The 48,420-nt window shown below is 58.8% G+C and carries 36 protein-coding genes and 2 pseudogenes (1 of these 38 only partly in view); 27 read left to right on the top strand and 11 right to left on the bottom strand.

What is annotated here, in order from left to right; all coding sequences use genetic code 11:
- Window positions 1–159: pseudogene (locus tag FJ953_RS27440) on the bottom strand (molybdate ABC transporter permease subunit); the annotation flags it as partial.
- 606 nt (window positions 160–765) lie between these two features.
- On the opposite strand from FJ953_RS27440, the gene FJ953_RS27435 reads away from it, so the two are divergent.
- The 3 genes from FJ953_RS27435 to FJ953_RS27425 all read left to right on the top strand — a co-directional run bounded on the left by FJ953_RS27435 (window position 766) and on the right by FJ953_RS27425 (window position 4,352).
- Complete coding sequence (locus FJ953_RS27435) at window positions 766–1,440, top strand: hypothetical protein (RefSeq protein ID WP_140498426.1); 675 nt, start codon at window positions 766–768, stop codon at window positions 1,438–1,440.
- Between the two features lie 537 nt (window positions 1,441–1,977).
- Window positions 1,978–3,327, top strand: coding sequence for a UDP-glucose/GDP-mannose dehydrogenase family protein (locus FJ953_RS27430; RefSeq protein WP_140625478.1), 1,350 nt, complete (start codon window positions 1,978–1,980; stop codon window positions 3,325–3,327).
- Entirely contained in the window at window positions 3,324–4,352 is a 1,029-nt protein-coding gene (locus FJ953_RS27425) for an NAD-dependent epimerase/dehydratase family protein (protein ID WP_140625477.1), read from the top strand. Before FJ953_RS27430 ends, FJ953_RS27425 begins: the two co-directional genes overlap by 4 nt.
- Window positions 4,353–4,382: 30 nt before the next feature.
- On the opposite strand, the gene FJ953_RS27420 is transcribed toward FJ953_RS27425, so the two are convergent.
- On the bottom strand, window positions 4,383–5,309 hold the full coding sequence (locus FJ953_RS27420; RefSeq protein ID WP_140625476.1) for a formyltransferase family protein: 927 nt from the start codon (window positions 5,307–5,309) through the stop codon (window positions 4,383–4,385).
- Between the two features lie 433 nt (window positions 5,310–5,742).
- Between FJ953_RS27420 and FJ953_RS27415 the strand changes: the two genes are divergently transcribed.
- The 9 genes and pseudogenes from FJ953_RS27415 to FJ953_RS27375 all read left to right on the top strand — a co-directional run bounded on the left by FJ953_RS27415 (window position 5,743) and on the right by FJ953_RS27375 (window position 18,239).
- Window positions 5,743–6,726, top strand: a complete 984-nt coding sequence (locus tag FJ953_RS27415; protein WP_140513529.1) for a sulfotransferase domain-containing protein — start codon at window positions 5,743–5,745, stop codon at window positions 6,724–6,726.
- A gap of 17 nt (window positions 6,727–6,743) precedes the next feature.
- On the top strand, window positions 6,744–7,847 hold the full coding sequence (locus FJ953_RS27410) for a glycosyltransferase family 4 protein (protein WP_140525323.1): 1,104 nt from the start codon (window positions 6,744–6,746) through the stop codon (window positions 7,845–7,847).
- Between the two features lie 374 nt (window positions 7,848–8,221).
- Entirely contained in the window at window positions 8,222–10,042 is a 1,821-nt protein-coding gene (locus tag FJ953_RS31220; RefSeq protein ID WP_140513525.1) for a sugar transferase, read from the top strand.
- Window positions 10,043–10,330: 288 nt separating this feature from the next.
- Window positions 10,331–11,734, top strand: a complete 1,404-nt coding sequence (locus tag FJ953_RS27400; RefSeq protein ID WP_224705772.1) for a lipopolysaccharide biosynthesis protein — start codon at window positions 10,331–10,333, stop codon at window positions 11,732–11,734.
- Window positions 11,735–12,730, top strand: coding sequence for a sulfate adenylyltransferase subunit CysD (gene cysD / locus FJ953_RS27395; protein ID WP_224619688.1), 996 nt, complete (start codon window positions 11,735–11,737; stop codon window positions 12,728–12,730).
- The gene (gene cysN / locus FJ953_RS27390; RefSeq protein WP_140513523.1) at window positions 12,730–14,661 is read left to right on the top strand and encodes a sulfate adenylyltransferase subunit CysN; all 1,932 of its coding nucleotides are present in this window, start codon (window positions 12,730–12,732) and stop codon (window positions 14,659–14,661) included. Before cysD ends, cysN begins: the two co-directional genes overlap by 1 nt.
- A gap of 6 nt (window positions 14,662–14,667) precedes the next feature.
- Window positions 14,668–15,885: a glycosyltransferase family 4 protein gene (locus FJ953_RS27385; RefSeq protein ID WP_140498434.1), complete on the top strand. Its 1,218-nt coding sequence runs from the start codon at window positions 14,668–14,670 to the stop codon at window positions 15,883–15,885.
- 12 nt (window positions 15,886–15,897) lie between these two features.
- Window positions 15,898–15,990, top strand: a pseudogene (locus tag FJ953_RS31035) (sulfotransferase); the annotation flags it as partial.
- 50 nt (window positions 15,991–16,040) lie between these two features.
- Entirely contained in the window at window positions 16,041–18,239 is a 2,199-nt protein-coding gene (locus FJ953_RS27375; RefSeq protein WP_140625474.1) for an acyltransferase family protein, read from the top strand.
- Window positions 18,240–18,337: 98 nt separating this feature from the next.
- Here FJ953_RS27375 and FJ953_RS27370 read toward each other — a convergent pair whose 3' ends face one another.
- A complete protein-coding gene (locus tag FJ953_RS27370; protein ID WP_140625473.1) occupies window positions 18,338–19,216 on the bottom strand; it encodes a sulfotransferase domain-containing protein in 879 nt (292 codons plus the stop codon).
- Window positions 19,217–19,652: 436 nt separating this feature from the next.
- Between FJ953_RS27370 and FJ953_RS27365 the strand changes: the two genes are divergently transcribed.
- A complete protein-coding gene (locus tag FJ953_RS27365; protein ID WP_140498437.1) occupies window positions 19,653–21,809 on the top strand; it encodes a nucleoside-diphosphate sugar epimerase/dehydratase in 2,157 nt (718 codons plus the stop codon).
- A gap of 20 nt (window positions 21,810–21,829) precedes the next feature.
- Window positions 21,830–23,284, top strand: coding sequence for a hypothetical protein (locus FJ953_RS27360; protein WP_140498438.1), 1,455 nt, complete (start codon window positions 21,830–21,832; stop codon window positions 23,282–23,284).
- Window positions 23,285–23,389: 105 nt separating this feature from the next.
- Here the strand turns inward: FJ953_RS27360 and FJ953_RS27355 are convergent, their stop codons facing one another.
- On the bottom strand, window positions 23,390–24,730 hold the full coding sequence (locus tag FJ953_RS27355) for an O-antigen ligase family protein (protein ID WP_181165376.1): 1,341 nt from the start codon (window positions 24,728–24,730) through the stop codon (window positions 23,390–23,392).
- Between the two features lie 279 nt (window positions 24,731–25,009).
- On the opposite strand from FJ953_RS27355, the gene FJ953_RS27350 reads away from it, so the two are divergent.
- Window positions 25,010–27,307: a polysaccharide biosynthesis tyrosine autokinase gene (locus FJ953_RS27350; protein ID WP_181169651.1), complete on the top strand. Its 2,298-nt coding sequence runs from the start codon at window positions 25,010–25,012 to the stop codon at window positions 27,305–27,307.
- Window positions 27,308–27,343: 36 nt separating this feature from the next.
- Here the strand turns inward: FJ953_RS27350 and FJ953_RS27345 are convergent, their stop codons facing one another.
- The gene (locus tag FJ953_RS27345; RefSeq protein ID WP_140498441.1) at window positions 27,344–28,474 is read right to left on the bottom strand and encodes a glycosyltransferase family 4 protein; all 1,131 of its coding nucleotides are present in this window, start codon (window positions 28,472–28,474) and stop codon (window positions 27,344–27,346) included.
- 66 nt (window positions 28,475–28,540) lie between these two features.
- On the bottom strand, window positions 28,541–29,761 hold the full coding sequence (locus FJ953_RS27340) for a glycosyltransferase (protein ID WP_140498442.1): 1,221 nt from the start codon (window positions 29,759–29,761) through the stop codon (window positions 28,541–28,543).
- Between the two features lie 143 nt (window positions 29,762–29,904).
- Between FJ953_RS27340 and FJ953_RS27335 the strand changes: the two genes are divergently transcribed.
- The 9 genes from FJ953_RS27335 to FJ953_RS27295 all read left to right on the top strand — a co-directional run bounded on the left by FJ953_RS27335 (window position 29,905) and on the right by FJ953_RS27295 (window position 39,182).
- Window positions 29,905–31,266: a polysaccharide biosynthesis/export family protein gene (locus tag FJ953_RS27335; RefSeq protein WP_140513511.1), complete on the top strand. Its 1,362-nt coding sequence runs from the start codon at window positions 29,905–29,907 to the stop codon at window positions 31,264–31,266.
- Window positions 31,263–31,925 (top strand): sugar transferase, encoded by a 663-nt coding sequence (locus tag FJ953_RS27330; protein WP_140513509.1) that lies wholly within the window; start codon window positions 31,263–31,265, stop codon window positions 31,923–31,925. The genes FJ953_RS27335 and FJ953_RS27330 overlap by 4 nt, the downstream gene beginning before the upstream one ends.
- Complete coding sequence (locus FJ953_RS27325) at window positions 31,922–32,599, top strand: PIG-L deacetylase family protein (protein WP_140498445.1); 678 nt, start codon at window positions 31,922–31,924, stop codon at window positions 32,597–32,599. Before FJ953_RS27330 ends, FJ953_RS27325 begins: the two co-directional genes overlap by 4 nt.
- 22 nt (window positions 32,600–32,621) lie before the next feature.
- On the top strand, window positions 32,622–33,797 hold the full coding sequence (locus FJ953_RS27320) for a DegT/DnrJ/EryC1/StrS aminotransferase family protein (RefSeq protein ID WP_140513507.1): 1,176 nt from the start codon (window positions 32,622–32,624) through the stop codon (window positions 33,795–33,797).
- Window positions 33,794–34,804 carry a thiamine pyrophosphate-dependent dehydrogenase E1 component subunit alpha gene (locus FJ953_RS27315; protein ID WP_140561286.1) on the top strand — a complete coding sequence of 337 codons (1,011 nt, stop codon included), beginning with the start codon at window positions 33,794–33,796 and terminating at the stop codon, window positions 34,802–34,804. The genes FJ953_RS27320 and FJ953_RS27315 overlap by 4 nt, the downstream gene beginning before the upstream one ends.
- A 3-nt stretch (window positions 34,805–34,807) precedes the next feature.
- Entirely contained in the window at window positions 34,808–35,740 is a 933-nt protein-coding gene (locus FJ953_RS27310) for a transketolase C-terminal domain-containing protein (RefSeq protein ID WP_140561287.1), read from the top strand.
- A 6-nt stretch (window positions 35,741–35,746) separates the two neighbouring features.
- On the top strand, window positions 35,747–36,841 hold the full coding sequence (locus FJ953_RS27305; protein WP_140561289.1) for a NeuD/PglB/VioB family sugar acetyltransferase: 1,095 nt from the start codon (window positions 35,747–35,749) through the stop codon (window positions 36,839–36,841).
- A 327-nt stretch (window positions 36,842–37,168) separates the two neighbouring features.
- Window positions 37,169–38,353 (top strand): acyltransferase, encoded by a 1,185-nt coding sequence (locus tag FJ953_RS27300; protein WP_140498450.1) that lies wholly within the window; start codon window positions 37,169–37,171, stop codon window positions 38,351–38,353.
- A 97-nt stretch (window positions 38,354–38,450) separates the two neighbouring features.
- The gene (locus FJ953_RS27295) at window positions 38,451–39,182 is read left to right on the top strand and encodes a cysteine hydrolase (RefSeq protein ID WP_140498451.1); all 732 of its coding nucleotides are present in this window, start codon (window positions 38,451–38,453) and stop codon (window positions 39,180–39,182) included.
- 128 nt (window positions 39,183–39,310) lie between these two features.
- Here FJ953_RS27295 and FJ953_RS27290 read toward each other — a convergent pair whose 3' ends face one another.
- From FJ953_RS27290 to FJ953_RS27270, 5 genes are all read right to left on the bottom strand, one after another.
- On the bottom strand, window positions 39,311–40,072 hold the full coding sequence (locus FJ953_RS27290) for a Crp/Fnr family transcriptional regulator (protein WP_140498452.1): 762 nt from the start codon (window positions 40,070–40,072) through the stop codon (window positions 39,311–39,313).
- 131 nt (window positions 40,073–40,203) lie between these two features.
- Window positions 40,204–40,983 (bottom strand): response regulator transcription factor, encoded by a 780-nt coding sequence (locus tag FJ953_RS27285; RefSeq protein ID WP_140498453.1) that lies wholly within the window; start codon window positions 40,981–40,983, stop codon window positions 40,204–40,206.
- A 440-nt stretch (window positions 40,984–41,423) separates the two neighbouring features.
- The gene (locus tag FJ953_RS27280) at window positions 41,424–43,073 is read right to left on the bottom strand and encodes a GMC family oxidoreductase (RefSeq protein ID WP_140625472.1); all 1,650 of its coding nucleotides are present in this window, start codon (window positions 43,071–43,073) and stop codon (window positions 41,424–41,426) included.
- A 144-nt stretch (window positions 43,074–43,217) separates the two neighbouring features.
- A complete protein-coding gene (locus FJ953_RS27275; protein ID WP_318012505.1) occupies window positions 43,218–43,697 on the bottom strand; it encodes a MucR family transcriptional regulator in 480 nt (159 codons plus the stop codon).
- Between the two features lie 485 nt (window positions 43,698–44,182).
- Window positions 44,183–44,377, bottom strand: coding sequence for a hypothetical protein (locus tag FJ953_RS27270; RefSeq protein WP_140498455.1), 195 nt, complete (start codon window positions 44,375–44,377; stop codon window positions 44,183–44,185).
- A gap of 663 nt (window positions 44,378–45,040) precedes the next feature.
- On the opposite strand from FJ953_RS27270, the gene FJ953_RS27265 reads away from it, so the two are divergent.
- The 3 genes from FJ953_RS27265 to FJ953_RS27255 form a co-directional block, all read left to right on the top strand.
- Window positions 45,041–47,047 (top strand): DUF4838 domain-containing protein, encoded by a 2,007-nt coding sequence (locus FJ953_RS27265; RefSeq protein WP_140625471.1) that lies wholly within the window; start codon window positions 45,041–45,043, stop codon window positions 47,045–47,047.
- Between the two features lie 757 nt (window positions 47,048–47,804).
- A complete protein-coding gene (locus FJ953_RS27260; protein ID WP_140625470.1) occupies window positions 47,805–48,134 on the top strand; it encodes a DUF768 domain-containing protein in 330 nt (109 codons plus the stop codon).
- Between the two features lie 79 nt (window positions 48,135–48,213).
- A protein-coding gene (locus FJ953_RS27255; protein ID WP_140567322.1) for a metallophosphoesterase family protein crosses the window boundary here: on the top strand, window positions 48,214–48,420 show its 5' end (the start). The gene runs 294 nt beyond the window's last position; the window shows 207 of its 501 coding nt (coding positions 1–207); it begins with the start codon at window positions 48,214–48,216; the stop codon falls past the right edge of the window.

The raw sequence follows: 48,420 nt of genomic DNA, 5'->3' as shown, positions 1-48,420 counted from the left end.
CGCCGCGGAGCGCCAGACCAGCCCCGACAGCGGAATGAGGATGATGAGGGTAAGGTAGGCAAGCGAGAAGCCGAGCGTCAATCCGAAACCCGGAATGACGCTCGGCTGTCGAAATCGCCAACCCGCCCGAGCGGGTGCTGTGATGGCCACTGCTGTCATGGAGTTCCGGATCGCCCCACTCTTCAAGCCAGATTGCCCTTCGCTATGACTTCAAGAGCCTTGGGCGTGCAAGTTCGTTGAAAGATACGGCGCCTACTTCCATTCGCCCAAAGGCGTGTGGATTTTCTTCCTTCGCCGTCATTCGGGCTTTCTCCAGCTCTTCTGACTACTCCTTACTGCGCAGGTCTCCAGGTCTGGTTGGATGAGCACCATCACCGAAATGATAGGGTACGCGCATTCTTCAATCGTCGAAAAATTAAGCCAGAAGCTTGCATGTCGCGACCAGCGTTGGGTCCCGAGCATCCACCGCGCGCATACCGCCCGGCAGACGGCGTTCGGCGGATCGGACGGCAGAATTTGCAGACGTCGTCGTGTGGACCAGGCGACGCCGACAATGACGAAAGCGAAGCTATGGCAGCAAGTAGTAGCGAACACAATCGCGCGCGGATCAGCCGACAGTCGGAAGTGGGACCCTTGCTCAAAAGAATAGGTTGGCCACGCCACTAAGATATCTCACGCGTTCCCGTGATGGCCTTCTACGCAATACAAAACCAACGCATCATGGAGCGCATGAATCAGATTAGAAATCCGCCTGGGGAGGAGGATATGAAAAACATCTCAAATGACCTGATGGAAATTGCCGGCCGAATTCGCCCTGCGCGGGAAGCCTTCGCGGAGGCGGACAGGAGGAGGGTCGAATCCGCTTTGGAGGCAGGACGACTTCTTTGCCAGGCCAAGGACGACTGCCTGCACCAGCAATGGATGGCTTTCCTGAGATGGGCCGATATGGATGAACAAGAGGCTCGAAAGCTGATGCAGCTTGCCCGCGCGGGACTGACATCGTGCGTCGTTTCGGAAATCGGCGGCATCGATGCGGCACTGGCCTATCTTGTGGAGGCAAGATTGCCCGAGCCGGAAGAGTGCCTGACCGTGGGCCGCGTAGGCTGGCCGGAAAAGAACACGCCCTTCGCGATTATCAAACCCAATGCCGCGCATCCCGGCTATTACGATATCGCCATTGCCGACATGTGGGCCAATCCAGCAACGGTTTTCTCATCGAGAAAGCCGCTTCGGGGGGAAAGCATGAGGCAAGCCGACGGGTCGTTCTTCAACAGCCTCTGGCATATTGTCGATCGTGAATTGGATGTCCCGCATTCGCAGCGCGAGTTCCAGATGATGCCGGCGGATCTGTTCTCGCGAGATGGTGCCTTCCTCTTCGCCAAGCCTGTCTCCGCGGCTGACAGTGCGACGGAAAGCGAGGCCCACAGCTACATTCTTTGAATGTTCGCCGGCAAACGCGACCGCGCAGCCCCGCAACAATTCCATTGCATGGACCGGAAAATCGCCCTGCCGGCCTCGGCGTGCTCTGCCTAGCGTTGTTCGTCACGGCAGAACACTCCAGCGCGCAGTCTCACCCGGACGAAGATCTATCATGCTCAGGCGAGGCTGTTCGAGGGCAATTTCCTGACTCGGCTCCCGGACGGCAAGTTGAAGCGAGAACCGAACTACCTCTAAGAGCATGGCAAAAAGACCAAACGGCCGCCGACCGGAATTTTGACGGAAAATGAACTCAAGCAATCGACGCGCCAATGAAGCGCCGTCAGCCGGCTTGCAGCCGAGCGTGGCTGCGCGCCGGATCATCTCGTCTCGTCCATTTGCAATGGCCATCAGCACTTAGCGTTGTCAAACCGCGCCAGACGACCGTCCGGGCCCATACCAGGTCTCGGAAGTGGTAATGTCTTATCCGATTGCGCACTCCATTTTCTTGGCCGCTGCTGGCTTAATCGCGTCAGTTGTCATCATCAGAGTGGCGGTTACATGCGCATCGCGATTGTTGGTTCGGGTTACGTGGGTCTTGTATCGGGCGCTTGCCTGGCTGATTTCGGCCATCAAGTCGTCTGCGTCGATAAGGCGGAGGCCAAGATTGCCGATCTCCAGGCCGGAAGAATGCCGATCTATGAGCCAGGTCTCGACGACCTCGTCGACAAGAATTCCGCGAGCGGCCAGCTCACCTTCACCAGCATGCTTACAGCGGCAGTCGCCGATGCGGACGTGGTGTTCATTGCCGTCGGGACGCCTTCGAGGCGAGGCGACGGCCATGCCGATCTGTCCTATGTCTACGAAGCGGCCCGGGAAATCGCGGCCGCTGTTCACGGGTTCACCGTGGTGGCAATCAAATCCACGGTGCCGGTGGGCACGGGGGATGAGGTCGAACGGATCATTCGCCAATGCAATCCCCTGGCCGATGTGGCCGTCGTCTCCAACCCGGAATTCCTGCGCGAAGGAGCCGCGATCGACGACTTCAAACGACCAGACCGGATCGTTATCGGCCTCCCGTCGGACGAGCGTGGCCGGGAGGTGATGGCGGAGGTGTATCGGCCGCTCTATCTCAACCAGGCACCCATCCTGTTTACCGGCCGCCGCACGTCCGAGCTGATCAAATATGCGGCCAACGCCTTCCTGGCGCTCAAGATCACGTTCATCAACGAGATCGCGGATCTCTGCGAGAGCGTGGGCGCGAATGTGCGCGAGGTAGCGCGGGGCATCGGGCTCGACAATCGCATCGGCTCAAAGTTCCTGCACGCCGGCCCGGGCTATGGAGGATCCTGTTTTCCAAAAGACACGCTGGCTTTGGTCAAGACGGCGCAGGACAGCGGCGCGCCATTGCGCCTGATCGAAACGACGGTTGCCGTGAACGACCAGCGAAAACGCACCATGGCGCGCAAGATCGTATTTGCTTGCGGCGGAGATGTCCGCGCAAAGACAGTGGCCTTGCTGGGTCTTACCTTCAAACCCAACACCGATGACGTCCGTGAAGCGCCTTCCCTTTCGATCATCCAGGCCTTGATCGATTTTGGAGCACATGTCCGAGTGTATGACCCCGAAGGCATGGAACAGGCGAAAATCGTGCTCGGCACAAGCGTAAGTTATGCAGAAGGCGCCTATGAATGCGCCGAGGGCGCCGACGCGCTGGTCATCGTGACCGAGTGGAATCAGTTCCGCGCCCTGGATTTTGAACGACTGTCCCGCACGATGTCGAAACGGGTGGTGGTCGACCTGCGCAACATTTACCGGCGGGAAGACATCTCCAAGCACGGCTTCGAGTACGTGAATATCGGTGAGGGAGCGGTCGGAGACAAGGCAGTTTTCGCCGCGGCCGCGGAATGAGGTATCTGGTCACCGGCACCGCAGGATTCATCGGTTTTCACCTGGCGCGCCGGCTGCTCGACGACGGTCATCGCGTCACCGGCTTCGACGGCATGACGCCATACTATGACGTCGTCCTGAAGCAGTCCCGACACGCCCTGCTTCAAAGATACGACGCCTTTCGCGCCCATATCGGCCAACTGGAAGACCTGGATGCCCTTCGCCGCGCCGCGGACTACGCCCGGCCCGATGTGATCGTGCATCTGGCCGCGCAGGCCGGTGTCCGCTACTCAATCGACAATCCGCGAAGTTACACGGACAGCAATCTCGTCGGCTCGTTCAACGTCCTTGAGCTTGCGCGTGATCTCAAGCCCCGGCATTTGCTCCTTGCGTCCACGAGCTCGGCCTATGGAGCGAACGACAAGATGCCATTCGTCGAAACCGACATGGCTGATTGGCCGTTAACCTTCTATGCGGCCACGAAGAAGGCGATGGAGGCGATGGCGCACTCCTATTCACATATCTTCGGAACGCCGACCACATGCTTCCGCTTCTTCACCGTATACGGCCCCTGGGGCCGGCCCGACATGGCGCTCTTCAAATTTGTCGACGCGATCGAGAACGGCCGTCCGATCGAAGTGTATGGCGAAGGCCTGATGAAGCGCGATTTCACCTATATCGATGATCTCGTCGAAGCCATCGTCCGACTCGTCGAATGCACGCCGGCGACAGGTCGCGCGGCGTCCGCTCCCGGCGTCGTCGACACGCTGTCACCCGTCGCGCCGTGGCGTGTCGTCAACATAGGCGGCGGCGAGCCTGTCGGGCTGCTGCCTTTCATCGAGACGATCGAGAACTGCCTGGGCAAACGCGCCATCCGCAAGATGTTGCCGATGCAGGCTGGCGACATGCGGGCAACCTATGCCGACCCCCGCCTGCTGGAGGCCCTTACGGGCTTTCGCCCTTGCACCAGCGTCGAGGACGGGGTGACCGCCTTCGTACGCTGGTATCTGGAAGAACGGCCGTCGCGGCCGACAATCGCCGCCTGAAGCGCGCAGACCTGTGCTCCGTGCAGGCGCCTAGGTCCTTGGCGCGACACAGGTTGGTCCTGCCGAGGCCAGCTTGGCATGTATCCTGGGCCTTTCGCCATACCAGGATGTCACCTCAATGGCGGCTCCGTCTCCACAAAGCACTGTAAAGCCGCTGTCGGTATGAGTTTGGACCTGGCCGGTCAGCCCGATATGGCGCCCAGGCGGGGCAAACATGCGCGCCTTGTCGATCACGATCTTGGCACCGGCAGTGAAAGTGAAGGCGCCCGGATAGGGATCGCCGACGGCGCGGACGAAGCGAAGGACATTCTCGGCGGCATCGCTCCAGTCGATCATTCCGTCGTCGGCCGTGCGCTTTGCGCAATAGCTGGCAAGGGATTCGTCCTGCGCGACGCCCACGGCCTTGTCACGACTTATCGCCGAAACGACAAGCGGCGTCATCTCGAGCAGGGCCTGCTTGTGCTTGTCGTAGAGCGAGCGCGCGGTCTCGTCCGGTGCCACGGCAAAAAGCTTCTGGAGGACGATAGGGCCACTGTCGACACCCTCGTCGAGCCGGAAGAAAGTCGAACCCGTCTCCTTTTCATTCGCAATGATCGTCCAGGGGATCACCGCCCTGCCCCGAAAACGCGGTAACGGCGCCGGGTGAAAGCCGATCGAGCCATATCGGGCGACCGAGCGAAATTCGCCGCGGCAGATTTGCGACCAGCCGACCACCATCGTCAAATCGGGCCGCTCGGCTTCGAGCCTGTCGATCGTGTCGGGCGCATTGATGTCCTTGGTCAGGTGGACCGCGGCCCCGGCCAGACGTGCCGGCCCCGCCAGATCGACGAAATCGGAATGGCGTTTGGAAGCTTCGCCCGCAAGGGTGACAAGCAGCGAAGGCGTCATGCCAGCTTCGACAAGGGCATCGAATGCGACCCGAGATCCCTCCACCGCACCGACAAAGGCTATGCGCATGAATTCAAGGCTCCAACTCACCGGCGTGAGCGATAGATGGACACAGATCTCTTCTATTGTCTGCTTCGTTTCTGCGCCCAAGTCCTCCTTTAGAGGTAAACGGCAGCCGGCGATGCATCCCTATGTGCAACTCGTCCCTTCAAAGAAAGCTGGGTATTTAGGGGTTGCGACAGCGGGATTGGAATACGCGATGGACAGCTTCGCCGGCTTGGCATTTCTGGATCGCAGCGCCATTACAGTAGGGAAGGGCGGATCTGATCTGCTACGCATGGCGATCCTGCTTTCTGGACGCCGACGCATTTGTGCTTTCGTCCCGCTACGAAGATTGCGCGGTACCACTCAAGGCCATGGCCGGCAGCCCGCCCATCGCGTCCTTCGACTGCGACGTCATACATGCTGCGCTACGATCCCCAAGGACTGAAGACCTGTCACCATGCTGACGACCACCCGTCTGACATTGCATAAGATCGACGCCCGGATCAGGATGACCTGGGCTGCGTCGGGCGCAGACGCGTTTCTTGTCTCCTATCCCGAATCCGGAGCAACCCAGCTTAGACATATCCTTTCGGAATACTTTCGTCGCCACGCCAACGGCGAAAATGTCCATCTTTCGCCAATGTTCGAGGTTCTTCCGGATTTCGATCTCGATCCGACGAGGGGCATCCCGGCTTTTCGTTACACAGATGAGCGCCATCGTGTGCCGCTCGTCCTGGTTTCGCACCTCACCTATAGACGCTCGCTTTTTCTCAACCGACCCATCATCTTCATGACTCGAGATCCGCGCGACGTAATCGTGTCAGCTTATTTCGATGCCACACGTCACAAACGCTGCTTCGAAGGCACCATGGACGCGTTCATTGCCGATCGCGAACAAGGCCTGCCGGCTCTGATAGTATATCTGAATGATTGGGGTAGAGGTCTAAAGCATCACGTAAGTGCAGTATTGGGCTATGGGGAACTGACGGAAGACCCTATGGGTGCCTGCACGCGTATCCTGAGATTTCTCGGCCACACACCGTCCGTGCGCGCGCTTCAGGATTCTATCGACGCCTCGCGTTTCGATGTAATGCGTGAGCATGAGATGGCGGGCGGCCTAGCGGCCCACGATGGCGAAAGCCAGCATGCGCGTCCCGGCAAGGTCGGCGGCTTTTCCGATCATCTTAGTGATGCGCAAGCCGAACTCATTGAGCAGACCTGCATCGACTGGCTAACTCCAGCCGCGATCGAACTGCTTGCCCGTGGCGGAACGCGGCTCGCATGCGGCTGGTATGAACTTCGCCGCCAATTCATGGATGAACACGGCCAAGGCGAGACGATCAAGAGAGATCTTCCTGTCGTCGAATCCCTTTCCACCAATCCATGCAGCAACTTGGCGGAGATCGCCGAGAAGTATGGAAATAATCCATCGACGTCCTGACGTTAAGAGGGGAGTAAATGCGACTTGCGATTGTGCAGGCGGGCCTGGGTGCAGGAGGGACGGAGCGCGTCGTCAGTCTGCTTGCCGCAGATCGATGCAGGCGCGGAGATGAAGTCCATCTATTTGCTTTCGTGGGAGAGCAAGACAAGAGCTATTTTGCCCTGCACCCGAAGGTCACCGTCCACAGACTTGTAGAGGATGGAGCTTCGCGGCTTTCGAAACTCGGATTTGTCCGCAGCTTGCGGCGCGTGGTCGTGTTGCGCGCGGAATTCAAGCAGCTTCAGCCCACTCTGATCGTTTCATTTCTAACAAAGATTAATATTCTTTGCCTACTGGCGGCGAAAAATCTTGGCATCCGGGTTATTATCTCGGAAAGAAACAATCCCAAAGCGCAGAAAAAACACGCCGCTTGGCGGCTCGTTTCTGGCATCATACTTCGGCAGGCGGATCGGCTCGTCATGCAGACTGATGCGATTGTCAAGACGCTTCCGGATACGCTCAGAAAAAAAGCCCACGTTATCGGAAATCCTTGCGAGGTCATCGGAAATCCGTGCGAGGCGACCGATGCCTACAAAGACCATGGCAATGAGATGTTTCGCCTGGTCGCCGTCGGACGCCTGGTGGAACAGAAAGGCTTCGACACGCTGATAAAGGCATTTGCTAAAGTCGCCAGCGAATTTCCGGCATGGGCGTTGACAATCTTCGGCGAGGGACCTGATCGGGTTCTTCTTCAACGTCAGATCGATGCGTTGGATTTGGAGGACAGGGTAAAGCTTGCCGGCATTACCGAGCGTCCGGGCGAATGGGCGCGCGACGCCTCCCTCTTTGTCCTGCCGTCACGCTACGAAGGCTTTCCCAACGTGCTGATCGAGGCGATGGCGGCAGGCCTGCCCGTCGTCGCAACAGACTGCGATTTCGGTCCATCCGAAATCATCGAACCAGGCGTTTCGGGTCTGCTGGTACCAGTCGACGATGTTGCCGAGTTGGCATCCGCGATGGCATGCCTGATGCGAAACAATGCTCTTCGCCACAAAATGGGTAGATCGGCCCGGAAAACGATCGATCGGTTCTCAATGCAGCAGATTGCGGAAAAATGGGACTCCGCTTTGACGAAATTCTGAAAATGAAGGCAATCGATCACGAACTCAGTTATTCAGGTTCGCGATCTACGAATGAAAAATATCCGATCCCGGACAAGAACACCTCGAGCGTTTTCAAATCTGGCGCACATATCCTGATGTTCATCCGGAGAATGATCTTTGATAGGCGCACTTTACAGCCAATGTAACTAAAAGCGGCGACCTGTCGCGCGTGGAAGGCAATGCCCGCACATCGTCCCTGATTGGGATCGGTCTCAAGACACAAGGCTACATGTAGACTTTCGAGATTGTGTCCCGTGGCGTGGCTTGGCTTTTGACCACTACGAAGCCTTGCGGTTGGCCAGAGGACGTATCAGCGAGCCGCGGCAGGCATGCTGATGAAAGGAGCATCGCTCATGAAACGCACGTTCGACCTGCTCGGTGCCGCCTGCCTTCTGCTGCTGATGTCGCCCTTCATCGCGGTGCTTTCAATAGCAGTCGCGCTGCTTCTTGGGCGGCCTGTTTTTTTCCGCCAGGAACGTCCCGGCCTGCACGGGAAACCATTCAAGATAATCAAGTTCAGAACGATGACCGATCGTCGGGATCGTCATGGCCGGCTGCTTCCCGATGCTGACAGGCTGACTGGCTTTGGCAGCTTTCTGCGCGCAAGCAGCCTTGATGAGCTGCCCGAATTGATCAATGTATTGCGGGGTGAGATGAGCCTCGTCGGGCCTCGTCCCCTCTTGATGGAGTATCTCCCCCGCTATAGCCCTGAGCAGGCGCGTCGTCACCAAGTCATTCCCGGCATCACAGGTTTGGCGCAGGTGAACGGCCGCAACGCACTTGATTGGGAGAACCGCTTCGTCCTGGACGTCTGGTATGTCGATCACCGGACCTTCGCACTTGACCTGAAAATTCTCTGCCTGACCTTTTACAAGATCTTCACCCGAGAGGGGATCAGCGCCGCGGGACACGCCACCATGCCCGAGTTCATGGGCTCGCAGGTTTTGCAGTCGGGCGGGCCGTTGAGGACGTCTGGATCGCGCCTGCCACGGTTGGCCGCAAGGGTTGCAGCCATCGGTATTCTGCTAGAACTTGGGACTGCCGCTTTCGTTTTTGTTGTCGATCCATATGGGATCAACCATCATCTGGAGATTCCTGATTTCAATGCCGAAAAGACACATCGCCTTTCGATCGGTACGACAGCCGAGCGCTCACTACGTCTATGGCTCACCGACTACGACACTTTGATCCTCGGCGGCTCGCGGGCGCGCGTCGGGCTTGATCCCGCCGGACCGAGCCTAGCTAGGCTGAAGGCCTACAATGCCGCGGTTCCGCATGCGAGCATGGTCGAACTCTATGACATTGGCATGTTCGCCCTGGCTCACGGCGCACCCCGCCGGATGATCGTCAATCTCGATTTCTCCATGTTTGAGGCGGACCGAACGGAAACCCAAGATTTTCCGGAGTCCGGCTTTGCCGGAGTTCCAATGCCTATCGTTTATGCGCGGTCCCTGTTCTCCCCCGAAAGCTTTATCGACGCTTTGCGGACGGTGCACGCCAACAGCATTGGATTTCGGGAGACCGACAAGGAAGACGGTTTTCACCAGATCATGTTGGCACATAATTACAGCTACAGACAGGTGTCCGACCAGAGGCTGAATCGGTTGATGGCGGAGTTTTCGTCTCCCGGCAGCTTCGATTATGACATCACTAGAATCGGCCTGTTGCATGACCTGCTGGATCGTCTCACCGCCGCTGGAGTAGACGTCACGCTCTTCATTTCGCCGATACATGCTCGTCAGATGGAAGCACTCAGGGCCATGGGGCTACTCCCGGTTTACGACCGCTGGCGTGTGGATCTGACGTATACCGTAAGTCAGGTCAACGCATCCAAGACAGCCACGTCTGAAGTGAAACTGTGGGATTTTAGCGGCTATAACTCCGTTACAATGGAAGACATTCCGGATCCGGGCGATCGTCATCAGACGATGCGGTGGTACTGGAGCTCTGCGCGTTACACTCCGGCCTTGGGAGAGTTGATGCTGGATCGCATGCTCGGCCAAGCCTATTCGGGCCCGTCGGATTTCGGCATATCTCTTACCGGATCCAACCTTAGATCAATCCTCGACCAACAGCGAAAGAGGCGCACCATATATGTCGTGCTTCATCCCGAGGAGATTAATAGGATATGGAGCCGTTTGCTTTTATTTAAATTTACAAAGCCAAATATCTAGGCAATTTTTCTCTTTATTAGTTCGGTATGTGTTATAGTTCTACTTTTTTGTTCCGCATATATTGGCGATAAAACGGCCATGAAGCTGCTACCGCTAATGGGGTAGGCCATCGGTCGTAGCGGCGATCAGGTCCTAGCTTATTGGGGTTGCGACAGGACCAAACTTGGTCGTGGCGGCTTTCTGGTTTCTGCCGATGATGGATGCATCGGCAGAAACAATCCCGGAGAACGACCAAGGGACGCGTACTGCCGATCAAGAATGAGCGGGGCGACTTTGGCTACGGTTGCGATGATCGGAAGACTGGCTCGACGGGTGCTGCAAGCTGCCAGGCGCAAGAGTGCGGGCCGCACGCGCCTGGCCAATATCGCACACCTTCTGACCGGCAATTTTCTTGGCTCATTGCTGGCGCTTGTAGCCTTTACGCTTTCAGCACGAGCGCTTGGGGTGACGAACTATGGTGAGCTTGCATTGATCATCGCGTTCACAAGGGTCGTCGAGCGCGTTGTCAGCTTCCAGTCGTGGCAGCCAATTATCAAATACGCAGCCGGCATGAACGCATCCGAGGGCCACGAGAATTTGCGCGTCCTCATGAAGTTCGGCCTGCTTATCGATGTCGGCGCCGCTGTCAGCGCCTGGGTCGTCGCCATTGGCGCGGCCCTTCTCATTGCGCCGGTTTTCGGTTGGTCGACGCAAATCGTGCATCTTCTTGTTCTCTACTCCAGCGTTCTGCTATTTCAGATTTCCGGCGTCCCCGTGGCTGTCCAACGCATGGCCGGCAACTTCCGCCTCCTCGCCTATGGGCAGTTGCTCAACGCCGTTCTGCGCGTATTGCTGTGTCTGCTCGGCGTGCTGCTCAATGGCGATCTCGCTTACTTCACGGCGGTTTGGGCCGGAACGCAGATCCTCGGCTCCCTGGCGCTCCTGACGCTGACCATGCGCGCGCTACACAGGCAGGGTGTCCACAATGTCCTGGGCGCGCCTTTGGCCGGCATCACACGCCGCTTCCCTGGCATCTGGAATTTCGCGTGGTCGTCGAACATCTCACTCACTTTGCGCGCGAGCGCGCAAGAACTCGATACGCTGCTGGTGGGATGGCTAGCCGACCCGGCCTCGGCTGGCTTGTACCAGATCGCCAAGCGTATAGGCCGCGTCGGCCAGCAAGTAGGCCCGCAGGTGCAAAACGTTCTCTATCCCGATGTCGCCCGCCTTTGGGCAAAAGGCAGCATCGAGGAATTCAAGCGGGTGATCTTTCAGACCGAAGCCATGCTGCTCTGCTTTGGCGTCATTTGCGTCCTGGTCGTGGCGGTGCTCATCCGGCCGCTGCTCTCCTGGACCGCGGGACCGGAGTTCATAGGCGCAGCCAGCCTCGTCATCGTGCAGATGGTGGCGGTCACGTTCGTGCTTTCGGGCTCAGCCGCCCGCTCGGCGCTGCTTGCCATGGGCCGGCAACGTGAGGTGTTGCGCATTGTTGTCGTTGCCACAGCCGCCTTCCACGTGACGGCCCTCCTGCTCATCCCGCGGATCGGCGCGATGGGGGGCAATATTGCCCATATCGTCCTGGGCATTCTGTGGGCCTTCGGCCTGGCGCTTTCGTTGCGACAGGCGCTCAAGACCGCCCATCATCCCGACCGGCAAACCCCGCCGGCGGACGCTCTCAACCAAGCAAGTCTTGCCCCTTCAAAGGCGATCTAGATGTCTCTTGCACCTCAAGCTCTTGCGCCTCAAGCCCAGGCACCTCAAGCCCTGGTCACTTTGCCTGCAGCGCAGCGGCGCTCGCCTTCCTCTCCTTCGTGGCTCACACATCTGCAACGACTCGAGGCTGAATCAATCCATATCATTCGCGAGGTCGTCGCCGAACTGCGCAACCCGGTGATGTTGTATTCGGTGGGCAAGGACTCGGCCGTAATGCTCCATCTCGCGATGAAGGCCTTCTATCCGTCGCAACTGCCGTTCCCCCTTCTCCACATCGACACGACGTGGAAATTCAAAGAAATGATCCGTTTCCGCGACGAGACTGTCGCGCGGCTTGGCCTGAAGCTGCTGGTGCGTCGCAACGAGGCCGGCCTGGCCGAAGGGATCACGCCATTTACACATGGCTCGTCGACCTACACGCAGATCATGAAGACGGAGGCGCTGAAATCGGCACTGACCTCGCTCGGCTTCGACGCCGCTTTCGGCGGCGCGCGGCGCGACGAGGAAAAGAGCCGCGCGAAAGAACGGGTGTTTTCGCTGCGCAGCGATAGCCATGGCTGGGATCCAAAGAACCAGCGCCCGGAACTATGGAACCTCTACAACGGCCGGCTGAAACCAGGGGAGTCCGTCCGGGTCTTTCCTCTCTCGAACTGGACCGAAACCGACATATGGCAGTACATCATGAGGGAGAACATCCCCATCGTCTCGCTGTATTTCGCGGCCAAACGCCCCGTGGTGGAGCGCGACGGACAGTTGATCATGGTGGACGACGATCGTCTGCCGCTCCGCCCAGGCGAATCCCCCGAAATGCGCTCGGTACGCTTCCGCACGCTTGGCTGCTATCCCCTCACCGCGGCCACTGAAAGCACTGCCGCGTCTGTTCCCGAAGTGCTCCAGGAAATGCTTGTCGTGAGGACCTCCGAGCGATCAGGTCGGCTGATCGACCATGACGAGGCAACCTCGATGGAAAAGAAAAAGCGCGAGGGGTACTTCTGATGCTGGGTTTTGCTCAAACCGCGGAACTCGAATCTTCTTCGATAGACGAGATCACTTCGCAATATCTTGCTGTCCACGAGAAGAAGAGCCTGCTGCGATTTTTGACATGCGGCAGCGTGGACGACGGCAAGTCGACGCTGATCGGCAGGCTGCTCTACGACACGAAGCTGCTGATGGAAGACCAGCTTGCCACACTTACCCGCGATTCCCAACGCCACGGCACAACCGGCGGCGATCTCGACTTCGCCCTTCTGGTCGACGGTCTGGCCAGCGAGCGCGAACAGGGCATTACGATCGACGTGGCCTATCGTTTCTTCGCCACGGAACGGCGCAAATTCATAGTCGCCGACACGCCCGGCCATGAGCAATACACCCGCAACATGGCTACTGGCGCATCCAATGCCGACCTGGCGATCATTCTTGTCGATGCGCGGCAGGGCATTCTGACCCAGACACGCCGACATTCCTTCATCGTTTCGCTGCTCGGAATCCGGCATGTCGTCCTTGCGGTCAACAAAATCGACCTGGTCGATTATTCGCAAACGGTATTCGACGAGATCGAGGCGACCTATCGAAGCTTCGCGGAACCGCTTGGCTTCGCGTCTCTGGATGCCATCCCGCTGTCGGCGCGTTATGGCGACAATGTTCTTTCGAAAGGCGAGAACCTGCCCTGGTATCGGGGCCCGACGCTCATCGAGCATCTGGAAACCGTCGAGGTGGAACGAGACCGCCGTAGCGCGCCTTTCCGGATGCCGGTGCAATGGGTCAATCGCCCGAACCTCGACTTTCGCGGGTTTGCCGGCACCATCGCCGCCGGCGTGATCCGGCCGGGAGACCGTGTGGTCGTGGCACGATCCGGCGTGACGAGCCTGGTCAAGCGCATCGTCACCCAGGACGGAGACCTGTCGGAGGCAGCGGCCGGCGAGGCTGTCACGCTGACGCTCGAAGACGAGATCGACGTTTCTCGCGGCGACGTCCTGGCGGGGGCGGCGGAGCGCCCGGAAGTGTCAGACCAGTTTGCGGCCCATCTGCTCTGGATGCACGAGGATCCATTGATCCCCGGCCGCCCGTATCTGATCAAGCTCGCCACCAGCGTGGTGGGTGCGAGCGTTACGCAGATAAAACACCGGGTTGACATCAATAATTTTGCAAAACTGGCAGCAAAAACCCTCGAGAAGAACGACGTCGGCTTCGTCAACTTGACGACACAGGCACCGCTCGCCTTCGACCCGTTCTCCAACGTGCACGAAACCGGCGCGTTCATCGTCATCGACCGGATCAACAACCACACGGTCGGTGCCGGAATGATCGACTTCAGTCTGCGCAGGGCGAACAACGTCCATTGGCAAGCACTGGATGTCGACATGAATGCGCGGGCGATCGCCAAAGGTCAAAAGCCCGTGGTGCTGTGGTTCACAGGCCTGTCGGGCTCCGGAAAGTCGACGATCGCGAATCTCGTGGAGAAGCGCCTCCATGCGATCGGCAGGCACACCTACCTTCTGGACGGCGACAATGTTCGCCATGGCTTGAATCGAGATCTCGGCTTTACCGACGCGGATCGCGTGGAGAACATTCGTCGCGTCGCCGAGGCCGCCAAGCTGATGGTCGACGCGGGGCTGATAGCGCTCACTTCATTCATTTCGCCATTCCAGGCGGAGCGGCGGATGGCGCGCGACCTCTTCGGCCCAGGGCAGTTTATCGAGATCTTCATCGACACACCACTGGAGGTCGCTGAAAGCCGCGACCCGAAGGGCCTTTATCGACGCGCCCGAAATGGGTTGATCCAGAATTTCACGGGCATCGGCAGTCCCTATGAGCGCCCGGAAGCGCCACAGATCACGGTTACGCCGGATCTGAGCGCCGAGGAGGCCGCGGAAGTGATCGTCAGCTACCTCGAACGAGGCAGCTACCTCGGAACCGCGACCGGGTAACAGGCGATGGTTGGAGGAGCTAGCCAAGGGCCGATACGGGTTTGCTTTCCATTTATCGGTGATGATGTCGGTGGAAGCCACATCTCGGCGCTCAAGCTCATCCAGAACCTCGATACATCGAAGGTCGTTCCGATTCTGGTGCTTCAGGAAACGGCCGGGCCTCTGGCGGCCTTTCTGCAAATGGAGGGCCAGCCCTTCACGGGTTTTCCGCTGCCGACGACTTCGCCTGGAAAGGGAATAATCCCCGGCGATGTCATGACCTATCTGACCAGTACGCTTCCGCGCATGCGGCGTTTCATCAAGGAGCAGAAGTTCGATATCGTTCACACCAATGACGGCAGGACGCATGTGAATTGGGGCATTGCGGCGAGGCTGGCAGGTGCTCGGCTGGTTTGGCATCATCGCGGCGACCCCGACGCCAAGGGCGCTAACGTGCTTGCGCCGCTCATCGCGCATCGCATGGTGACGGTGTCGCGATTTTCGCGACCGCGGCATCCGATCAGATCCCTCAAGGGACGGCTCAGCGTCATCCATAGTCCCTTCGACCATCCGTCGACTGTGCCTGACAGGATCGCGGCCAAGGCCGCACTTCTGGACGAGCTAGGCCTTGCACCAGGAACACGCGTCCTGAGCTTCATCGGCGGGCTGATCGAACGAAAGCGGCCGCTCCTCTTCATCGATATCCTTGATCGTTTCGTGCGGGAGCATCCGCAAATCCCGGTCGTCGGCTGCGTGTTCGGGAATTCACCCGCGGGCTCGCAAGATCTTGAAGCGGCCGCCCGCGTGCGCTGCGCCGAGCGCGGGCTCGGCCAAACGGTGCGCTTCATGGGTTTTCGCAACCCGATCGAACCTTTCCTCGCGGCAACGGATGTTCTGGTGGTTCCCGCCATGGGAGAGCCCTTCGGCCGAACCCTTATCGAGGCGATGTTTCTTGGGACGCCGGTGGTTGCAACCGATCATGGCGGCAATCCGGAAGCTATCGAGAACGGGCGGACCGGATTTCTGGTCACACCGGAAGACGCCGGGGCCTTCATGGAGCCGCTATCGCGGTTGCTGTCCAATCCGCCGCTCTGGGCCCGGATCAGCGATGCAGCCCGCGACCACGCCTTCTTCTCCTACAGCACGCACCGCCATGTCGAAAATGTCATGAAGATCTATGACAGGGCGCTTTGCTCCCGCAAAGCCGGCTTGGCGACCGACCTAACCAGCGAAATCGGCGGTTAAAGGATTTTCGCAATGCGGGTAGAGCACATCGATTTCCTTGTCATCGGAGCCGCAAAAAGCACAACGACCTGGCTGCAGCAGCAGCTTCAGGCCGATCCGAGCGTCAGCACGCCGGCATCCTGATAGACGCATCCAAGGGAAGGGCCTCCTTTGACATGAGTGAGTTTCACGAAAAGTCAGCTGCGCCATTGACATATGGTTCCCCCGGCATTGATCGAGGTCTGCCGTACGAAGCCCATCATCCTGCTCGCAATGCGAACCAAGACACGGGAGCTGCCCAGAGTGGGATCGTGGCCACGGCCCCGGCCGGTCAAGTTGGATATCGCCGCGAAATTGACGGCCTGAGGGCGATCGCAGTCGTTCTGGTGATCCTCTACCATTCAGGGCTTCGCGTCGCGGGCCTTGACCCCTTTGCGGGCGGTTTTATTGGCGTTGATGTCTTTTTTGTTATTAGCGGCTATCTGATTGGCTCGATTGTACAGCGGGAAGTCATGGATGGGACTTTCTCGTTCGCCAATTTTTACGAGCGTCGCGCGAGACGGATCCTACCTGCGCTGTATACCGTCTTAGCAGTAACGATCCCCTTCGCTTGGCTATATATGCTGCCGAGTGCCTTTAGAGACTATTCGGCGAGCCTTTTGGCAACCGTGTTTTCAGCCTCCAATCTATATTTCTGGCATGTTGCGAGCTATGACGCAGCCGACAATCTTTTTCGTCCATTAATTCACACCTGGAGCTTGGGGGTCGAAGAACAGTTCTACGTGATCTTCCCTTGCTTTCTTCTACTGGTGTGGAAATTTTCTCGGAAATTTTTAACAGCCATCCTGTGCATTGGGCTCGTCGTTTCGTTCATTCTTGCGGAGTGGATGACGCGGCATTTCCCGGACGCATCTTTTTTTCTACTGCCACCCCGAATCTGGGAACTAGGGTTGGGGGTGTTTCTGGCAAGACGTGAATTGACTGGCGGCCGGCTTGTGTCGATGCGCTCTTCGCGAGTCGCGCCTGCGGTCGGTTTGGCGCTCCTGATCTGCGCGGTGCCGCTGATGCGGCCGCAGTGGCACCACCCGGGACTTGTGACGCTGATCCCGGTTGCAGGAACGGCATTGCTTATCTGGTATACAGGACACGGCGATCCCATTACACGAGCGCTTTCCTCCCAACCGTTTGTATTTGTCGGTCTGATATCATATTCCCTCTATCTTTGGCATCAGCCGATATTTGCTTTCGGCAGAATGAGCGCAACCGATTCTGTCGGTGGTATGATGGTATTTTTTTGGATTTTGATGTCAATTATACTTGCCATTGCGACTTACCGCTTCGTTGAGATTCCGACCCGTAGCAGAAAGCGAACCAGCAAGCACGTTATATGGCTGATTGCCTCACTAGGGGCCGTACTACTCAGCGGGGGCGGATACTACTGGTATGTCCAAAATGGCCTGCCAAGTCGTTTTGCAGACGGCCTGGCCCCGATTGCCGCTGCATCCGATATTCGCGAGGCTCAGATCTTTCAGAACGGGAAGAGCTGTCTCAACTTTGCGCCTGAACAGGGTCCTTGTACCTTTCATGGCTCGAATCCCGAGGGCTATGCTCTTGTTAGTTTGGGTGACTCTCACGCTCGCACTCTGCTTGGTCCGATGCGAGACAGCCTCGATGACTACCGAGATATCGCCTCGTTCACACCGCTCAATCGAGGCGGCTGCGTATTTCTTCTCGGTCTGCAAAGGGTTGACGTGGACCAACCGGGTTGTCCAGGCGACTACAATGACAAGAGGCTCGACTACATAGGCAGGCTGAAGCGACCGATAGCCGTGCTCTTGTGGCGTCTCCCCATTCTCGTGGAGCAGAGCCGTTACAACAATGGCGAGGGGGGAATCGAGCCGGGCGACGATCACCCGCATTTGGCCAAGCTGGGTGAAACCGGGCCCGCCGATCCGGCTGCAGTCGCCACGGCCATTTCCCGCACCATAAACACACTTCTGGAGCGCGGGGTGAAAGTTGTCTTAGTCTATCCTGTCCCGGAGATGGGTTGGAACGTCCCGCAGGTGCTTCTCATGCGGGCCAGACGCCAGAACGATCCTGCAGCTTATATGCAGGCGGACCCGATTTCGGTTTCCTACGGGGATTTCCGCCGGCGAACGCAACGGACATACGCATTATACGATAATGTCGGATCCGATCCAAATCTCGTGCGTGTGTATCCGGAGAAGGCCTTCTGCGATCAACAGCGCTGTTTCGCCAATCGAGGCTCTCAGATTTTTTATCGGGACGATAACCATCTCAGCGAGACCGGCGCGTCCAAGCTCAACGTTTTGATCATGGACGCCATCAAAGCACGGTGGGGAAATGACCGATGACAGGCGAAGGAAGAGCCGTGGACTTTTTCGACCGGGAAGTCTTATGCGACGTCCCAGCACGGAAGCGACAAGGCTGCGCCTTGCAGTAGAGCTCGACGCTATGCCTTGCGGTGGTATATTTCGAAATACGGGTCCAAAGAGCTGGCAATTCTCTCATCCATGTAAGCGATCTCGTCTCTGTTGAAATAGTCGACATAACCGCCAATTTTGCCCCGGCGCACCTTAAAACTGTCGGGATTCGACTGGTCCGTCGGGCGCATTCTTTCGTGACCGAAAGCGTCTGCCATTTCGATCTTTCGCAAATTCTCGAAAGAGCCAAAGGTTGTCGCCTCATCGAGGATCATCTCCGGCACGCCCTGAATGCCCAGAAAATCTAGCGCCGTGCGAAGCGCCGATTTTGGAGCTTGGCGCATATGTTCGTAGGACAGCATTTGAAATGCCTTCACCTTATCGCGGTTGTGCGCCCAAGCGTTGTAGAACGCTATGATGGAATCAATGCTGCCGACATCCTGGGCAAGAAACTCACTGATCGTTCCGTCAAACACCTTCATTCGGTGCGTTGCGTCGAAATAATATGAAACAAGCACGTCTCTCGGATCCCGAACCAGAAATAGGATCTTTTTTCCTGAATATTTTGACTTATCGACCTGGATTTCGCTGGGACGCTTAAGGTTTGGGCTGTCGTCGTGAGAAAAGCCGATGCAGGGAATATTCGATGAGATCTTCCAGAAATGCTGGATTTCCATCGGATTCTGCAGGTTAAGGCCGTACTGTTTGTCGATGACGCGGCCAACCATGGTGCGCAGCCACGTTCTACCGCATTTCGGGTATGAAAGCACAAAGGAGTCTCGCGACCAAAAGATCATCTGGCGGCGCAACGCTCCCAGGGGACCCGAGTAGCGTATTTTCTTTGGAACGACGGCTTCGCCAAGGAAAAAGGTAGCGTCGCGAAGATTGTTCTTCAACTGTCCGAGCATAGAAAGCTTCCTCTGCTAGCGTGAGTTTGGCGCATTGGCGGCGTCAACAATGAAGTGCCCGAAGAACGGGACCGCCGGACCGAAACTCAAGCGACCATTTTAATCTCCGCCATTGTAAGCCATTGCGTCGGTGCAGCGAGACCTAGCTAGCTGGCTGGCCCGGACTGATGGGAGTACCTCTTTGGATTAACGCGGCAAAGTCCGCTTGCAGTTCCGATAGCCCCCCATGCACAAAAGCATGTGTTGCTTAGAAAGCGGGTAAAGCGCCCCATAGCAGCGATAAGATCGTAGCCTCGAATCCGAACGATTGCAGGCCAACCTGTTCTTGATTGAGCAAGGGACTGGCAGGCACGGATTTGTGCCTGCGAGTTCAAACAGCCGCATCTCTTGACGCGCTCTCTTGGGGCGCGGCGGCTAAGCTTTGTCGAGGTCCAGAATGAGCCAGTCAGATCAGCCGTTTGAGGCAATCAGTCCACTGGGAGGCCAATCCCTTTTGCTGGCCACTGCGATCGCTCTCGGCCGTCTCGTCAGCAAACCGCGGACGATTGTTCATGTGCTGTCTTACTTGCGCCGGCGGGTGACCGGGCGCGCCAAGGCCGTTGGCAAGAACCTTCATCTCTACATCATCGATCTGGCCCTGGCGCTGGCGGCACTGTCGTTTGCTTCATTCATGCGATTGGGCCTTGATGGAGAATTCACCGGTCCGGAAAGCCACGCTTCGTTGCTCTTCGCACTCCCTTGCTTCCTGCTTACATGCGCCGTGGTCTTCCCGGTGACTTGCCTCTACACCCGCAACTGGCGATATGCTTCTGTCGGCGACATGCTCGGTATCGTTCGCGCGGCATTCGTCACATCGCTGGCCTTCGTGTTCCTGATGTTTGTGGCTACACGGCTCGATTCGATCCCGCGCTCGGTGATAGTGATCCAGTTTCTGTTGCTCGTGCCGCTGCTTATTTCAGTTCGCATCCGCTCCAAGCTCGTTGAGCTAAGCCGCTTTGGTCCGACTGCGAACAGAGCGAGAAACGGACGCGACGTGGTCCCTGTGCTGCTGATCGGTGCAGGCGATGCGGCCGATCTTTATATTCGCGCGCTGCAGCGGGATCCGAATGCACGCCATTGGCCGGTCGGCGTGCTCGATAATGGCGCAACGACAGAGGGCTATTTCCTGCGCGGCGTGCCGGTTCTGGGCAGCATCGAAGACTTCGACATGGTCATCGGCGATCTGGAAGGTCGCGGCATCAAGCCCCGCCACGTGATTTTCACCGAAAGGGTGCCTGGCCTCGTCGACCCGATGCTTGAAGCGCTGATCGACCGGGCCGACCGTCTGGGCATCGCTGTCTCTCGCCCCGCCCCGGTCCTGGAACTGCGCAATCCTAAATATCAGAGTCGCTTCGACTTGCGCCCCATCGAACTTACCGACCTTCTGGAGAGGCCGCAGGCGGTTCTTGATAAAGATGCGTTGTCCCGAATGATCGAAAACAGGCGCATCGTCGTCACCGGCGCCGGAGGCTCGATCGGCGGAGAGCTCACGCAGCAGATTGCCGCGCTCGGCCCCACCGAAGTGGTCCTGATCGATAACAGCGAGTACAATCTGTACGCCATCGATCTGGAATTGGCGGAGAAATTCCCTAATGTGCGCCGGAAGCCATATATCTGCGACGTACGCGACCCTGTTCGCCTGGGCGAGATTTTCCGACGCCATCGCGTTGACCTGGTCTTCCACGCGGCGGCGCTCAAACATGTGCCGATGGTCGAGTTGAATCCCTGTGAGGGCATTCTTACCAACGTCATCGGTACTATGAACGTGGCAGAAGCGACCCGCCTTTGCGGCGCCAAGGCAATGGTCCAGATATCCACCGACAAGGTTGTGAACACGACCAGTGTCATGGGCGCTACCAAGCGCCTTGCGGAACTCTACTGCCAGTCCCTGGACCTCGCCTTCACCGCCGGCGATACCCCCGTCCGCTTCATGACCGTTCGTTTCGGCAATGTTCTGGGTTCAAGCGGGTCGCTGATCCCGCTGTTCAAGCGCCAACTCGCCCACGGCGGTCCGCTGACCGTGACCGACATGGAGATGAAGCGCTTCTTCATGACAATACGCGAGGCGGTTGAACTGACCTTGCAGGCATCGGCCCATGGTCTGGAGAAAAAACTCGGACAGGGCGAAATCTTCGTTCTCGACATGGGTGCGCCAATCAAGATCATCGACATGGCGCGCCGCATGATCAAGCTCGCGGGATTTCGGCCGGATGAGGACATCAAGATCAAGATTGTCGGCTGCCGGCCGGGAGAAAAGCTGTTCGAGGAACTCTTCGACGAAAGCGAAAGACGTGTCGACGTTCCGATTTCCGGAGTCTTGGGCGCCGTGCCCAACGCGATGCCGCTTGACACGCTTCGCAAGGGATTTTCGCAATTGCGTCGCTTGGCGAGGGCCGGCGACACTGAGGGAGTGTTAAATCTTGTTGCGGATATGCTTCCCAGTTACCGCAGAGACGAAGCCAAGCCTGCGGCGGCGGTGACGGCGCCCTTCGTGCCTCATGTGATCCTCGGTTCAGCCAAGGCAAGCACGCGTCCACACGAGGCGGCCGCTTGAGGCCCAGCGGGAGCGCTGCCGTGCTAAGGCATATTGCCTCGGCTCTGTTTGTCGCGCTGTCGTGCGGCACTGCACTGGCCGGGGCGCCTCAATCTCAGCCGACAGTGGCCGAGGCACGGGAGGCGATCGAGGCTGCCGGGGCCTATTTCCGCGATCATCTCGGTGTAGCGGGAACTTACGTATGGAAATATTCCCTCGACGGCCAAAAGAGGGTGGGCGAAGGCGGTACCGTGCCCGCGAGCGTTGGCTGGGTGCAGCCGCCTGGTACGCCGGCTGTCGGCGCTGCGTTCCTGCGCATTTTCGAGGTTACCGGCGACAAGCAATGGCTTCAGTCTGCCCAGGTCGTGGCAACCGCTCTGGTCAAGACTCAGCTGGAATCCGGCGGATGGTTTTACAAGATCGAGACCGACCCGCAAAAGGCGGCGACATGGTGCTACCGCGCACTGAAGGTAGGCGGGAATATCTGTCGCGATATCAAGGACAATCCGCAACGCAACGAGACTGTCCTCGATGACAACAACACACAGAGCGTGCTGAATTTTCTGATGTGGTTCGACCTGGCGAGCGGCGGTTCGGATCCGGACGTCCGTTCCTGCATCGACAGGGCGCTTCATCGATTGATGCGGGTGCAATACCCGAATGGGGCCTTCCCGGTCTTCTTCAAGGGAGCCGCGCCTGGGGCGGATGTAAAGGCTGCGGCCAAGGCGAGTATTCCGGCCAGTTGGTCTCACGAGTGGCAGAAGCCTGATCGTCCGCCCTATTTCATCGTCAATGACAATCTTCCCCGCGATATGGGTCGTCTCTTTCTCAACGCCTACCGCACATATCACGATCCCGCATATCTCAAGACGGCGGAGAAGGTCGGCGATTTTCTCCTTGCAGCCCAGTTGCCCGCGCCACAACAGGGCTGGGCTCAGGGTTACGATCGTTCCATGCAGCCGGTTTGGGGACGCAGGTTTGAGCCGCCAGCGGTCGTCTCGCGCGAAACCGCCGGCAATATCGATTACCTGATCGAGTTGAACGAGCAAAACAGGGATGCGCGGTTGCTGCACGCGGCGACGACTGCAGCCACCTGGCTACAGGCGGCGCGCCTGTCCGACGGCAGTTGGGCACGTTTCTACGAACTCAACACCAACCGGCCGCTTTACATCGATGAGGGCGGCCAAGTGACGTTCGACGACATGGACCTCCTGAAACACTACGGCATGAAAACCGGTGCAGAGATCGAGCCGGTGTTCGCTCGGCTCGAGAGTGCAACGCGGGGGCAGAGAGTTTCACGTCAACGACTGTGGATCAGTGCCGCGGATGAGTTGAGTACTGGCGAACTGAATTCAAAGGTGCGTCAGCTCGTCGACAGTCAGGATACCCAGGGACGCTGGGTTGAGGGCCGGTTTATCGAGGGAGAAGACTTCGTCGAGGGCGTGTTCGCCCTCGCTCGTTTCATCTCCGCGCAAGCATCAGAGCCGGCGAAATAGCTTCTATATATCGCTCGCTCTTGCCATGGGGAGACTCTGACCAGATCTTCCGGGTGCGCCGATTTTAGCCTTTGTAGAAGCTGGAAAGCTCGGCTGGTGGGCCCCTTAGATCGGCCTGCGTAGGAAAGGCCGCGAACGACCGTACTTGGAGCGAGTACCGCGAAGAAAGCGCGTGACCGTTCTTGAAGCTGGGCCGTCGCGCAAAATCGCAACACTGGGCGCCATTCCAAGCAGCAGAGGCACGAGAAAGAAACGACTGTAAAGATGCGGTAGCGCATTGGCCAGCGCCGCGAAGAGGAGAACTGTCGTCGCCGTGCAAATGGCGGATACCTTGCCTTCACGACTCCGAGCGGCAAGGATGGCGATGGTGATGCCTGCCACGAGCAGGAGCAGAAAACCGATGAATCCGGGCAGCCCTGCCTCGACCCATATGAGGAGGTAGGTGTTGTGGACCGGGGCGTGCAATTCGCTGACCTGCCGATACTGGTCGGCACCGATACCAAGCAGTGAATTATTGTCCGCTTTGCCAATGGCCTCATGGATGAGCCGCATACGGTCTGCAAACGTGCCAGCCTCATCGAGGTCACCATTCTGCAGCGCATTCAGCACGCGGTGTTGGAAGACCTCGGGCAAGAAGTCGCGGCCCCAGGTAACGGCAATGAAGAATGCGGCGAGCGAGGTCACCGCTAAAGAAATGATGCGGCGCCACGAGCCCGTCGCGACTACGAAGATGGTGACCGCAAAGACAAGGCCGATCAGGCCGGTATTGGATCCTGTCAAAATAATGCCATAGCCAAAAAGCGGCAGTCCGACCCAAAGCCAGCGAGGCCTTATGCAGCCTGACGCCACCAGCCACAACATTAGCGGGACAGAGAGCGCTATCAGCGTTGCGCATTCATTCTCGCGTTCCACCCAACCCTGAAAACGACCATTGCCGCTGACAAAGACGGTGCCGCGTTGCTTGAGGATGTCGATTATCACTATCCCCTGCAGACACATCACGGCGATCGAGCAAAGAAATGATTTCATCAAGAGAACGATTTCGGCCCAGGGCCTCGACACGATCATGAAGGCCAGGAGAAAGTAGGCGTACAGATATTGCGCCGAGATGATGAAGCCTCGCTGCGGATCTCCGTGGATCAGACTGCTTAGCAGCAGCATCCCGCATAGTAGGGCGATGCCGATGTTCCATAGAAACGTCCCCGCGCCCAAGGGAGAGATCGAAAAGGATTTCCCGAGTATGGCTGCGAATACGGCCGCGAGAGCGAAGCCGTCGCTGATGGTAAAATAGAATGCATCAAACCGAAGAATATTGAAGGGCGTGAGAAAGACGGACGCCACGGCGAACCAGAGCCCGAGTCTCCCGGCTACCTCTGGCAACGATGTGACGGCCGGTTTGGGGCCGGGCCTTGTCCAATAATGGCGAGGAGCCCTGGCGTAGTTCATCCTCACTCCTGAATCTGCTTGAGAGTCCTTTTCGCCAGCCCTCATTGGGCCTGCAGTTCAGCCTATCTGCCAAGATAGGGCCCGGGCCGGTTACGCTATCCTTTTGGATGATGTCGCCTTTGCGGCTAAGCCTCTTGAGCGCGATTGCGGCCGCGCAACCATGTTAAAACTGTCGTCGCGGTAAGTCGCGAATTCGATGTTGGGTAGCCTCCAGGTCCGATGTGGCAGGGCCGGCTTGGACCAGTCGAAGACAAACAAAAAGGGGCGGGATCTGTGAGCTTGATAGACGACAACAGCGTGTGGAGCCGTCTGGAACCATTTCTTCAAGAGCCGATCGAGCCGTCGAAGGAACGCACTTTCGGCCCGCGCGAGCTCTACACGCTTTTCCGAAGGCGCCTCCCCTTGATCCTTGCGGTCGTGACTACCGGCACCGCTCTCGCGCTCATCACGGCCGTGGAACTTCCCAAGACGTACACCGCTCGCTCGATGATCGTTGTCGAATCCGACGATCCCAATCCTCTCGACACCGCACAAGCGCAGCCTAATCAACAGCCCGACAAGTCGCGAATGGACACCGAGGCGGATCTGATCACCTCTCGTGTCTTTGCCAGCCTGGTCGTCGACAGACTGGACCTCATCAAGGACCCGGACTTCAACACCTATCTGAAACCAGCCGCGAGCCGAGCTTCCCCTTCGGATTCGGGCCCTGGACTGCTGTCACAGGCCGTCGGCTTGATCGTCTCGATACCGCGAGCGCTATGGAGCCTTGTCGCCGGCGCCGACCCGCAGGATCCCGCGTCGCTGCCATCGAAGGGGGTTCAGCAAGATCGGGCGATTTCATCGTATCTGTCGAGCGTTTCGGTTGACCGGTCCGGAGAGAGCTCGGCGATGACGATCTCCTTTTTCAATGACGACGCGTCGAGGGCGGCCCTGATAGCCAATGCGACGGCCAAACTGTTCGTGGAATGGTCCCGGGACAACAAGCGGCAGGACATCAAGGACGCCGTTAGCTTTCTGAGGCAGCAATCGACGGAGCTTGCGTCACGGATAGCCGCCATAGAAGGCCAGATCGCCCAGTATGCGCGAGAACACGGCGTATCCAGCGATCCACGCGATGATCTGCTGCGCGCCTCGATCCAGCAAAGCAACGAGCAGCTCAGCACCGCTAGAGGTGAATACACGCAAGCGCAGGCGCGCCTCGCCCAGGTCAGGCTGGCGGCCAAGACCGGCGACGCGGGCGCCAACGTCGATCCCCTGCTCTCATCGGACTTCCTGACGTCCCTGCGCAACGACGAAGCGACGGCGATGAGGGATCGCGCGCAACTGGCCAGCAACTACGGGCGCAATCATCCCTTGGTCCAGGAGGCGGATGCAAAAGTAGCGGCCGTCCGCGCGATGATCTCTCAGGAGATGCTGCGTACGATCGCAATCTTGGAAAACGACGTCCGCGTCAACGAAGGCAGGGTCAACCAACTCGCGAAGACTTTGGAGGAGTCCAACGAGCAACTACGGCAAAGGAGCCTGGCGGAAGCGAAGCTTCGGGAACTGAACAACCAATTGTCGACCGAGCAGAAGCTCTACGACCTCGTATCAGGCAGGCTTGGCAGCCTCGATCCGTTTTCCGAGGCGGTCGAGCCCGGCGTGCGGACGGTTTCCGCTGCCGAGATTCCGACGAGCCCTTCCTTTCCCAAACTTCGTTTGATGACGGCAGGCGGTTTCGCCGCGTCGCTGATCCTAGCCCTGATCCTTGTGCTGACGCTTGAAAGCATGGATGTGAGAATACGCGAGTCACAACGGGTATCGAAGCTTATCCGTGCGCCACTGCTGGCGTCGATTCCGCAACTGCCCAAGAAATTCCTGCAACGCGCCACGCCTCCTCTTGAAACCTTGTTGTCGCAACCACGGTCGGCCTTCTCCGATGCCTTCCGGTCGCTGTACATGGCCTGCACCCGGATGAACGGTGGCCGGAGCAAACAGGTGATCCTGGTCAGTTCAGGACTACCACAGGAAGGCAAGACAACGACGGCCATGGGCCTCGCCGTGGCAGCTGGAATGGACGGCGCCCTGACAGCGCTGATTGATCTGGATTTGCGAACCCGCAGCATCCATAGCGCCATGCAGTTTGGGCCCGCCGACAAGACACTCAACGACTACCTACATGGTGGTTGCACCCTGGCAGAGATCGTTCAGACGCTTCCTGAAGTTCCGCGACTGGATGTGCTGGCGCCATCTGCCGACGACCAGACCTTGCCTGAATTCCTCAATTCCAGCCAATTCGCGAAATTGCTGGAGGCGTTCCGGCTCGAATACGACGTGGTGATCATCGACGCGCCGCCTGTGCTCGTCGTCGAAGACGCAATCAGGATTGCCGCCTCGGTGGATACCGTCGTGGTCGTGGCCGCGTGGGACAACACCACGCAAGAGGCTCTCTCCCAGGTTGTCGAGCGCCTGCGGTTCGCCGGCGGTCCATCGATCGGCTGGGTGTTCAACCGCGTCGACCCCTTCCGACAGGCCCGTGGTGCCCTGCGGAAAGCCTATTTGAAACGGCAGCAGATTCGTCGTTATTTTCCTGCTTGACCGCCATCGGCCGCGCGGCCGATCAGGCGCGGCCGACTATATCCCCATCGCCTCGAGCAGGGTTTGGTTCACCTTGTGAACATCGAACCGGTCTTCCGCGAGCTTTCTTGAGTTGGCGCCCATCTTTGCGGCGAGTTCCTCATCCTCGAGAAAAGCCCGCTGCGCCGAGGCGAGAGCTTCCACGTCTCGCGGCTCGACCCGGAAACCGTTCTCGCCCTCGATCACCGTTTCTTGACAGCCAGGGGCGTTGGTCGTGATTATCGGCCGACCGGTCGACAAGGCTTCCAGCGCGCTGCGGGGAATGCCCTCCCTGTAATAGGACGGCAACACGAACACGGTGGACGCGGTCAAATAGGGACCGACGTCGTGTGTTTCGCCGAGATATTCAACGGCGCCTTCCTTGGTCCACTGGTCCATTTCGGCTTTCGAGATGGAGAGGGGACTGGGATCGAAGGGCCCGAGAATCTGAAAGCGTGCAGCGCGGTACTTGGTCTTCAGGATACGCGCGGCGGCAGCAAACTCGGCAATTCCCTTTTCGCGAAGCAAGCGAGCGATCAGAAGGAAGACGGGAGGCCCTGAAGGTGGGGGGCTTGCGGCAAACAGTGTCAGGTCCACTCCTGAACCCGGGATCATGATCACCGGCGTCGTCGCAGAAACCATCCCATGGCGCCGGATGTCGGAAGCGTCGGCGTCATTGTAAGCGAAAACTGCTTCGCAGCCGACCAGAGCCGAGCGGTAGAGACCAATACTCAACCGGCGCAAAATGGTTGCGCGCAGTCCCGTCATGCTGCCGCTGAATATGAAGCCGAAGCCTGTAAAGAGCGCAAACCGGCGCGGTACACGGGCAAGGCGGGCAGCCAATCCACCATAGATGATCGGCTTCATCGTATACGCCAGGACGATTTCGGGCGCCAAGCCGCGGATGAGCTTGTAAAGCGCCTTGAGCGTTCGCAAATCGGCCAGCGGACTGGTACCCGTCCTGGCCATCGGAATCTGTCGGAAGGTCACGCCAATTGCCTTGAGACCGGCGATCGCCCGCTCATCTTCATCGGGGGCGAGCGCAATGACATCATGCCCCGCAGCGACCATGGCCTTCAACAATTCGAGACGAAAGTTGACAAGCGAACGCGTCAGGCTCGCAATGACGACGATGCGCTTGCGGCGCATCGCATAGTCCACAGGGGCGCGAGGAGAATCTCGACCATTCATGTGCACAGCAACCACCAGCCGCTCCTATCGGATATGGCGACGACGCCCTAGAGCTGCTTCGTAGAGTTCCAGGTGCCTGCCGACGTAAAGGGAAAGCGAGAAGTTCTCCATGACGCGACGACGCGCTTGTTGACCCAAGGCGCGGCGCTCGGCCGGTTCAAGGCTGACAAGCCTGATCAATCCGGCGGCCAGAGCTTCACTATCTCCCGGTGGAACGACCACGCCGCTGTCGCCGACCAGCCAGCCGGAGTCGCCGACCGCGGTAACCACCGCCGGCACGCCGCTGGCCATCGCCTCGCCTACGGCAAGGGAAAATGCCTCGCCCCAAGCCGAGCAAAGCGCGTAGACGTCGAAGCCCGGCATGAGGTCGGCGATGTCAGCGCGGATGCCCGGCGTGGTAATGCGGTCGTCTATGCCGAGCTCACGGGCGGTGCGCCGCACCGGGCCGTCGGCATGTCCCTCCCCGATAAATATGCCCTGAACGTCGTATCCCTGTTCCAGGAGCCGGCTGATGGCGCGGACCAGGCTAACCTGGTCCTTCATGGGATGGAAGCGTGCCACATGGCCGATCATCAGCCGTCCGGGCGGCAAGCCGAACAGGCGGCGCAGCTTCGCACCGGCGTCGGCCGAGGGGGAAAATTGATCGCAATCCGTCCCGTTCGGGATAACCACCCTCCGGCGCGGATCAAAGCCCAGGCGCTCGTGATCATCGGCGGCGACGCGCGAGCAATATGAGATCGCGCTGGTGCGCCTCGACAGGCGGGCCGAGAGCCGTATCAATTGGCGCGTCAATGGTTTCTCGTCGGCGAGATCTCGAACCGTGTGATGGATGCTCCAGATGACCGGCGAGAAATTGAGCCCTAGCATCGAGCCGAGCGTTGCCGCGACGTTGCCGTGATACATCCATCCGTGAAGAAGATCAGGGGCCGCCCGTCTTATCGACCGCGTCAGCCGAACGACATCGCGCGGTCGCGGCCGTTCCGTCATGTCGAGCGAAACGAGCCCCGATCTTGTATATTCTACGTTTGCAGCCACCGGACCGGGTGAAAGCAGGGACAGAACTGAAGTCGAGAAGCGATTTTGGTCGACCTGGCCAAGAAAACGGGCAAGCATGACCTGAGCGCCGCCGACGTCGAGACTGGTAATGGTGTGAAGAACACTTGTGTGCACGCAAGCTTCCCAGCTGTCTGCAACGCTCCGCCCTGAGGAAGCATTCAATCGTCCGACAGTATCCAGCCGCACCATACGTTGGTTGCAGTCGACATCCAGTTAGCCAAATTAGGTGGGAACCAGACCGAAGGTTGTCACCGCTCCACCAAAGGTATGACTCATTGTCCTCGCGCAGGTGTCGCTAGGGTCTTTGCAGGAAAATTCTATGGTGGGCTTCCATGGCATCTTATTGCAATGCGGCGCGGAGCAGGCGATCGACAGGCGCGTGGACCAGTACATTCCTTGCGAAAGCACTGGGATCCGCCAGTATTGCGATCCTTGCGGTTGCAGCGATTCTGATTTCCCAGCTTGATGCCTGGGCCGCGGCGGACGATGACTACAAGGTTTCGGTCGGCGATGTGGTGTCGTTTGACTTCATCGACGACGCGCTTCCCGCCGAACAACTCACGGTCGCCAGCGATGGCGCGATCAACATTCCGCTGATCGGCAGCTTTGAAGTCGGCGGCCTGACGGTGCCCGACGCCTTGAGTCGTATCCGTAAGGCATTCATCGAGCGTGAACTCTTCAATGACCCGCATATAGCTCTTGCGGTGGTGAGCTTCCGCCCGATCTTCGTCCTTGGGGATGTAAAGGCGCCGGGCTCGTTTCCTTACCAGCCGGCACTGAACGTGGAGCAGGCGGTGGCGCTTGCGGGCGGCCAGTCGACCGGGGGAGCCACGGCGGAGGATCGCGTCGTAACACGCGCCCGGTTGCGCGGAGCTCTTGATGAAAGCGTGGTGGAGATCGCCAAGGAGGCGGTCGCCGCTGCGCGCATCAAGGCCCAATTGGCAAACAGCGACAAGATCTCGGAACTGGATCTGCCTGCCAAGATCAAGGGCCTCATGAACGCCAACCTGCTCGCGACGCTGCTTCCTACCGAGCAGCGCATCCTTGAAGCAGATCAACATGCGCTGACGACACGTCGCAAGCAGCTCTCGGCGGGGATCGAAGAAGTGAATGTTGCCCTCGCCAATGTTCAACAGCTTTCGGACATACAAAAGACAGTGATCGCTTCGGCACAGGCGGATCTCGATCGCATCAGGGGCCTTAACAAGAAAGGTCTCGTCACAATCACAGACCTCTCGAACGCCGAGCGCGAAGCGACCACGCAGCAATCCCATCTGCTTGAAATCTACAATCAGGCATCAACGGTGCGCCGCGAATTGAGCCAGTTGCAGCGCGACCTGGATGACGCCACCCAGACCTGGACACACACGGCGTTGACGGATCTCCAGGCCCACAACTCTGAAATCGAGCGCCTGATCGCGGTTCGAGAATCGACCGAGGAACAGATCCTGCTGTTGAGCTCGCTGGCCGCGGAGCAGACACGCAGCAACAACTCCATCACGTTCACCTACCAGATCCGCCGCAAGGTAAATGGCCAGACCGCCACAAAGGTGGCGACCCTCGACGATCCGGTTGCGGCCGGAGATACGATCCTTGTGTCAATAAACCGCCTGGATAGCGCCCAGGACACGACAAGCCGTTCAGCCACTGCCTTGGCGACGACCTCTTCCGTCCAGGTCGGACCGTCGCAATGATCGGCCTCAGCACCCCAACAGCACGTTCCGGCGGCTGGACTGCGCGCGTTCCGCTTGGCCGGGCCATACCAAGCCGTATCGCAGCGGTGATCCTTTTGGTTCTCAGCCTGCCGCTATGGCTCGTGGCTGCTGCCATTGTCTGGGTTAGTGTCGGCCGTCCATTGTTTTTCCGCCAGTCTCGCAGCGGGCTGGAAGGTCGCCCGTTCGTGATCTGCAAGTTTCGTACGATGCACGAAGGGCGAGACGGAAATGGCATGCTGCTCCCCGACGCCTTGCGTGAGACGCCGGCCACGCGGCTGATGCGCTCCGTCCGCATCGATGAGCTGCCGCAGCTTCTCTCGATCGCCAGGGGGGACATGGCCTTCATGGGGCCCCGTCCGTTGCTCCCGGCCACCATCGCCGAATTCGGCGAGCTGGGGCGTATTCGCGGCACGGTCCGCCCCGGCCTGTCCGGATGGGCACAGGTGAACGGCAATACCCGCCTCACCAACAGCGAAAAGCTAGCGCTCGACCTCTGGTATGTGCGCAACCGCAGCCTGTGGCTCGATCTGCACATACTGGTTCTGACTGTCCAAGTGGCACTGTTGGGCGAACGTGTCGACCGCCGCCATGTCGACCATGCTTTGAAGGCTATGCCCGCCGGGACGGTCCGGCCATGAACCCAGCACTCGGTCGACTTCTGGTGATCGCACCGCATCCTGATGATGAGGTCTTGGGGTGTGGCGGCACGATAGCCCGGATGGCTGCGCAAGGCGCAGAAGTTCATGTCGCAGTGGTTACGCGAGGCAGCCCGCCCGCCTTCACAGAGGAGATGACGGAACGGGTTCGCAGCGAGGCCAAGGCGGCGCATGCCTGTTTGGGCGTGCAACAGACGCATTGGCTTGATCTGCCGGCTGCGCAGATCGCCGAGACGCCGCACGCGACGCTCAACAGGGCGCTGCTGACCCTGTTGCGGGATGTCGTGCCGGATACGTTGCTCATCCCTTTCGTCGGTGATGTGCACATGGACCACCAGCTGATCTTCCTGTCATCGCTGGTAGCGGCTCGCCCGACCCAATCTCAATATCCGCGGACGATCATGGCTTACGAGACCGTCTCCGAAACGAACTGGAATGCCCCCTATGTGACGCCGAGCTTCGTGCCGAACGTCTTCATAGACATCGCATCGACGCTGGACCGCAAACTCGAAGCTGCGTCGATGTTCGCCTCACAGATCAGAGATTTCCCGCATGAGCGTTCGATCGAAACCTTGCGGGCGCTTGCGATCGTCAGGGGCACCGCCGCCCATCTGAGGGCGGCCGAGGCCTTTGTCCTTCTGCGAAACGTCATTTGAATCCTAGCTGGAGTATTCTGCGATGAAACGCTGGCCAATCTACGACGAAGAACAAATAACCGATGTGGTAGAGGTTTTGCGATCCGGCCAGGTGAACGCCTGGACCGGCGACCATGTGAAGACCTTCGAACGCGCCTATGCGCGCAGCCTCGGCCGACGTCACGCGGTGGCGCTGGCCAACGGCTCGCTCGCGCTGGATCTTGCGATGAAGATTCTCCACATCGGCGCCGGTGACGAGGTGATCGTCACGCCCCGCAGTTTCGTCGCCTCCGCCGCCTGCGTCATGTTTGCCGGCGCCACGCCCGTTTTCGCGGATGTCGACCCGAGTTCGGGCAACCTTTCCGCCGAGACGATTGCGCCGAAGATAACGGCTCGAACAAAGGCAGTGATCGTCGTGCATATTGCCGGCTGGCCGTGCGACATGGCGCCGATCATGGAACTCGCAAAGCGCAGCGGCATAAAAGTCATCGAAGATTGCGCCCAGGCGCATGGAGCCGAATACAACGGACGACCGATTGGCTCCTTCGGCGACATAGCGGCGTTCTCGTTCTGCCAGGACAAGATCATCACGACGGGCGGCGAAGGTGGGCTTGTCGCAATGGACGACAAGAAATTGTGGCTCGCTGCCTGGAGCCTCAAGGACCACGGCAAGAACTACGATCTGGTCTTTGCCCCCCATAGGGCGACAGGGTTTCGCTGGCTGCATGACAGCATCGGCACCAACTGGCGCATGACATCAATCCAGGCAGTGCTTGGCTTGCGGCAGCTCGAGCGCCTACCCGACTGGACTCGCCAACGCGAGCGAAATGCCAGCATCTGGATGAGGACGCTTGCTGAATTGCCGATGCTGCACGCGCCCCAGCTCGGTTCGGAGCATAAGCATGCCTGGTACCGATGCTATTTCTATATCAAGCCCGAGATGCTGTCCCCCGGATGGTCGCGCGACGAGTTGATTGCGGCTATCAATGCGGCCGGCGTCCCATGCTTCTCGGGAAGCTGCTCTGAGATCTATCTTGAACATGCCTTCGCGGACGCCGGGGTAGCGCCGCCCGAACGTCTGCCGATCGCACGGCAGCTCGGTGAAACGAGTATGGCTTTTCTGGTCGACCCGTCCTGGACGACCGAGGAGACCATGGCTGCCGCGTCGACGGCGCGGTCAATCCTTGTTACGGCTTCGCGCCAGCTCGAGGCAGCATGACAAAGGAACGCGCGATCAGGAAGGATGAAACCGTTCCAGCGTCTTCTCTGGCAGAGCTGCAGATAGTGACGTCGTCAGCAGCGCGGAACCTCACCCTTGCCCCTACAGAGCGTGGTTTGCTCGGATTCGAACTGCCAGCCGCGGCTCGATTTTATCAGCAGATGATGCTCATCCGGCTCGTGGAGGAGCGCTTGCTCGATCTTTTTTCCCAAGGTCTCCTGTTCGGCACGACGCACACGTCCATTGGACAGGAAGCCAATGCGGTTGGCGTGATAAACGCTCTTGACCGGGACCGCGACATTGTCTGGAGCAACCACCGCTGCCACGGTCATTTCATTGCCTATTCGGGCGAAGTCGAGGGCCTGATAGCCGAGATCATGGGGCGTGTAACCGGCATTTGCGGCGGACGCGGCGGCAGCCAGCACCTGTGCTTCCGCAACTTCCACTCCAATGGCATCCAAGGAGGCATCGCACCCGTCGCGGTTGGTAGTGCGCTGGCGCGAAAGGACGAAGGCGCCGTCGCAGTGGTCTTTCTCGGCGACGGCACGATGGGCGAGGGAGCCGTATACGAGAGCCTTAACCTTGCGTCTGTTTTCGCCGCCCCGGTGGTCTTTGTGATCGAGGACAACGAGATCGCCCAGACGACGCCCAAGCATCTGACCGTCTCCGGTTCGATCGTCGCCAGGGCCGAGCCGTTCGGCGTCCGCACATTCGCCTATGACGGCAACGATCCGGTCGCGATATATGAGCTCGCCCAAGAAGCCGTAGGCTATGTACGCGCCGAATCCCGCCCTTGCTGGCTCTACTTGCGAACCGAACGGATCGGCCCCCACAGCAAGGGAGATGATACGAGGCCGGCGGAGCGTCTTGAGCAAGCTCGAGCCAGAGATCCCATACCCCCGATGCGCCGGCGCGTTGCGAACGCCGATGAGATCGACGCCTACTGCCTGAATGTCGTGGACAGCGCGGTCGAATCCGCCGCCGCGGCCGCCTTGGCGCGGGGCTGATCCATGCGTGTCGTCGAATCTATCAACCGCGCGCTACACGATCTCATGGGAGCCGATCTCCGTCTGGTGATTTTGGGTGAGGATGTCCTTGACCCCTACGGTGGCGCCTTCAAAGTCACCAAGGGTCTTTCGTCAGCCTATAAGGACCGTGTCTGGACCACGCCGATCAGCGAAGGCGGCATTGTTGGCATGGCGGCAGGCATGGCCATCAAAGGCCGGCCTGTGATCGTCGAACTCATGTTCGGAGACTTCATAGCCCTTGCTGCCGACCAGATCATCAATCACGTCGCCAAGTTCCGCTGGATGTACAACGATCAGGTTGAGGTCCCCGTCATCATCCGCGCTCCCATGGGCGGACGGCGCGGCTATGGGCCGACGCACTCGCAAAGTCTGGAAAAGCATTTTTGCGGCGTGCCCGGGCTGACGGTGCTTGCCACTCACGAGTATGCCGATCCTGGCACGCTTCTGCATCGGGCCTTCGCGTCGCGATCCCCTCACCTGATCATCGAAAACAAGGTGATGTATTCCAGGCCCGTGCTCGGACCCGACGCGCTTCCACGCCCGGCGGATGCAGATGTCGTGATCCTGACATATGGGGGTTGCGTCGAGCACGCTGTCGCGGCCGCAAAGAAACTCGCGCAAGAGGAGGAAATCGCGACCACCGTGGTGGCCGTCGAACAGCTGTCGCCCTTCCCTGGCGATGAGGTCCGAAGCCAGGTCGGCAACTGCACGCGTGTGGTCGCGGTGGAGGAAGGCTCTCCCGGCTGGGGCTTCGCGTCGGAGTGTGCGCGCGCACTGATCGGCCGGGTCAGGCACTTCAGCGCATTGACCGGGCCCGATCACCCCATTCCCTCAAGCCGCGACTGGGAGGACGATCTGCTGCCGGGTGTGAACGCCATCCAGGCGGCCTGCATCGACCTGTTCCAGAAAGGCTAAGCGTACATGACCGTGCTTGTCGAAGCCCCGCGGGTTAACGCCAACGAGGACAATCTCCAGCTCATCGAGATTCGGGTCGCACAAGGTGAAAGGGTCGAACAAGGCACCATTCTTTTCGTGCTTGAGACCACCAAGGCCGCAGTCGAGGTAGATGCTCCGGAGGCAGGAACTGTCGGCCTGCTGGACATCAAGGTCGGTGACTTCGTTCCTGTCGGCGCAACGCTTTGCAAAATCATCGACGAAAATTCGAATGTCGTTGTCGGGGAGACCAGCGCGGCCGATGTCGGGGCCAGCGAAGTCGCGATAACGGCTAAAGCCCGCAAGGCCGCATCCGAGCTCGGGGTCAACCTTGCGGACGTCATTCCGTCCAATGGCCGCATTGGCGAAGCCGAGGTGCGCGCTGCTGCCGGTCGCCGATCCGCCGCCAAGAGAGCCGAACCGGGCGAGCCGAGTTCCGTCGCCTTCTCCAGGCGGGCCGTCATCATCGGCGGCGGCGGCCACGCCGCCTGTTTGATCGATGCTCTCGATGGTGCCGGATACGATATCCTGGGCTGCACCGATCAAGCGTTGCCCGCCGGCCACCACGTCTGCGGCGGTATTTCGGTGATCGGCACGGAAGACTGCCTGGAGCGTTTGCTTTCCGAGGGCACGCGCTATGCTTTCATCGGCATCGGAGGCGCCCAGTCAAGCCAGGTGAGGCGGGCAATGTATGAACGCGCCACCGCAATGGGCTTCGTTCTGCCGCCTGTGATCCATCCTTCCGCGATCGTCTCCAAGGCGACCAGGATTGGACATGGCTGCCATATTCTGGCCGGCGCGAGCATCGGTCCGCGCTGTACGATCGGTAACAACGTCATCGTCAATCAGGGGACTATAGTCTGCCACGACAGCGTCGTTCAGGATAATGCGCACCTAACACCAGGCGCCATCCTGGCCGGCGGAGTGGGCATCGGAGCCATGACCGTCGTGGGCATGGGCGCAACGGTGCTCCTGGGCGTCCAGATCGGCGCCGACTGCCTGATCCACAACGGCGCGCACATCAGCGCCAATGTCGCAGACAACACCATCGTCGACGCGCAGGGCCGCCGCCATCTCCGCTAATGCATGTCGCCCAAAGGCGATCTCCGGCTCGAGAAAGCGACATGGCGGGGCGGTTCGACGGGGCGGCTCTCGTGGCTGCGGCCGAGGGTTCGCCAATTCCGATCGGTGTCAGTCAAGCCGTACTTCGGTTGCGGTCCAGCGATCGCCCGCAATCAGCATCGGGCCTGGGTTAAGTCAGTCCCGCAATGCGGCTGTTAGTCATCCGGTGGAGTTTTTCTGCGGCAGCCCACTACTTTTGGGCGGGGGTGTCCTTCGAATTCCCGAGCATTGCGAGACCTGGGATGGTGTACGGTGAAATGGTCTGCGGGATCCAACTTGAAGGCTCAGATGACCGTTGCACATCTCCATCCTCAGAACTCATCGGGTCCGCAGCATTTTCCCGTCGAAGCGTCAGCGAAGCCGGCTGGCGACAATTCGTTCAATGTAGCCGCGCATGGGTTGCGCGGCATTGCTTCTCTTATGGTCTTCTTCGCTCACCTCCTGGGCGGCACGGCGGAGCACGTCTACGCCTCCAATTCGGCCTATGTCGACCGCATTACGCCCTTCTGGAATTTCGGCACCTTCGGAGTCTGCCTTTTCTTCGTAATCAGTGGCTTCGTCATCCTGCCCAGTGCGATACGCTATAGTCCCGCTCAGTTTGCTGCCCGACGGTTCCTGCGCCTCTACCCTCTGTTTTTCGCGCTAAGCCTGCTTTTCATCTTGCTGAACGCAACCACCAACTTTTATCCCGAAACCAACAATCTCACAGCGGTTCTGGCAGGACTGACATTCCTGAACCTTGCAACCCATACCGAGCAATTGACGCCGAACGCGTGGAGCCTGACCTTCGAGGTCTGGTTCTATGTGTTTACGGCAGCGTTCGTTTTCCTGACGGTTCGTCGCCCAACCAGACTCGGCACAATTGCGCTCGGTCTTCTCGCGGCGCTCTTTATCGCCCGGTACCCGATCGCCTTGTATTTTCTTGCCGGCGGGCTGATCCGCCTTGCCTACGACCGATTTGAATGGGTAAACCGGGGCCGCCATCGGCTTGCCGAGAGCGGGGCGCTGGCAGCTTGCGTCTTTCTGGCCAGCCGCGGCCATTACGACTATCACTGGTCCGATTTCCAAAATGCCGAGCTTCCCTTGCTCATGGTCGCGACGGGGCTCTACTTCTGCCTTGCAGTGTCGCGGAACAGCTTGACGGCACTACTCCTTGGCAATCGGCTGCTTCGATACTTCGGAACGGTGAGCTACAGCCTGTATCTGGTGCATCCCTACACGTATCTTCTGACACGCTCGCTGTTTTCCCGCGCCCATCTTTTTTCCGGCAATGTTGTCCTATCGATGAGCGCCTTCATTTTGGCGGCGGCGGCGATCACCTGGGTGCTGACGCATTTCGCGAACCGAACGCTTGAGCTGTGGCCCTATGAGTTTGTCTATCATCAGAAGATCTATCGCTCGGCCTCGCAGCCAAGCGCGATGCGGCTTTGGCTGGCGTCAAATGCCAAACGTGCGGCATGGCTAAGGGGGTAGGATCGCCGTTGCGCGGCGGCCTGCGGCTTTTGAGGCGGATAGATAGCAGACTGGTCGTAACCACTGTTGTTAGGCTGCAAGCAGGGATGAGGACGAAATGCATCCATTTGTCATCGACGCCAAGCCTCAACCTATTTCAATTGATCCCGCTGACGCCGCCGTACTCGTCGTGGACATGCAGAATGACTTCGGCTCCAACGGTGGAATGTTCGACAGAGCCGGAATCGATATCTCCGGGATTCAACGGGCTGTAGGCCCTACTGCCAGCGTAATAGCTGCCGCTCGCGAATTGAGCATGCCCATCGTCTACCTGAAGATGGGATATCATCGCGACCTCTCGGACCTTGGAACGTCGGACGCCCCCAACCGTATTCGACATCTCCAGATCTTCGGGGTGGGCGCGAACATGACAGCCCCGGATGGCAGCGAGAGCCGGATTCTGATCCGCGACACCTGGGGAACAGAGGTCGTCAACGGCCTCAAGCCACAGGCTGGGGATGTCGTCCTCTATAAAACGCGATTCAGCGGTTTCTACGAAACCGAACTCGATTCTGTTCTGAAATCCGCAGGCGTCAAACACCTCATCGTGACAGGATGCACGACCAGCGTGTGTGTGGAATCGACAATTCGGGATGCCTTCTTCAGGGACTATCGCTGCATACTGCTGACGGATTGCACCAGCGAGCCCATCGCTTGGGACGCCCCAAGGAGCAATCATGATGCCTCGATCACGCTCGTTCAGATACTCTTTGGATGGACATCGACGTCCGACCAATTCCTGAAGTCGGTCGCAGAGCGAGTTCACGGTCGTCTTGAACTAGCCGAATGAGCAGGCGAAGCTGCCTATCAGTCACCTTGGAGCACCGCGGCTGCCGCTCAGGGCCAGCGTAGATCAAGCCCAAACACAACCGACGTCCCGACCACTCTCGAAAGGTGCCCCGACGCATCGCCTACGATTTAGTCGTCCGACTTTGCCACAAGATCGGCGATACGGGATACATCAGGCACGTAAAGCTCTTTGGCGTGGCGCAGCACGAGTCCGATGTTTTGCAGGTAGCTCAACTCGCGTGCCACCGCCTCGCGGTGGGTGCCAATGCGGTGGGCCAGATCCGTATGGGTCGGGATAGGAGAAATCCTCGCCGAACCGTCGGCTCCGATGTCTTCAGCGCATAAGCGCAGCAACTCCTTATGCACCCGGGACCGAACGTTGAGCGTCGAAAGCTCAACGATGTGCTCGACAAGCACCTGCTGACGTTCCACCAACAATTGTACAACCGCATGCAGGGCTTCAGGATCCTGCTTGACTATGTCCAGAAAGGCACGACTGCCGATCGAAGCGATAGTGCATGGTCCCGCCGCTTCGACCGAATATGGCATCTGGATGTCGCCGCTCAAGGCAATTCCGTTAACAAGCGAGCCACGATGCGCAGGGGGGAGCGACACAATCTTGCCATTGCGGGTATAAACGAGCGCTCGAAGCTCGCCCTCGAGCAGAAAAAAAAGCCGGTCGACACTTTCGCCGGCCGGGACCAGGACGTCCCCTTCGTTGAGATGCAACCAACGACAGCGGCGGTCTATCTCGATCAGCGTGGACGACTTAACATTGCTGAAATGCTCGATATTTTTCAAATCCGGCCCGTGCATATGGTTGGCATCAGCTACGGAGGTGATCTCCCCGTCAGTCTGCGGGCCTGGATATCGAACGGGCGGTTGTTTCATGCTGGGTAGCGCCCCCTTGCAAAGGTTCGCAGCCGCTTCCGTTGCGGCTGCTCCCCAAACTCAAGCAAATCACATCTACTAAAACGGTCCGTCAAGAACCATTACTCGTTGAGTGAGGCGGCACCCATATTTCAATTCCGTATGGCAATCCCTTCATACGGCGTTGTGTTGAGTATGTAGGCAACTTCGGTACGGTTTCTCGCACGAAGTTTTTTCATGACATTCCGAATGTGTACCTTGACCGTACTTTCACACATGTTGAGCTCGTACGCGATGACCTTGTTCGCCTTTCCTCGACGCAATGCCTCGATGACAGACATCTGACGCGAGGTAAAAGTGTTGTCTCCGTGCGGCTGCTGCTTGGTCGCGGACTGACCGTCGGTGACGGCGCGTCCTGAATGAAAGAGAACACTGGGCGGGACGAAAGTTCCGCCCGCCGCGACAAGCTGGATGGCCTTGGCGGCCACCTGCAACCTGACGCTGGTGGGAATATAGCCACGCGCGCCGTTTTCGACCACTTTGAGAATGTCCTCAAAGTTCTCGATATCCGATAGGATGACCACCCCTACCTCGGGCCTGGTCGCTTTCAGATGGCCTATCTGGGAAAGATGATAGTCCGCCTGGGAGTTCGACCACATCACACACATCAGGACCGTCGAAACTCTCTGCGTTTCTTCGGGATCCGCCATGTCGAACGCTTCGACCGACGCGTAATGCTGGATATGAAATGATGGCTCGATGATTTCGAGGCTTCTGCTGAAGCAGTCACACATCAAAGGCCGGCCATCGATGATTGCAATCTCGATTCCCTCTCCCGAGGACGGTGAGAGACGATTGACGTCGAGAATAGATGGATATTGATCAAGATCAGTTTTGTCCGTCCGATCATTCGCAGGCAAAAAACTTGTCATGACTCACCCCCGCGCAAATCTCGCCCCAACGGAGATTTCGCTTTTAAACCCATACCTTAACACTTTAGTAATAGCTTGTGGACCGGAGGTGGTGGTGTGACAAAACGCACAGCGCGGCCAAAATTTCGGTTTCCTCAAGCAATCAAAGTGAAAAAGTCGTGATTGCAGTATTATAGTTGGCTTCGAAGTCCATGCGCTTACCAATAGGGGGTAGCTACGGAAGTAGCGGTCATCCAGAATCGTTACGACAAAGAGCTGAACAGGGGTGGCTATGTGAGCCGTTGGTCAGACCTTCGCTCAAAACGCGCACACTTTCTCGGCAAAGCGTAAAATTACATTCAGGAGCCGGCATATTCCATATGGCGGACCTGCGGCATGAGAGGTCGCAGCCTGCTCCCTTTCCTCGTCGATTGACCGCTTTGGCGAAGGTGGAGGCGAGCTTATTCGAGGCTTTGCCGCAAGTGCTGGCCCAGTCTGATAGCGAGCGCGACAATGGTGAGAGTGGGCATGTCGTTGCCTCCGGTCGGGAAGACCGAGCTGCCGGCGACGAACAGATTTGCGAGGCCGTGCACCTGGCACGAACTATCGACCACGCCGGTTCGCGGGTCGTCGCTCATCCTCGTCGTGCCCATGTGGTGTCGAACCCAGTGATATGGAATGTCTCGCTCCCCCGCCGGGTTTTTGTCCTGGCCTGGATGAATGGCGCTTCTATGCCCCAGCCGCTTCATCTCTTCAGTGATGATCGCCTGGACACGTTCAAGCGTCCGTCGGACGAGAGGCCCCACGTTCCATTGCAGCTTCACACGGGGCAGACTGAACTCGTCGAGCCTTGTATCGAGCGTGACGCGGCTTGCCGGATCCGGTTCTTGTTCCAGTATCGTGTCAAAATGAAAATGCCTTGCACGCCGACGTGAGTGCCAGATCCGTTCGAAACCTGCCGATATTGCTCCCGCCGGATGCATCAGGATAGTTCGGCCGCATTTGATAAGGTCGCGATGCAGCCGGCCTCTCCGCAGCCAGAAGGCAAGATACTGCAAAGCTTCGGAACCATCCATATGATTGACGCAAGGCCCAGGCTTGATCCATGTGCGGGAATCGAGGAGGCGCTCGCTTGCACGTATTTCGGGCCGCAGCGCCAGTCCGAATGCATCATTGGTGCCGCGGTTTTCAGGCGACAATCCGGTCGTGCGGGTCCAGGGCACGTGGAGGTCTATCATGTTGTCGGGCTGGCTGACTTGCAGGCTTCCCCATTTTACCCGGGGATGCTCCATGAAATAGCGGCCAACCAGGTCATACTGGTTTCCTATGCCATTCGGCGCCTGTCGGTTTGAGACAAGGAGCAGGCGCGCGTTTTCGATACCGCCGCAGGCCAGCACGAAAAATCGCGCAGCAATCTGGAATCGTTTGTTCGGCGTACTCGCTACCTCGATGGAGCGAACCCGCCTTCCGCAGTCGTCGGTGTCGAGCCGCAGCGCCGTGGCATGCAGCACGACCTGGACGTTTTTTGCGTCCTGAAGCTTCTTGCGAAGCGTTGCTCCGAGATCCGGAGTGGGACTGAGAAAGCAGCGTTCCGAAAAGAGCGGCCCGTTTTCAGGCATGACCGCGGAAGTCGGCCAATCGGTCAGCAGGTCGTCGATTCCGAGCAGGCGGGCTGCGGTCTCATAATGGGGTAGTAATGATTTATGGGCGACGGGCCAACCACTCAGGGGTATCCAGGGCCGATGCTCGAAATCGCCATGGTCCAACATCTTGCACCATCCGCCCCAACCAGCCTTGCCTGTGCTCCCGCCGAACTGACGAAGGCGGCAAAGATCAAGAGCTTCGTAAGGTTGACCCACGGACAGCCCGCGCGACAGCCGTTGGCGCCAGTGCTCGTACGTCATGCCACCGCTTTCGATGACGCATATGCGATGCCGCGTGCCTTCTAGTTGTGATGCTATCGCCAGGCCGGCGGCACCCGCTCCCACGATGCACACATCCGCCTCCAGGCGCATGCCTTGCGGAAAGGCGTTGCAATCTTCAATCATGGCGTCGATCGGGCATGGTGTCGATCGGGACCAGCAATTGCACGCCTGTGAGAGCGTGGCCATTTGCGCCTTGCCCCCAGCCCCATTTGGCTGTTGGTCCCGCTGGCATCGGGCGGGCACGTCAAACTTGTGATCCGAAGAAAACAAATGTCACGATACGAGCAACGGCGCGAGGACTGCCGGAGCCTCGCCCTGTGCTCCATTCGGTTAGCCTCTGGAAGTTCGGCCACTGGCATTCCGTTGTCCAAGCCTGATCCTCTTGGCCGCCTCCGAGCGCAACGCAGTTAAATTTGGCGCCACAATCGGATAATCCGGCGGCAAGCCCCATTTCTGGCGATATTGCGCTGGCGTCATGCCGATGGATGTCAGATACCGCTTCAAGGATTTCATGCGGCGCCCGTCCTCCAGGTTAACGATGAAGTCAGGGGTCACCGACTTGCGGATCGGCACGGCTGGAACAGGTTTCGGTTCGGGCTGGTGATCGCCCACGGCAAGCTTTTGCAAAGCACGGCCGACATTCTGGATCAGGTCAACCAGATCGGAAGGCGACGTCCGGTTTTTCCTGACATAGGCCGAAACAATATCAGCGGTTAGCTCAATGTGGTCGGCGGGGTCAGAGTCCATGAGTCCGCTCATTGCCTGAAGAAGGCTATCTTCCGTGGCCGAGGCGCGGAGCACGTTCTGCATCGCTCATTGAAGGATTGCCCACCGTCACAGGAGAATGCTCCTGATGCCCCGCTCCTTGCATGGCCCAATGCCATCCCCAGGTGCCGTTTGTGTCAATTGTCCCTTGGCGGCAGTCGATCCATCCAAAAGTGGTACCGCTTGCCAATCCCGATCCCGTGATGGCAGCGGCGAAACCGGCAACACCGGCGGCACAGCTAAGCCGGCAAGACCTCACTGATCCGATGCCGGCGCGCACATGTCGCGTACCGGTATCGACCGTCAAATCGATATCCAGCGCCGCCTCGCTGCGACGGCTCGACTTATTCGCGACGGCTCGACTTGTTCAAGGCTGTCGTGTCTGGAGCTTCATGGCGCGCTTGAAGTCACGATTGTCCACGCGGCCGGCGCAAGACATGTCCAGGCCCGTAAGCCTTGAACAATGCTTGCGCCTTGTACTGTGCATGGGCGCTTGGACCTGAGCGGCGCGGCTTGACGAACCGCTCTTTCTACCACTCCGAGCCGGTATAGCCCGCAGCTTCCTTCCACAATGCGAGTGCGATGCTTGGCGAGCGGCCTTTCACTTCAATGTCTTTGCCGCGGTACTTTCCAGCCGCAATCCACACTGTCTTTGAACGCTGATAGATGTTGATGTCGAGGGCGCTGGCTAGAGCTTCCCAGTCCCTGCGTCTCGAAAAATCCATCCGACCCCCATCTCTCCATAATGTGGAGCAGTAACGAACATGGCGGATGAGAGTTCCCAGATCGTGAGGACTTCACCATTGGTTTGCGCAAATGGGTCGCACAGCGGTGAAAACTGCCTCCGCTGGCTTCGCCAGCGGAGTATTGAATTGGGCGATATCCCCAGGCTGGAGCTATTTGGCCGCCTTTGCCGTCCTCTCCGCACCCACCAGACTGCCAGCGGTTTTTCACCAGATCCGCAGGTGCCACCCGATCGGGCCGGCCTCGGACGGCCCGACCTTTGTCCGGAATCGGCAAAACGGCGAGATGAAAGAAGCCACTGAAGCACTCAGCGAGATTGTCAAAAGAATGTGTTTGATCATGATAAACCTCCAAAAGAGGGCATTGCTTATCCCGTGGAGATGGATAGTTTTTCCCGAAAAAAATTGCGTATATCTCGATTAATTCTTTTCACCCTTTAAATGAGATGGGACTCTGCGTGTATGTACCTATTATATAAAGAGAACCCTCACACGCTGATCTTCGTCTTGGCCCCGAACTGCAGACTGGCCATCAATGGATCGGCATGCGGGTAAGGGAAAACGTGATACAAATTGTTGTGAACGCCCGTCCTCGTAAAATGGGTCTACATTCTTGAATGCGCGCGCATAGGTGAGGTCTTTGGCATGGGGCCGTTATCGCGAAGGACGTTTGCACAGGGAACGGTTCTGGGCCTGTTACACTGGCTTGGCTTTACCAACCCTGGCAAAGCGGCCACTCAATCTTCAGCTGGCGTAACGCTTATCGCCCGCGGCAGACCTGCGGCAACGCTCGTTACTTCGGATCAGCCGAGTGGCTCTGTTCACTACGCCGCCACGGAACTCGGCTGGCACATAAAAAAAGCGACCGGCATCCAACCTGCCATCACAACTGAAAACCATGTCTCGCCGGCTGGCCTGCGTAACGCCGCCCACATTTTTCTGGGCGACACCCGGTTCGCCCGGGCAGCCGGAATCACATTCGGCGCATTGGCGCGTGAAACCTGTATCATCCGAACCGTCGGCAACCATCTGTGCATCGCCGGCCTCGATCATCCCGGCAGTGCGCTCGACCAAAACACGTCCGCGGGCACCCTCTTCGGCGTGTACGAGCTCCTTGATCGCTATTTCGGTGTCCGATGGCTATGGCCAGGTGAGCTGGGAACGTTTGTCCCAAAGGCACAGTCCTTGGTGATCCCCGCGCTTGATTACGTCGTTACGCCCCGGTTCATGCAGCGTCGCGTGCGCGCTGGAGCTGGCTTCACGAGCGAAGAACATCCCGAAATGGGTTTCACCGCAGCAGCGGCGAAAGAATATATGAAAGCCCAGGCCACGTTCCTGCGTCGCCACCGAATGGGCCGCAGAGTACCCACGAACTACGGTCACGCTTTCGTCGACTGGTGGCAGCGGTATGGCACCGAGCATCCCGAATGGTTTCAATTGGTCAGAGGCAAACGGGGCCCGGTGAGGCTGGGCGCTCGCTTCTCGATGTGCATTTCCAATCCGGGCTTGCGAGAAGAGATCGTCTCGCAATGGCGTGAGCATCGGAGCGCCTCTGCGGGACAGCCAACTTTCGTCAATGCGGTCGAGAACGACATCCCGGGGCAGTGCGAGTGCGAAATATGCAAAGCGCTGGATGGCCCAGAGCCGCCTGACTATCGAAAGTTCATTCCGTCGAAGTCGAAGATCGCCAGCAAGCCTTTCGTATCGGACCGCTATGCGCGTTCCTGGCAAGCCATTCAGCGGATAGCCGCGAAAGACGACCCTAACGCGGTCGTGGTGGGATACGCCTATATGAATTACTTCGCGGCACCGACATCGGGAATCAAGTTGAACCCGAATATCCTGATCGGGTTTTGCCCATCGGCCTGGTACTATCCACGCAGCGGCGAAGAGCAGGACTGGATAAAAGACCAGTGGCGCGGATGGGCGGCAACGACTGCCCAGGTGTTCATGCGCACCAACTATTTCCTGGATGGCTACTGCATGCCGCACATATTCGCCGGCCAGTTCGCCGACGAGTTTCAGAACGCGGCGCGAAACGGGATGGTCGGAACCGATTTTGACTCGCTGACAGGCCATTGGGCGACGCAAGGTCCAAATCTCTATTTGTTGATGCGCCTGCAGACACATCCTGAGACTGCCGTGGAGTCATTGTTGTCGGAATATTATTCAGCCTTCGGACCTGCGGCCGACGACGTCAAAAGCTATTTTGATTATTGGCAGGCGTATACTTCGAACGCTCGCGCCCAGCTGCGGGAGGGGTTCGAGGCTCTTGGAGCATCTCGTTGGCGAAGCTGGGCGAAGGCGGCGCACGCTGTCTATCCAGAGGAGAGTTTCGCGCCGGCGGAAGCCTTGCTTGACAGGGCGGCAGCCTCCGCAATCCAAGATCCGGAAGCCTCGATGCGGGTGAAGTTTCTTGAGCTGGGATTGCAGCATGCGAAGCTGTGCTCGCGAGCGGCCAGCAAGCTCACGCTCGGCGATCCGCAATCCGCCTATGAGCGCGGAAAGCCGGAACTGGAAGCGTTGCTGCAATTTCGGCGATCATATGAGCATATGTGGATATCCAACATGAATCACTGCGCGTGGGTGGAGAGCCAGAGTTGGATCCTGCCGGGCTTTGCGATTCAATCTCCGGACCTTGATCCGGAATGATCCATCTATTTTGAAAGAAGATTTGCGGGAAGCTAGCTGGCCAAGCCGCGCGATATCGCGCCCTGGCCAGCTAGGGAGAGGTGGTCGGCGTTGTGCCAGGCACTGCCGACTGTGCTCGGTGCAGTTGCGGGAGCGCTTCTGTCCATGAACGGGGGGACTGCGTCAAGACAGGCGACAGACACGACAATCACCTCGCAATTTTTCCTCAATCGCCGGAGAGGACACGTCGTGCTGCGCGGAAGTCGGTGCCTGGCTCTGGTTTCCCGATGTGCGGCCGAGACTTGCCGGACTGCATTTTTCCTGTCGGCTTTGAGCTGTGTTACGTTGCCCTTGAACCGGTGGATCGGACCGAGGGGACTAGGGTCCGAAACCCGATTTTCATCCTGTTTGGCTGACACCTCCCATTGTTTTGGGAGCTGTGAACCACCTGGGCATTTCGCGATTCGAAGGCGAACCTTCAACCGCGCCCTAGAGTATTGTTAGGCCCAGGTACTTCCCACCTCCCTTTATAGAACACGGGAAGTCTGTAACCTATGACTGCAAATTGTAAGCTGACAGTTTGGGGCTACTCCGTTCGGATACCGTGTGTTGCCGACGGCAAGGGCCGCGGCACCGATGGCAGCGGCAATGGCCATGCTCAACCGGCGCGTTCATCGGATCCCCGGCACCCAAGGTCAACGTCACAAGAGTCCGCAAAGTGTGGCCAGGAACATGGAACAACCGCTCTCAGCAGCAGTTGTCCGGTTCAGGAGGCAATATGAGCGCGACGATCGAGTTCTTTCGAACCTGGCTGCAGGAGAATGTCGGAAACGTGGCCGCCGACACGCAAGTCAGCGTCGCGGTGTTGGCCCAGCAATTCGAGCAGGATGCGGACGCCGCAGGATATGGGCGCGAGGTTCGCGAAGAAGATATCGGCAACATAGAGGACGCCATCCAGCAGGCCCTCGACAAGACGAACGCAACCAACGGCCGGCAACCAGTTCCGGAGGAAGATGGCTCGCTCACGCCGATCATCGAAGGTCTTGAGGCTGCGGAGCCTGAGCACTCAGCGTCTGCCGCAGGTGACGGCCGTAAGGAAGGAAGCTGACGAGCGCGTACAGCCGAATACCGGATCGTTAGTCCGGCGTATCGGGCTGGGTCGATCAGCGAGGGAAGTCGCGCACAGGATGATCTTCTTCACGAGCGATACTCATTTCAACGATCCACGGATTCTGCGAATTGACCGGCGGCCGTTCAGCTCGCTGGCAACGCATGACGCGGCGCTGATGAGCCTCTGGAACGAGACCGTTGGCTCGGACGACGAGATCTGGCATCTGGGTGATTTTGCCCGCCCGAAGGCCGGCATCGAAAACGTGCTGTCGCAGCTCAATGGG

The organism is Mesorhizobium sp. B2-3-6, assembly GCF_006442305.1.
Taxonomy (GTDB): domain Bacteria; phylum Pseudomonadota; class Alphaproteobacteria; order Rhizobiales; family Rhizobiaceae; genus Mesorhizobium.
The sequence above is the reverse complement of the archived record's forward strand: the minus strand, read 5'-3'. Positions and strand labels throughout refer to the sequence as shown.

What these genes read in the sequence shown, in the direction of transcription:
- FJ953_RS31220 (WP_140513525.1), top strand. Translation starts at nt 8,222, where the DNA reads ATGAAACGCACGTTCGACCTGCTCGGTGCCGCCTGCCTTCTGCTGCTG.
- FJ953_RS27265 (WP_140625471.1), top strand. Translation starts at nt 45,041, where the DNA reads ATGGGGCCGTTATCGCGAAGGACGTTTGCACAGGGAACGGTTCTGGGC.
- FJ953_RS27295 (WP_140498451.1), top strand. Translation starts at nt 38,451, where the DNA reads ATGCATCCATTTGTCATCGACGCCAAGCCTCAACCTATTTCAATTGAT.
- cysN (WP_140513523.1), top strand. Translation starts at nt 12,730, where the DNA reads ATGCTGGGTTTTGCTCAAACCGCGGAACTCGAATCTTCTTCGATAGAC.
- FJ953_RS27315 (WP_140561286.1), top strand. Translation starts at nt 33,794, where the DNA reads ATGACAAAGGAACGCGCGATCAGGAAGGATGAAACCGTTCCAGCGTCT.
- FJ953_RS27415 (WP_140513529.1), top strand. Translation starts at nt 5,743, where the DNA reads ATGCTGACGACCACCCGTCTGACATTGCATAAGATCGACGCCCGGATC.
- FJ953_RS27270 (WP_140498455.1), bottom strand. Translation starts at nt 44,377, where the DNA reads ATGGATTTTTCGAGACGCAGGGACTGGGAAGCTCTAGCCAGCGCCCTC.
- FJ953_RS27410 (WP_140525323.1), top strand. Translation starts at nt 6,744, where the DNA reads ATGCGACTTGCGATTGTGCAGGCGGGCCTGGGTGCAGGAGGGACGGAG.
- cysD (WP_224619688.1), top strand. Translation starts at nt 11,735, where the DNA reads ATGTCTCTTGCACCTCAAGCTCTTGCGCCTCAAGCCCAGGCACCTCAA.
- FJ953_RS27370 (WP_140625473.1), bottom strand. Translation starts at nt 19,216, where the DNA reads ATGCTCGGACAGTTGAAGAACAATCTTCGCGACGCTACCTTTTTCCTT.
- FJ953_RS27430 (WP_140625478.1), top strand. Translation starts at nt 1,978, where the DNA reads ATGCGCATCGCGATTGTTGGTTCGGGTTACGTGGGTCTTGTATCGGGC.
- FJ953_RS27310 (WP_140561287.1), top strand. Translation starts at nt 34,808, where the DNA reads ATGCGTGTCGTCGAATCTATCAACCGCGCGCTACACGATCTCATGGGA.
- FJ953_RS27275 (WP_318012505.1), bottom strand. Translation starts at nt 43,697, where the DNA reads ATGCAGAACGTGCTCCGCGCCTCGGCCACGGAAGATAGCCTTCTTCAG.
- FJ953_RS27355 (WP_181165376.1), bottom strand. Translation starts at nt 24,730, where the DNA reads ATGAACTACGCCAGGGCTCCTCGCCATTATTGGACAAGGCCCGGCCCC.
- FJ953_RS27280 (WP_140625472.1), bottom strand. Translation starts at nt 43,073, where the DNA reads ATGGCCACGCTCTCACAGGCGTGCAATTGCTGGTCCCGATCGACACCA.
- FJ953_RS27340 (WP_140498442.1), bottom strand. Translation starts at nt 29,761, where the DNA reads ATGGTGCGGCTGGATACTGTCGGACGATTGAATGCTTCCTCAGGGCGG.
- FJ953_RS27335 (WP_140513511.1), top strand. Translation starts at nt 29,905, where the DNA reads ATGGCATCTTATTGCAATGCGGCGCGGAGCAGGCGATCGACAGGCGCG.
- FJ953_RS27425 (WP_140625477.1), top strand. Translation starts at nt 3,324, where the DNA reads ATGAGGTATCTGGTCACCGGCACCGCAGGATTCATCGGTTTTCACCTG.
- FJ953_RS27305 (WP_140561289.1), top strand. Translation starts at nt 35,747, where the DNA reads ATGACCGTGCTTGTCGAAGCCCCGCGGGTTAACGCCAACGAGGACAAT.
- FJ953_RS27325 (WP_140498445.1), top strand. Translation starts at nt 31,922, where the DNA reads ATGAACCCAGCACTCGGTCGACTTCTGGTGATCGCACCGCATCCTGAT.
- FJ953_RS27375 (WP_140625474.1), top strand. Translation starts at nt 16,041, where the DNA reads ATGAGTGAGTTTCACGAAAAGTCAGCTGCGCCATTGACATATGGTTCC.
- FJ953_RS27300 (WP_140498450.1), top strand. Translation starts at nt 37,169, where the DNA reads ATGACCGTTGCACATCTCCATCCTCAGAACTCATCGGGTCCGCAGCAT.
- FJ953_RS27365 (WP_140498437.1), top strand. Translation starts at nt 19,653, where the DNA reads ATGAGCCAGTCAGATCAGCCGTTTGAGGCAATCAGTCCACTGGGAGGC.
- FJ953_RS27320 (WP_140513507.1), top strand. Translation starts at nt 32,622, where the DNA reads ATGAAACGCTGGCCAATCTACGACGAAGAACAAATAACCGATGTGGTA.
- FJ953_RS27385 (WP_140498434.1), top strand. Translation starts at nt 14,668, where the DNA reads ATGGTTGGAGGAGCTAGCCAAGGGCCGATACGGGTTTGCTTTCCATTT.
- FJ953_RS27260 (WP_140625470.1), top strand. Translation starts at nt 47,805, where the DNA reads ATGAGCGCGACGATCGAGTTCTTTCGAACCTGGCTGCAGGAGAATGTC.
- FJ953_RS27420 (WP_140625476.1), bottom strand. Translation starts at nt 5,309, where the DNA reads ATGCGCATAGCCTTTGTCGGTGCGGTGGAGGGATCTCGGGTCGCATTC.
- FJ953_RS27290 (WP_140498452.1), bottom strand. Translation starts at nt 40,072, where the DNA reads ATGAAACAACCGCCCGTTCGATATCCAGGCCCGCAGACTGACGGGGAG.
- FJ953_RS27435 (WP_140498426.1), top strand. Translation starts at nt 766, where the DNA reads ATGAAAAACATCTCAAATGACCTGATGGAAATTGCCGGCCGAATTCGC.
- FJ953_RS27400 (WP_224705772.1), top strand. Translation starts at nt 10,331, where the DNA reads ATGATCGGAAGACTGGCTCGACGGGTGCTGCAAGCTGCCAGGCGCAAG.
- FJ953_RS27345 (WP_140498441.1), bottom strand. Translation starts at nt 28,474, where the DNA reads ATGCGCCGCAAGCGCATCGTCGTCATTGCGAGCCTGACGCGTTCGCTT.
- FJ953_RS27330 (WP_140513509.1), top strand. Translation starts at nt 31,263, where the DNA reads ATGATCGGCCTCAGCACCCCAACAGCACGTTCCGGCGGCTGGACTGCG.
- FJ953_RS27285 (WP_140498453.1), bottom strand. Translation starts at nt 40,983, where the DNA reads ATGACAAGTTTTTTGCCTGCGAATGATCGGACGGACAAAACTGATCTT.